Source organism: Streptomyces sp. NPDC005262 (genome assembly GCF_042872425.1).
Lineage (GTDB): Bacteria > Actinomycetota > Actinomycetes > Streptomycetales > Streptomycetaceae > Streptomyces.
Map to the genome: position 1 here is coordinate 1,016,166 of NZ_JBIAKK010000002.1, position 56,692 is coordinate 1,072,857.

The window sequence follows — 56,692 nt, forward strand, 5'->3', positions numbered from 1 at the left end:
CTTCCGCCCCGTTCATCGCGGCCTCGCGGACCGCCTGCGCCCAGGGGCCGGGCAGCCCGTCGGCGGCGGCGTCCGCCACTGTGCGGACCGCCTGCTCGACGCGTTGCCGGGCGGTGAGCTGCTCCTCCGGCGGCGCGGGCAGCGCTGCTGCCCAGTCCGTGGTTCCCGGCTGCCTGGTGGACTCGTACCAGCGCCACAGCCGCAGCCAGGGTGTCCCGCAGGCCCGCCCGGCGTTCCTGCGCCACTCGCGCTCGGCGGCCTGACCTGCCGCGGCCGCGCCGACGGCCTCGGCCAGCCGGTCGGCGAACTCCTCGCGGGCACGCTCCCCGAGCCCCGGCCGCCCCTCGGCGACGTACGCCGACCGCAGTCTGGCCGCGACGGCGTCCACATCGGCGGAGAGCCGGCGCGCCGCGGCGGTGCGCTCCTGGACGAACCGGCCCAGCAGCTCACGCAGTTCGCCCACCCCGTCGCCGGTGAGAGCCGACAGGGACAACACGGTGGCGCCCGGTTCGCCGTGTTCGCCGAGCGCCATGCCGTCCTCGTCGAGCAGCCGGCGCAGGTCGTCGAGGACCTGGTCGGCGGCGTCGCCGGGCAGCCGGTCCACCTGGTTGAGAACCACGAAGGTGACCTCCGCGTGCCCGGCCAGCGGCCGCAGATAGCGCTCGTGCAGAGCCGCGTCCGCGTACTTCTCCGGATCCACGACCCAGATCACCGCGTCGACGAGCGCAAGCACCCGGTCCACCTGCTCGCGGTGCCCGGTCGCCGCCGAGTCGTGGTCGGGCAGATCGACGAGAACGAGCCCCTGGAGCGCCTCGTCCGCTTCCGTACCGCCCTGGTACGGCCTGCGCCTGAGCCGCCCGGGAATGGCGAGCCGGTCCAGCAGTCCGGCGGCGCCGTCGGTCCAGGAGCAGGCGATGGGCGCGGCAGTGGTCGGCCTTCGCAGCCCGGTGTCGGAGATCTGCGCGCCCGCGAGGGAGTTGAAGAGGGTCGACTTGCCGCTGCCCGACGCACCGGCAATGGCGACGACGGTGTGCCGGGAGGAGAGCCGCTGCCGGGCGGCGGCTTCGTCGAGTACGCGCCCTGCCTCGGCGAGGGTGGCTTGGTCGAGCCTGGCCCTGGACAGTCCGACGAGTTCACGCAGCGCGTCGAGCCGCGGCCCGAGCGGCCTGCCGGACGGTACGTACGCCTCGACCTGGGGCCGTACGTCGTCGGAGGCGGCCTCGCGGCCGGGATCTGGATCGGGCCCGGATTTCCCCGAGGGTTCCTTGGAGGCGGCAGCGGCACGCCGGGCAATGAGCCCGTCGTCCCAGCGTCCGACGGGCTCGGGGACGCTGCGGATCGCGACTTCCGCAGTCCGGCCCTGCCCCGGCTCACGGTCCACGTCCCGGTCCGTGTCCGGGCCCGTGTCCCGCACCCGGTCCTGTTCCTGGCTGTGGTCCTGGTCAGTGACGACAGTCAACGCTGCCACCTCTCCTTCTGCAGTACGGACAGCGCGGCAATCAGTTCTGCCTGCGGTTCCGGAGTCACATCGAGCGCGTCGAGCGGCGCGAGCCGCCGGTCACGCTCACCGTTCAGCACCCGGTCGAGATAGGTGGTCAGCAGCGCGCCGCCCTTGTCGCGCAGTCGCAGGGCCCCCTGGACGCCGATGCGTTCGGCGAGTTGTTCCCCGGCGCTGCGGGCACGGCGTCCGCCGAGCAGCGCGGCGGCCAGCAGTGCGGCAACCGTCTCTGCGTCAGGTGCGGCGTTGCGTTCCAGCCGGCGCACCTCTTCCTCGGCCAGTTCCTCCAGCACTCGCCGCCACCGTCGTACGGCCATGGCGGTCCGGCCCCGGACGTCCTCGGTCGGCCCCCACCCCCCGGCCTGACGGCCGGCGGCCTCGGGCCCGAAGACTCCGGCTGCCGGCTCGTGCCGCCAGGTTGTGCGGATCTGCTCGTCGGCGGCGGCGACAGCGCACTGCAGGAGTGCGGCCAGGCTCTCCCCCAGTGCGTCGAGCAGTTCCTCGGAGGAGCTGTAGAGCGGGTATCCGCGCCACCGGGTGCGGGCGTCACCGGCGAGCACACCGCCGTTCTGCAGCCGCCGCTGCACCCGGGCGCCCTCCTTCCGGTAGGCGTCCTCGACCACGCCGGTGAGCCGCACGGCCGCCGCGTACTGCGCGGCGACGGCCCCGGCCAGCTCCGGCATGCGTACGTCCAGCGAGTCGATGACTCCGGTCGCCGTACGCCCCACGGCCTGCTGGCGGGCCGCCGGATCGTGCACGCGGTGGCCGAGCCAGGCCCGCAGCGGTGCGACCGCGGTGGTGGGCAGCAGACCGCTGCCGCCGCCCGCCGACTCGGGCAGTTCCGGGATGGTGAAGCGGGGCACCTCACCGAGACCCGCCCTGGTGAGCAGCGCTCCGTACTGCCGCGACACTTCGGCGATCACCTGGTGCGGCACCCGGTCGAGCACGATGACGAGGGAGGCGTCGTGCTCCTTTGCCGTCCGCAGCATCTGCCACGGCACCGCGTCGGCGTACCGGGAAGCGGTGGTGACCATGACCCAGATGTCGGCGGCACAGACGAGTTCGGCTGCCAGCACCCGGTTCCGTACGACGAGCGAGTCGATGTCCGGGGCGTCGAGCAGCGCGAGTCCGCGCGGCAGACTCGCGGCGGTCTCGATCCGCAGCGCGGTCCCGTCCTCCTGCTCGTCCTCGCCGAGCCCGTCGCGGTCGTCGCAGAGGCCGGGATCCGCGGACTCCTCCGGCGGCAGCCAGACGCGGGTCAGTTGCGGCAGTACGCGTACCCCGGCGAACCAGTGATGATCATCCGGATGGCAGACAAGGACAGGGGTCCGGGTCGTCGGCCGCAGCACCCCGGCCTCGCTGACCCGCCGCCCCACGAGCGAGTTGACGAGCGTCGACTTCCCGGCCCCGGTGGATCCACCGACGACTGCGAGCAGCGGCGCTTCAGGATCCTTCAGTCGGGGAAGCAGGTAGTCGTCGAGCTGTGCGAGCAGCTCGACCCTGGTCTGACGGGCACGTGCCGCCCCCGGAAGCGGGAGTGGCAGACGCACGGCAGCGACACGGTCGCGCAGGGCGGAAAGTGCGTCGATGAGCTGAGGCCGTACGTCCATGGTCACCACATGCGAAGAATGCCCAATTTTGGCGCCATTTTGAAGCGTATAGCCGCCTCTGCGCGCCGGTTACGCCGTCGGGACAGAGGGGACGAGTGGGGCGCAGGCATAACGAGTACACAACACCCGAGGCGCCAGGCGTCAAAAGCCGTGCAAGATCCGCACCCACCTGCGATTATCGGTTCGCTTCACCGAACCTCCACATCGTGCCACGCAGGTGAAGCAACCGGGTCGAGGCGATCGGAGCCCTATCCTTGTCCCGGCAAGGTCACGGACCGGCCCGGTCCCAGGGCTCCAGGCCGCCGAGGCCACCACCCGGCCCCCGTAGCTCAGTGGATAGAGCAGGCGCCTTCTAAGCGCTTGGCCGCAGGTTCGAGTCCTGCCGGGGGCACACAGTCCGCACCATGCCAGGCCCTCCCTCGGGAGGGCCTTTTTGGCAGGTCACCGCACCGTAGCGAGGGCGGCGTACAGAACGCATAAGCGCCGGACCGACCGCAGGTCGGAGTGGGGAAGGTCCGGCGCTGTCCGGCTGTCACCGGGGTTCTGCGGGTGGCTCTGTCGCATACGTGTCGCAGCTTTCCCGGTGGGCTCAGCCCTCTGCCGTCAGGTCGAGGAGGTCGCCGCTGGACCCGATGCGCTTCTGATGATCCGTGAGTTGTCCGGAGATGGACCGGGCGCACCTGGCGAGTAGCACCGGCACACTGCTGCGCGCCCATTCGGGCCGAGGACTTTCTCGCGCACGGTCCGTCAGGCCCGCCGGAAGACCCTTCCGGAGAGCAGGCCACCGTTCCCCTGGGAAGATCAGATCGCCGGGCTTGAGTTTCTCCGACGCAATGTGTTCACGAAGGATCTTCGTGAGTGCCGTTCGGCACGGCACGACGCGGGTGTCGTCCGTGACCCTTCCGTTCAGTCCGCGCTTTTCGTGGACCTCCCCGGTGGCGGTCCACTGCTTGCCGTCTTCCGGCCGAGCCGTGTGAAAGAGCAGCTCGCTCCACTGGTCATCGTCGCGCTCTCCCGGCAACCGCGCGTCCAGGACCCGCATGGCGACGACTTCTTCGGGCCTCTAGGGCTGGTGTAGTAGGTGGTGGCGAAGAACGCGCCCCTTGCACAGACCCGGCCCGGTCGGCTCGACATGCGGGTCGAACCCCGGACTGGCCCACGGTTTCCCCATAGAAATGGACCATACGCCTGGGCTGCTCCGCTCCTAAGGTCGGAGAGATGACGACGAGCGAATAGCAGTCCGGCCGGCGCTGTCCAGCTCGGCCGGCCGCGTCCTGTCCGCCCCGCCGAGGGGATGCCGAACAGGCCTTCCATGCCTGCAACGTTTTCACCAGAGACAAATACCCAAGGAGACAATTCCCATGAAAGCGATCGTGGTGACGGACCAAACTGTGCATTTCGTCTGCGGGCCGGCCGTCTGAAGGATGAGGCCAGATCTCGATGCCCATGCCGGCGTGGGCGTCGTCATCGACCGCTGTGCCTGCTTGACGCCATCATGTGCGTCGGATGACCAGCACGGCCACATCGTCGAGGTGGTCTACCGCGACCGCGGCGTCGAGGATGCGGTCGGCGGTCTCCTCGGCGTTCAGCCCGTCGTGGACGGCTTGGCCGGCCAGCGTTCCCACCCGCTCCAGACCGGCGTCCAGTGTGAGGCCCGGTCCTTCGACTACGCCGTCGGTGACCATGACCAGCGCACTGTCCTCGTCCAGGGTGAAGGTCTCCGCGCGGTACTCGGTGCCGGGCACGACTCCCAGGACCGGCCCGCCCGGCAACTCGCGGACCTCGTGGCTGCTGTCCCTGTGCGCGCAAAGCACCGGCACATGGCCGGCGCTGGTGCCGGTGACCCGTCCGTCGCGCGAGTCGACATGCAGCATGGTGCAACTGGCGAATCGGTCGGGGTCCATCGTGACGAGCAGATCGTTGGTGCGGGTCAGCACGGTTCTCGGATCCGGTTCCTGGTCGGCGATTGCGCGCATGAACGAGCGGACCTGTCCCATGTAGGCGGCGGCGTCCACGTCGTGCCCCTGGACGTCGCCGATCTCCAGTGCGATCGCGCCGTCGGACATCACGAAGGCGTCGTACCAGTCTCCCCCGATATCGAGCCCGTCCCGGCTCGGTCGGTAGTGGGCGGCGACCTCCAGGCCTGGAAGGTGCTCGGGCAGTGTGGGGAGCATGGTCTGCTGCAGCGCCGTGGCCAACTCGACACGTGCCTGCTGCAACCGGATGCGTCGCAGCGCCTGGCCTGCCAGGTCAGCCAGCGCACCCATGAGGGTCCGCTCATCCAGGGACGGCCGGTATTTGCTGCCGTTGGTCATCACCCACGCCCCAAGTGGCTGATTGCCGGTCTCGCCGAGGGGCGTGATGGAGACGGTGTAGTCGGAGCCGAGCCGGTCCATCCACGGCAGGCTGGCCCCATGCGGCCAGCGGCGGATGTAGTCCGCCCGGTCGAGGACGAACTGCGGCTTGCCGGTGCGGATCGCCTCGGGCAGCGGGCTGGGATGGTCCAACGACATGCCGTGCAGGGCCTGGGCCTCACACATGGTTATCCCGGTGTCGGTGGAGACGCTCAGGCGCCCGTCGTCGACGAGTGCGAACATGACGCCGCCGGCGCCGAAGGTCGCGGCGAGCCGGGTCAGGACGACCTGCTGCAGTTCCTGAATCGTGGCTGCGGTGATCAAGGCGGAGGAGAAGTCGGCGATATCTTTGGCGCGCCGCCGCTCGGCGATCAGTGCGGCCTGCGCCTTCTGCTTGCGCTTCTCCCGCTTGGTGTCGTCACGGAGCACCCCGAAGCTCCGTTCGGGGCCGCGATACCCCAACTGGAGCCGACGGGTCTGAAAGGCCAGTTGGTGCCAGCCATCCTGCGGGGTGAGGTGCCGCAACCTCAACCAGCGGGACTGAGCTGGAGCCGAGCGCAGGATCTGCCTGAAGGCTTCCCGGTCGTCAGGGTGCAATGCCGAGATCACTCTGGGAAGCGGCGTAGTGAGATCCGGCGAGAGCGCGACCAGAGCGGGTGCGCCACCGAGCCACTCCAGCTGATCCAGCTGGGGTGAGTACATCCACAGGCCGAGGTCGGCGGCCTCGGCGGCCAGCCGGAACGGGATCAGCAGGCTGGCCAGGTCGTTGTGCGCATCCAGGGAGTGCACCCAGACCAGCTGCTCGTCACCGGCGGGATCCTTCACTTGCCGCGCCTCCAGCAAGCAGGCAACCGGTACTGCGCCTCGCCCGGGAAACTCCAGCACCCGCATCGCGACCGCCTTCGTCCTGGCGGCGGATACCACGAGACTCTCGGCCGACAGCCGCTGACTTGCAGGGTACAGGTCACTGAAGCAGCGCCCCAGGCACTCCTCCGCCGGCCTGCCCAGCGCCGTGGCCATCGCCGTGTTGAGGCTGCGGACGGCACCATCCAGCGTCAGAAGCGCCGACGGGCCAGCCCTTCGCAGAAGTTCGTCCGAGGCATCCACCTGTAACTCCCTGATGCAGAAACAGCCTCTTCATCCATATTCGCGCATTCTGCCTCGATGCGTCTGCGTAGCGCGTGTCCGACCGGCTGCGCAGAGTGACGACAGCGGACAAACCGCGTGGAGCGGTAGGCGGCGGCCTGTGAGGTACAGCAGTCACCGCAACCGCAGGTGGCTGTCAACGGCCGTCGATGACCTCACGACCGGCCTCCTGGACCAGGATGACCTTCCGGCCGATAGTGCGGGACGAAGGGCAGCCGTGCCCGATGCGTACCCGATCGGTCGGCGAACCACGGTCAACAGCGGTCATGACGGGGCTTGACTCAGGGCGCGAGCAGAGGCGTTCCACCAAGTCAGAGCCGTGATCGAGCTGGAAAGCCCCGCGATTCCCAAGCTCAGGGCGCAGGCATGGTCAGTACGGTCGAGGGATCTCGTGCGCGTCCAACGCGGCGGAGTAGCGCATCAGCAGCGCGTAGAGGTCGGCCAGGAGAAGGCCGGCGGTTTTTGCGAGCCCGGCCCCGTCGCCCTGATCGAAGGCTTCCACCACCTCGGCAAGATCGCTGCGAAGGGTGGAGAGCGAGTCGCCCTGGATCAGTAGACCGACGAACCGTCGACCCGGCAGGCGCACCACAGCGTTGTTCCCACCGTCCGTGAGCAGCTCGGCCTCAACACGTCCCATGGGGCCATCCGACCTGACGTCACCAGGTGACATCAACGGCAGTAAACGGGTGCGGCGTTGTGCGCACGAGCGGCCCGGCCGTGCGCGGTCGAGTGCTCTGTCAGGCACACCCGATCGAACTCTTGAAGCGGATGTCGCAGGTTCGAATCCTGCCGAGGCCACCCTGTACGAGGTGCTGACCTCCCGTCATGTGGTCGCATGAAAGCTCCTCTTCAGCCGCCGTCCGCATCGACCGACGGGGCAGCGAAGTACTGGGCGTACCGCGTCCCAGCGAAGTGCTCGCCCATCAGCCGAGAGAAGAGCAGGACCGACGACAGCGGACGGTGGTTCACCACGAGATGTTGCGTCAGTCCCTCTGCGTTCCTGTAGACGACAGCGATGTTTGCGATCGGCTCACCGCCCACCGTCGACGTGTAGTCCTCGACGAAGTCGGTCTCTCCGTACCCGCCGATGTAGATGAAGTCCTGGTACTCGTACAGAGTGCGCGCATAGGACAGCAGCGTGCGAACGTCCTCCGCCCCCCGCACGACCCCGTTCAACACCGAGCCCTCCATCGTCACATCGTCGGCCAGGTTGTCCAGCCAAGCGGGGTAGTAGTCCGTGCGCTGCCGCGCCGGGTCACCGCTGCCCAGATACATCGGTTTCGACTTGTCAGCCATCTTCCAGCCTTCCTGGCAAGGGGCCGGCTCCTGCCGGCGGCCCTGAAAAACGAAATAACGCGTTCGACGAGCCGAACCCGATCGCGGACGCCGGCCTGGTGCCCCTGTCCGGCCGACCGAGCGGTGGCCTGTCCGAGCTGGGCGGCGCCGCGGGCGTCGTCGGCCTTGCCCCGCCGCAACCGCACCGCCGCGGGCCGCGTCCTACCTGTCGTCGTTGTCCCGGCCGTCTTCGAAGACGAAGAACGGCTTGGCGCCATGTGCGGGTGTTTCGGCGAGCGCGATGGCTTCGGTGAAGCGTTCGAGCGGGAACGGCCGGCCCTGGGGGATGCTCAGCACTTCATCAGCGACGAGACCGCGAACGTCGGACAGTGCGCGCATGACATCCTCAGGTGAGGCAGTGCCGAACCAGCGGTTCAGCCAGAAGCCACGGACCGCTTTGGTCTCGTAGATGACCGAGCGTGCCTGCAGCGGGATCGTCAGCGCTGCCGGGTCGGTCTGCCGGTGGGTGGAGAGCGCGCCGTAGACCACGACCTCTCCTCCGGGAGCCAAGGCCTGGGATACCTCGGCACCCACGTGGCCCGCGACACAGTCGATGGCCTTGCGCACGCCGGCCGGTCCTGCTGTCTCAGCCACACGCTGCAACAGGTCTTCGTCCTCCGTGCAAATGACCTCGTCACCACCGAGCGCTTTGATCTCCTCGACGGCATCGCGTCGCCGTACGACATTGATCGTGCGGATACCCAGATGCCTGGCCAGCTGAATGACGAGCCGGCCGACGGTGGAACCCGCGGCCGTCTGCAACAGCCATTCACCCGGCTGTACGTCGAGTTCGCGAGTCACGAGGAGCAGCGCGGTCAACGGATTGACGGTGAGTTGACAGGCGTCGGAGTCGCTCAGCCGGTCAGGGACCGGCAGAAGCCTCCGTGTGTCGGCAACAAGGTATTCCTGCCAAGTGCCGTCCACACGGGGCCCGGGCACCGCCGGGACTGCAGCGACCACCACGCGCTCGCCGATCTTTGGTCCCTCGGTATCCGGGCCCAGGGCCTCGACACGGCCCACGCATTCCATGTGACCACCCACAGTGGGAAACTCCGGGGAGAAACCGTAGCGGCCACGCAGCACGTGCAGATCACTGGCGTGAATCGGCGTCGCCTTCACACGGATCAACGCCTGACCGGCCTTCGGCGTGGGGACAGGCCGGGATTCCAGCCGCAGGACATCAGTGGGCTCGCCGAGCTTTCCGGCCACGAGCGCGCGCATGGATTGAGGCATGAGCGACCTTTCACCTCTCAGTGCTCGACGAACTCGCCGGGCGTTCTGGAAAAAAACCATCCGGTGCCGACATCCTCGTCGGCGCCCAGGCTCCGGACCCTTCCGTCTCGATGGAACCGGGCCTTGTGCAGAGTTTCGTCGACGTCGGGCCCTCTCCGGGCCTTTACCGACTCGCTCGGCATGATCATGTAAGCGTGCTGGGTTCGTGCGGCTACTGAGGTCCGTGATCAGTACCGTCTCCATGGTGCGGCCGGTCTTCGCCTTCGCCCTGGCCTTGACGGGAACGACCACGTGCGACCCGGCATCGAGGACCGTGTGCCGTAGTAGTGATCGTGGATATCCCGGCAGAGGACGAGAATCCGTTCAGGCCCATGGAATATTCCGAGGAATCGTTCTCCTCGAATCCGGAATGTGTTCGCCAGCAAGCGTCCACGATTTCCGGATTGCGGGACACGTTTCCTCCAGATCGCAGCAGAAAATGAGCTGGACCCCGATCAGCCGCGGTCGGCATCCGACGGGTCGGCACAGTACTTCGCATACTCTGTCCCAGCGAAGTGTTCGCCCGGCTTCCGGGAGAAGTACTGGAGCATCGGCAGCGGACGGTGGTTCATCACAAGATGTTGAGTCTTCCCATCTTCGTTCTTGTAGACGACAGCGATGTTGCCGATCGGCCTACCGTCCACCGTCGCCGCGTAGTCCTCGACGAAGCCATTCTCTCCGTGCTTGCCGATGTAGATGAAGTCCTGGAATTCGTACAGAGTGCGTGCGTAGGACAGTATCGCGAAAACGTCCTCGGCTCCGTGGACGGTCCCGTTGAAGACCCGGCCTCCAGCGTCACATCGTCGGCAAGATTGTCCAGCCAAGGGGGTAGTAGTCCTTGCGCTGCCGCGCCGGGTCGCCGCTTCCCAGGTATGTCGGTGGCGTCTTATAGGTCATCTTTCAGCCTCCTCTATCGGTTGAACTTCCAACAGAATCGCTGGACGCAACAGGCGCTGTCCAACGAAAGTCGGAGACTGCCGCCATCTCGCTGAGAGATACCTCGGGGGCTGACTGAGGGATACTCGGAGGGTGGAACTGCGCCAGCTCGAGTACTTCGTCGCCGTCGCCGAGGAAGCGAACTTCACCCGTGCCGCCGCACGGCTGCACGTCGTCCAGTCCGCGGTCTCCACCACAATCAAGAACCTCGAGCGGGAACTCCGCGCGCCGCTGCTGGAACGCACCCCCAAACGCGTGCTGCTCACCGATGCCGGTGCAGCCCTGCTACCGCGGGCCCACGCCGCTCTCGACGCCGCCCGGGAGGCCGCAGACGCGGTGGGCGAGGTCCGTGGCGGACTGCGCGGCACACTACGACTGGGCGCGATATCCACGGTTGGGCTCATCGACCTTCCCGTGTTCCTCGGTGAATTCCACCGGCGTCATCCCGGCGTGTTCCTGCAGACCAGCGCAGCCCCCTCCGGCTCCCAGGGCCTGGTCGAAGCCCTCCTCGAACGCCGGCTCGACCTCGCCTTCGTTTCGGGGCCCGGACCGCGCCCGACCGGCATCACGCTGACCACGCTCGCCACCTCGGTGCTCGACCTCGTCGTGCCGGCCGCCCATCCGCTCGCGAAACGCCGCACCGTGTCGATCACCGAACTGGCCGGCCTGGACTTCGTCGACTTCCCCGCGGGCTACAGCAACCGGACCGTTGCCGACCGGGCCTTCGCCGCTGCCTCCGTCCCCCATCGCGTCGCCATCGAGATCACCGACCTCACCACCGGCGTGGCCTACGTCCGAAACGGCCTGGGCGTGGCGCTGCTGCCACGGGTCGCCCTCGGGAAGGGGCAGGACGTCGCCACGCTGACAATCGACGACGCCGACCTGGAATGGACGTTTTCCCTGGCCGCTCCGTCTGATCGCACGCCGGGTGCTGCGGCACGTGCCGTGATCGCGATGGCGCACGAGTTGCTCCGGCAAGGGTGAGCATCGCCTCGCAGGGCGTTGGCACGTTGGCGGTTGGATGGACCTCTGGGTGTCGAGGCATGGTGTGGCGGAAGGGCTCGGGGGCGCGTCCCGCCACCGGCCGGAGTGCGCGTGGCGGTGGACTGTTCTAGCGTCGGAAGGAGAAGGGGCGGTCCTGCCGAGCCGACGGGAGCGAGGGCCCGGGACCACAGTTGTACACCGGCCGCGTCCGCTGCTCGGCCCCTTGGAATCCGCGAGTCCCCGACCAACCCCGGAGAGCAGGTGGCTCCATGCGCACGTCGGCCCGTACAGCCGGAGTCCTCACCGGTCTGACCCTCGCACTGGGCGGCGTGGCCTTCGCCGCCCCCGCCGCCCACGCGGACATCCCGGCCTGCACGAACATGGTCCAGCAGACGGGCGTCGAAATCTCGGACACCGTCAGGTCGGCGTGCACCCAAGGTGTGCACGCCGACCTGCAAGGCTGCGTGAGTGCCCTGACCGGGGCCGGCGTGCCGGGCGGCGCCGCGAACGGTGCCTGCCGGATGGCGGCCAACCCTCCGTGACCGCCTCTCCCTGAGCCGACCCCGGCGACGCACCGCATCTGACACCGCGCACTGCCACCAGGGATTACGGCACAGCCCTTGGCGCGGTAAGAGCTTCTCTACTTCATCAGGTCCCCGCAGGCGACATGGGGGGCGCAGGGAAAACCCCCTGTGTCTGAGGCCGGTCGAATCCACGGCCTCAGGGCGCCACTTCGGCGCGAGCCGCGGTAATCATGGTCCCAACGTCGTGCTTTACCGGGCAGGTCCAGAGACTGCCCGACGCGCCGGAGGCTTACGGGGCCGTGATCACTCGCGCCGAAGCAGCTTCAACCCAAAGCCGTTCCGCCGACCTCTGCCGCCGTCCAGCGGCTCGCCGCCGGCAGAGCAAACCCCGGACGCAGTGGTGGATGCCTGTGTTTCCGATTTCGGAGTCGGCGGCGAGGAGCGCCACCACCCATGGCCCAGGCCATGATGGCCGAGCACAACGCGCAACGGGTGCCGGTGGATCCCGCAAAGGCGCATCGTCCACCAATGTCAGTTCCGTCTCCCTATCAGACCGCGGCGCGCTTGTCGTGATCGCTCGGGCACTTCACGGTAACCGTCTGGGTTTGAGTCTGGGTCTGCTTCTGGGTCTGGGTCTGGGTGATGGGGTCGTTGACGGTGATGGAGCTTTCCTCTTGGAAGGTGGTAGGGCCACCCCTGGCGACGCGGAATTTACTGGCGACGTTCTTCCCTGCCAAGGAGGGCGAGATCCCCACGGTCAGGGTGATAGGCATGTATGCCTGCTGGGGTCCCAGGGCGTCGGAGCGGGTGCATTTCACGCTGGGCGACGTCGCACAGCTCCAGCCACTTCCGCCGGCAGCGAGTGCGGTCACGCCCGCGGGCAGGGTACCGGTGACCTTGGTGACGGCCCCGTCGGTCGCGCCGGGCCCGGCGTTGCCGACGGTGATGGCGTAGGTCCCCGTCCCGCCTGCAACGAACGCTTGCTGGTGGGACTCGGCAATGGTCAGCGACGGTCCGCTGTCGGCGTGGGCAGGCGCAGTGAGCGAGGTCGACAACCCGACCGCCATCACAACTGGAAACGAAGCGACCAGCAGCCGTCGTCGGGATTTTTGCATCATATTTGTCTCCTTGAGGAGCTGTCGGCCATCCCCCTGCCACTGCGTTCCCGGGCGGTTCGGACACGGTTCCGATCCGCAGCAGCGGAGGTGGCAAGGTGTGGGAACCGCAGGCCTCGGATTCCGACAACCTGGGGCGCAAGTACATATACCTTTGAGCAATACCGTGCACTGCTCGGATTGGCCGTACACGCTTCCCGGGCACCCGACCAGCCCATCTCGTTACGGCAACCAGAGCACTGACACGCAGAGCACTGGTCATAGGTCCGCATAACCGATGCCGAGTTACCAGTTCAGAACCGCGTTCGAAACGTACGGACAGCACCTCAGGGCTGTCCCGCAATCCCTGGCGGGCGCACGACGACAGCTACGGCACCTCTGCGTTGTCGGAACGCCCGAATAAGACCGGTACGATGACGGCCCTCCGCCTTGCGATGCACCGCATCCGGCGCCGCGCGCCGATCCACCAGGGATTACGGGACAGCCCTTAGTCCGCGATGCCGGTGAAGGCGGTCACCCGGTCGATCGTGGCGCGGACCAGGTACTCCCCCGGGACCGAGTTTCGCTGTCCGTACCGGTCGGCCCGGTCGGCGCCCATGTAGCGGGCGCCGATCCTGGTCGCCCAGTGACGGAGGTCGCCGGGGTCCTCGGTGAAGGTCGCGGTGCACTCGAGCATGACGTATGCGTAGGGCTGTTCCTGGTCGTCGACGCAGAGTGCGAACCGGGGGTTCCTGCGCAGCGACTTCGCCTTGAGGGATTCGTGCCACGTGGTGAAGAGAACCTGCGGCCGGCCGGTCTCGGCGCCCTCCGCCTCGTCGAGGAGGAACCACACCGGTGTGACGTGGGGGCGGCCGTCCTTGCGGTGAGTCGCCAGCTTCGCCGTTCGGGTGCCGGAGAGGGCGAACGTACGCCACTCGGCCTCGGACATGGACTGCATGATGGGACGCTCCTCTACTCTCCGAAACTATTCGGGCCGGTTCCTGAGCTTTTCCCGGTCGGTGTCCACGCGCCGTCGCGGGCGCGCCGAAGCCCCGCCGGGAGCAGCGGACTTGGGGAGGAGTCCGTTGCCTCGGCGGAGCATTCGGTCAGGGCGTCCCGGTCAGTCGGTGAGCGGGAAGAAGTCGATCAGCATCATGTCGCGGATGCCCTCGGGGGCCCCGGGGGCCGGGGTGATACCGGAGACGCCGTGGAAGACCCGGCGGTCGTCGATGACGATCGACTCGAGCGGCTCGAGCAGCGTGGTCCGGAAGATCGGGGTGCGGTCGCGGTCGTACAGCTGCGACTCACCTCCGGTGACGCCCTCGCGATTGATCAGCACCTGGGCGACGAAGTGGTGGCCGTCCTCGTGGATGCCCTCCGGGGCGGGCAGCGAGGCCTCGTCGCGGCCGGCGGTGATCCGGATCTGGTGGACGCCTATGGCGGCGTTGGACCGGTCGATCTCCCCTGGCAGGTTGTCCAGAAAGGTGAACACGACCGTCTCGAGCAACGCGGAGGCCGCCACGTCCTCACGGAGCGGCTCGAAGTGCCGCTGGACGCCACCGAACAGCGAGTTCACCTCCTTGGACTGCTCGAACACGATCTCGCCGCTGGGCACCAGGCGGTCGTCGGCCAGGTGGAACTGGCTGTACCTTCGGCGGCGGAACATCGCCCCGTCCTTGAGATACGCGTCGACCGGCAGGTCCTCCCAGGACGAGGTGAACTCCTTACGCTCCCACTCCGCGTGCCGGGCCAGGGCTCGGCGGAGCAGGATCGCGGAGAAATGGCGGAACGGAGTCGTCCCGATGGCGGGCGCGGGCGCGGGGGCGATGGCGGTGGCTACTGCGGACATGGTGAGCTCTCCTCTTCGTGACTGTTCTGGCTGAACAGGCCTCTGTACGGCGATGACTGGTGGAGGTGTTCCGGCTGCGGCGGCTCCGGAAGCCGGATACGGGGAGGGGTGAGACCGGTCAGCCCCTGCTCGCGCCGGCCAGCTGCCCCAGGGACGCGGCGGCCTGGTCCGCGGGGGTGGCCGGGACGCCGGAGACCCGGAACGCCGCGGCGGTTGCGACGAGGGCCTGCTCCACGTCGTGGCTCGTCGCACCGCGGAAGCGGAAGCGGCCGCCGACGTGCTCGTAGTACGCGTCGGCCGGCGGCAGGATGTCCCCGACCTCCAGGAGCGCCTCGGCGTAGGGTCCCGGGGTGTTGCCGACCATCGAGGTGACCTCGGTGATGCGGCACGGCCGCGCCCCTGGGGCCGGGATCAGCAGATAGCCGCCGATCTCCTCGGGCCGGGTCATCTGCCCTTGGGGGACAGGGCGTTGGAGCTGGAGCTGGAATGCGGCGTCCATCAGGTCGTAACCGTGGAGCTCACGCCACACGAAGGGGATCTCGGCGCCGCCGACCCGCGCGCCCACCTCCAGGAAGCTGCAGCGGGGGCCGTCGGGGGTGTCGTTGACGAACAGTTCCAGGTGGAAGACGAGCGGGTCACCGGAGAGCGCCCGGAGGTAGTCGGCCGTGCTCTCGCCGATGGCCCTGTTGACCGTCTCGTCGTCCTCCTCGACGGAGCCGAGGAAGTCCCCTGAGCGGAATCCCAGGCAGGTGTTCACATAGCGCGAGGCGCGCCAGTGCTGGATCTCGCGGCCGGTGAAGACGCCGTCCACGTGGTAGATCCGGCCGGGGTTGAAGGTCTGCACCATCATCGGCGTGTCCGCGAGGTCGACGGCGAGGACGTCCTCGGGGCCGTCGAGCTTGACGACACCTTCGCTCGAACTGCCCATCACCGGCTTCAGGATGAGCGGCCAGCCGTGATTCGCGCCGAATTCCAGGATGGATGTCCCGTCGCCGGCGAGGGAGAAGTCCGGAAGGTCGAGGCCGGCTTCCGCGACGGCGGTGGCCATGAGGTACTTGTCCCTGAAGCGAGCCAGGTGGCCCACCCGCTGGCCGGGGCAGTTCCACTCCTCGCGCAGCTCGGCGGCGATGAGGAGATCGTCCTCCTTGAGGGCGACGATCGCCTCGGGCCGTCCGTGCCGCACGGCGAGCACCCTGAGTGCGGCGCGCACGGCCTCCAGGTCGTCGGTCCGCTCCACGACCAGGATGTCGCCCGCCGCCTCGGGTACGGACGGCAGACCCACCTCCGTGGTGATGTAGGAGACCTGGTGGGTGGCGTGGTCGAGGTATTCGGCATAGCGGGCGTACTGCTCGCGCCAGCGGTTGATGACGACGATGTGCGGCAGGCCGGCGTTGTTCGCGTTCATGGGGTCAGGACTCCTCGGAGAGTGCGTACATTCCGTCGCCGTCCAGGTAGTGGATGGTGTTGATGTCACGCATGACGACTTCCTCGAGCTCGTGGAAAAGCCGCACGAAACCGACGTAGGTGCTGTCGTTGACCGTGGGGACGACCGTGCCGCCGAGCGGCACGAACTGCGACAGGTCGTGGAAGCTTTCGAGCTCCTCGATCTCCTTGAGGTGGCGCAGCGAATCCAGCTGCCCCTGCTTGGCGGAGACCAGGCCGACCGAGGCGAAGTACCGCTGGATCTCGTAGTCGTCGTCGTGGCGCTCGTGGAAGCGGTCCGGCCGCACGAAGGCTTCGACCGTCCAGTCGAAGGGGGACTCGCCGGTCGCCAGCTGCACGTAGTGCGGCAGGTCTCCGCCGCAGATGCGGGCGCCCATCTCGATGAGCACGGGCCCCGAGGGGGTGAGCTTCAGCTCGATGTGCGAGGGGCCGTGCCGCACACCCAGGGCGTCAAGGACTTCGAACGCGTACGGGACCAGCTGGTCCTGCGCCTGACCGTGACGGGGGAGCAGATAGCACGAGTTGCTGATGTCGTGAACGCCGTTCACGGAAAGGCGGGTGGTGGCGATGATGTCGGTGACGTGGTGCTTGCCGTCGCGGCTGACGGTGTTGACCATGTACTCGCCGCCGAAGAGGTGCTCCTGGGCGACGACGCCCTCGTTGCGCTGGCTGAACAGGTTCTCCGAGCCGGTGAGTTCGAGGAAGGCGGCCGCGCTCTCCTCGGGGGTGGCGCAGAACCTGACGCCGTCGTTGCCCGCGCTCTTGAGCGGCTTGACCACGACGCGGGTGCCCAGTTCCTGGTGCCACCGGGCCAGTTCGTCGGCGCTCGTGGCGAGCAGCTGCCTGGCTCCGCGCACTCCTGCGGCCTTGATCGTCTCGATCATGGTGAACTTGTCGCGGCGGGCGGCGCTGAGCTCCGTGCCGTTGGTCGGCAGGCCCATGGCCTCGCTCAGCCGGTCGGCGAACTCGACGCCGAACTCACTGCCGGCGAAGACCGCCACCGGTTCGTACGCACCGGCGGCCCGTACGGTCTCTTCGAGGTCCCCGGTGTGGACGATGTTGTCGGCGTAGAGCGTCAGGTCGAGGGCGCCGGCGAAGGCCGGCGGGATCTCAGGGGTGCTCTGCACTCGCACGCATGCGTAGCCCGCTTCGTGGAACTCCGGCGGGAAGAACCGGGCCGGGGCGAATGCGTCGACGATGACGACGTAACCCTTGGTGTCCATTCAGGTCTCCAACTGCTGTGCATGAAAGGTGATATGAGGTGTCAGGCGGCGGCGTCGGCGAGGACCGGTGCGCTCGGCGGCTCGGCGGCCGGCCTCCGAGCCAGCCAGGCAGTCCAGCCGAGGGCCACGCCGGAGAGGGCGGCGCTGGTGAGGCCGATGACCACGAAGGCCCACAGTGGGCTCCTGGCGTCCTGGATCGCCCCGGACAGGGGGGCGCCGATGCTGTTGCCGAGGGTGAGGGAGGCGCTGTAGATGCCCATCACGACGCCCCGGGCCCCGGCCGGGGCCAGCCCGCTCGCGGCGCCGCCCGTCGCCGCGAAGGACGGCGAGCAGAGGGCGGCCGGCAGCACCATGGCCAGGCACAGCAGGCGCCAGTCGCCGGTGGCGAAGCCGCCGACCACGGTCGTGAGGCCCACCAGTGCCGAGATGACGGCGAAGTGCGGCGGCCGTTTCAGCGTGCCGTACAGGAGTGCGCCGATGAAGGAGCAGAGCCCGCAGACCGTGAGGACGAGGCCGGCCCATTCGACCTGGCCCGAGTGGCGCAGCCCGCCCACGATCGCCGTCTCGTAGCCGGCGGTCGCCAGAGTGGTGGCGGTGGTGGCCACGAGGACCGGGACGAGCGCGGGCTTGAACCACTCGCGGAACCTCATGCGGGGGGTGGGCTCGCTGCCGGACTCCTTGGCGGAGTCGCGGACCTGGGGGTTGAGCAGCGCCAGGCCCGCCCCGGCGAGTGCGACGATCAGGCCGAGGCCCCACATCGAGACATCGCTGGAGACGGCGGTCGCCACGGTCACACCGAGCGCCGGGCCCACCATGTACGAGATGTTGGACGTCATGGCGTCGAGTGCGAAGGCGGTGTGCCGCTGCTCCTCCGGGATGGCGACCGCGAGCCTCAGCCGCACGACGGCGAACCCCGGGAGGTTGAGGAGTCCGCAGCCGACGGCGGCCACCGACAGCACCCCGTAGGACATGCTGGGACCGATCCCCCAGAAGAGCGCCTGGCCGATCAGCGAGACGATGAGTACGGGTCGTACGCCGTACTTGTCCATCATGCGGCCCTGCACCGGACCGCCGACCGCCACGCCCACCGTCCACAGCGCGATCACCAGTCCGGCGGCGCCGAAGCCCCGGTCGAGGCCGAACACGACGCCCAGGTTCATCACCACGGGGATCGCCACCACCGCGATCTTCGAGAAGAACCCGAGGAGCATGAGCAGGCCGATACCTGGCCGGCTCACGACCTTGCGATAGCCGTCAATCCGCATGGCTGCCTGCCGTTTCCTTCATCTCTTTCTCCCACACTTCGGTTATCGTCATGCCGTTGCCACAGCGGCCTCCGCCGCTTCCGCTTCGGCCACTCCTACGGCCGCTGCGATCTGCCGCAGGAATGACCGGTCGGTGAATTCGTGGCGCTGCCAGAGCGATTCGAGCTTCGCCGGGAGTTCCGCCCGGTCGTCGAGCTCGCAGGTGATGATCACATTGGGATGGTCGACGCCGTCGATATTGAGCGACTGCGTCCGTACGACGTCGAGCTCGCGGGTCACGTCGTGCACGAATTCCGGGGAGAGTTCGCGCACCGGGAACTGCAGACACACCCGCTGGAGGCCGTGCCCGTGGTCCGCCTCGTCCGGCCAGGTCCCGTCCAGGATGGAGAGCAGGCAGTCGTACGTGTTGAAGCCGGTGGAGGCTATGCAGGGGGTGGTCGTTCCAGTGACTCGGGGATTGATTTCGAGAATCCGGTAGATTCCGTCCTCGTAGATCATGTCCAGACCGACCGCTCCGTGCAGATCGAGGGCCTGAGCGATCTTCTTGAGTTTCTCGGCGACCGGGGCGAATGCCAGATCCGCCTCCCGGCGCGGTGCCACATAGCGCAGCCGGCCGAAGTTGAAGACCGGGCCGATCTCCGCCGGCCCTTGCCACACCACCGGGTGGACGACGTACTGTCCACGGGCGCCGACCACTTCCACCGAGCAGATCTCACCGGACACACAGCGTTCCAGGATGAAATTTCCGCTGTGCGGTTCAGCCAAGTGCCGTTCGAGTTCGGCTTCGTCGGCCAGCGGCACCATGCCGGCGCCCATGCAGTCCCAGAGCGGCTTGCTGAGCACGGGATATCCCATGTCGGCGGTCTGGATCAGGATCGAGTCGACGTACGCCGGAATGCGCAGGCCGCGACCGGCGAGTACATCGCTGTCCACGAGCACGCCGGGCGGAATGTCGAATCCGTGCTCCTCCAGCAGCCGCTTCGTCTCCCACTTGTTGGCGGTGAGGCTCGTGGCGGCCAGGCTGTGCGCCACCATGGGAATTCCCACGGTCTCCAGGCGCCGTCGCACCACCGAGTCACGTAGGGCGTTCTCGTCGGCGATGGAGAGGGAGATCACCCCGTGGGCGCCCCAGTCGATGACCTTCTTGGCGAGTTCGTCGGCTGATATGTCACCGGCTATCTTCTCCGATTCACCGGGGAAGTCGTCGGGTCCGCACTCGCCGTCCGTGTAGAAGAGTTTCGCTTCGGTGTCCTCCCGCTGGAGACGTGTCTCAAGAGCTGTGAGAAAAGGCTTTGTCTGCTGAATCTCAATGGATCGCAGGAATGCGATTCGGCGCATTGTTTCACCCTTCCGGGGAACCTCGGTCGTTCAGATCGACCGTGCTGTACAGCGCGATATGAAGACTTTGCCAGCAGCAGCAGCTCAGTTGGAGAGATACTCGGTGTCCTAAGCTGGCCAGACCGGAAGAGGATCTCGACAAATGGCGCGTTCAGGGACACAACGCGGCGCCTCGGCGCTCATTCTCGAGCCAGTCCCGCTGTCCGTCTATGAATGGGCGCTGCGGAACGGCGGGCTCCGCGACGCCGACGGAGCTGCGGCCGAATTGGGCCTGACCATAGGCGAGTTGACTCTTGCGCGCGACAACCTACTGGAACTCGGGTTGCTTGTGTCCAGTACCGACGGCAGCGAACTGCTGCCGTCGGACCCGGCGATCGCCGAGATGCTCGCCCGGGCGCCGTTGGAGCAGGAGATCCGGCAGCGGCAGCAGGAGTTGACCCGCATGCACGCCCAACTTCGGCCTCTGGCATCGCTGTTCGCCGAACACAGTCGCGCCGGGCGCACCTCGGACGGGCTGCGCTCCTTCGACGATCCCACCGAGGTGCGCCGCGAGTTGTCGATGATGACCCGGCTGTGCACCGAGGAGATGGTCTCCATCCAGCCGGGCGGCGGCCGCGATCCCGACACGCTGAGCTCGATCGTGGCAGAGAGCCTGTCGATGCTGGAGAGAGGGGTGCGGCTGCGCACCCTGTACCAGCACACCGCCCGGGCGAGCCTGTCGACGCAGGCCTATGTGCGGTCGGTCTCCGCGGCCGGGGCCCGGATCCGCACCACCGCCGAGGCGTTCGACCGGATCATCGTCTTCGACCGTGAGACGGCGTTCGTCCCGCAGCCCCGGGCCGCGGGCCGGCCGCAGGGAGCCTCGGTGGTCACCGACCCGACGGTGGTGGGCTTCCTGTACCGGATGTTCGAGAGCCTCTGGGAGTCGGCCCGGCCCTTCGACGCCCAACAGGCTGAATTCCAGCCATCCACGGAGGAGTTGAAAACCTCGATCCTGCGTCTGATGGCGACCGGCCTGAAGGACGAGGTGATTGCCAAGCGGCTGGGGATGGCGACCCGGACCTTCCGCCGGCATGTGAAGGACATCACCGACGAGCTGGGGGTCGAGAGCCGCTTTCAAGCCGGTTTCCGTGCTTGGCAATTGGGGATTGCCCTGGGAGAAAGCGACGATCCCAGCACATCCGGGACGGATTGACACGCAGGCGGTTCAGGGCGGACCGGTGGGTCACGGCTTCGTCCCGGTCGGCATCCGACGGCTATTTGACATCTCTGTGAAATAGGCGCGTTCTGTGCACCGCTCCGCAGACGAACAGGCACAATGCCCATGCAGCAGGCACACACCCCTGCTCTGTCGGCGGCGGATTCGGCTTACTATCGGCACTCGGCCCATGGAAGCCACACTCCGCCTCCTTCTGCGTGATCACCAATACTCTCAACGGAGTTGGCTATGTATCCGGCAAAGCCAGTGGTGCCCATACCCAGCACGAAGGCGCGCGCCACGTACGTCGAACTCCTCCGGAAGGACTCGGGTGCGCAGTCCGAGCGGGAGCAGCCGGGCGGCTCGTCGGAGTGTCCTTTGGACGGCATCCGCGAGGATCGCGAGATCATGGATGAGCTCCTGTCCATGGGGATGGTCCGCGAGGACACCTCCTCCCCTTCGCGTCTCGTCGCGGTGGAGCCCGGCATCGTGGAGGCCCGGATCGGCGCGCTGCTGCGCTCTTCCGCGCTGACCATGCTGGAGGAGGCGCGGAACCTCACGGACCTGCTGCGACCTCTCATCGTCGACTCCCGGCACACCGCGGGACCGCAGGGCGGCGAGTCCATCGTCCGCATCCAGGGCAAGGCCGCGATCAGCGCCATCGTCAACGAGAGTGTGCAGCAGAGCACCTCGGAGCTGTTCACCGCGCAGCCGGGGGGCGGCCGGCCCAAGGCCACGCTCGAGCAGATCCGTCAGCAGACCGCCGAGCTGCTCGACCGCGGGGTGGAGGTGCGGACGCTCTACCAGCACACCGCCTGGCACGACGGGCCCACCCGTGAATACGTGACCGAAATGACCTCGCTGGGCGCCCAGGTCCGTACTCTCGACGAGTTCTTCGACCGGTTGATCATCGTCGACCGGAGCATGGCATTCGTCCCTGCCGACACCGAGCGGGACCAGGCCGTCATTATCAAGGAACCGGCCGTGGTGCGTTTCCTCACCGAGGTGTTCGAGCGCAACTGGCAGCGCGCCAAACCCTTTCAGGGGTCCCGGACTCCGAACGAATCGAGCCACATCAGCGCCGTGTTACGCGAGACCATTATCAGGTGTCTCATCCATGGGGACAGTGACAATGCCATCGCCAAGCGGATCGGGCTCAGCACCCGCGCCTACGCCACCCACCTGGCCAAACTCAAGGCCGATCTCAAGGCCGAGAGCCGCTTCCAACTCGGATATCGGCTTGGCCAGTTGGCAGGTGGCGGCCCGTCTCCCGAAGCAGGCGAAACAGCCGGGGTGTGAAGTGACCCTGGGATCACTTCACACCCCGGCCGCAGGTGCGCCGTATCGACGGCTGGTTGATGCGCTTCGCCGGCCCGGTCCAGGGCCGCTCGTTCGGATCCTGCCGGCTCGCGGGGGCCCGGCACGCACCGGACCCCGCTCCCTGATCCGGACGAGAGAGCTCAGGAGGCCGTGACCGCCGGAGCGGGGCCGGGCTCGAGGAGGGCGGGCGCGGTCTCCTGGACCGGGGCCGGCACGAGCCGGGGGCCGGGAGCCGGCGCCGTGGGTACGGCCCCGCGCCCCTGCGCGACGGGTGCCGGACGGGACTCCGCAGCCGGCTCGGCGGCAGGACGTCGCAGTGCCGCCAGGACGTGGTAGCCGAGGAGGGTGACGAGGGTGCCCAGGGCTATGCCGCTGATCGAGAAGGTGTCCGTCACCTTGAGCGATACCCCGCCGATGCCCAGCACCGCGCCGGCTGCGATCGGGACCAGGTTCACCGGGTCCGCGAAGTCCACCGATGACTTGATCCAGATCTTGGCTCCGAGCAGCCCGATCATCCCGTACAGGACGACGGTGATGCCGCCGAGGACACCGCCCGGGGTGGCCGCGACGAGCGCGCCGAACTTGGGGCACAGGCCGAACAGCAGTGCCGCGGCGGCCGCCATCCAGTACGCGGCGGTCGAGTAGACCCGGGTCGCGGCCATCACCCCGATGTTCTCCGCGAAGGTCGTGGTCGGCGCGCCGCCGACCGCCGAGGAGACCGCTGTGGCCAGACCGTCGCCGAGGATGGCGCGCCCGAGTACCGGGTCGAGGTCGGACCCCGTCATCTCGGCCACCGCCTTGATGTGCCCGGTGTTCTCCGCCACCAGGGCGATCACGCCAGGCAGCACGAGGAGCGCGGCGGACGCGGTGAACGTCGGTGCGTGCATGGTCGGCAGGCCGAACCACGGGGCCGAGGCGGCCTCCGAGAGCTGTACCCGCAGATGGCGGGTGACCTCGCCGGTGGCCCCGGGCGCGGTGATCGGGCCGGCCGTCCGGTCCAGCACCCACGAGAGGACGTATCCGAAGACCAGACCCACGAAGACCGCGAGCCTGCTCCAGAATCCGCGCAGCAGCACGCCCGTCACGACGACCACGCACATGGTCGCGAGAGCCACCCACTGGTCCTGGGGCCAGTAGATGTCGGCCACCACCGGCGCCAGGTTGAGCCCGATGAGCAGCACCACCGCGCCGGCCACGACGGGCGGGAACGCCTTGTTGATCAGTCCGGGCCCGGCGAAGTGGACGATCAGGCCCACCGCGGCGAGCACCAGCCCCGCGACGAGGATCGCGCCGGTGACGGTGGACGTGGTGCCGCCGGCCGCCCGGATGGCGGCCACCGCGCCCACGAACGAGGCGCTCGTGCCCAGGTAACTGGGGATCCGGCCCTGGACCACCAGCAGAAACAGAACGGTCGCGACTCCGGACATCATGATGGCCAGGTTCGGGTCGAGCCCCATGACCACCGGAAAGACGAAAGTCGCACCGAACATCGCCACCACGTGCTGGGCTCCGAGGCCCACCGTACGCGGCCACGAGAGCCGCTCGTCCGGCATCACCGCGGCGCCCGGTTGCGGTGCCCGGCCGTCGCCGTGCAGGCGCCATCCGACACCGAGGATCCGGCGTGCCGGGCTCGGGCTCTGTGTTCCCTTCATGGTTCTCGTTCCTCCGGTCATGGGCAGGCCGCCGCACCGCCGTGGCGGCGGTGCGGCGGTGCCGTTCAAGGGGTGGGTGCGGAGAGGGGAGACAGCCGGTCTCTCCGGAGGGACTCAGCTTTCGATGCAGCTGGTAATGCCCGCGATGGCCTCGTCGGCACGGGCGTCGGCCTGGTCCGGTCCCGGCGCCAGGACGATGACGTGGCCGAGACGGGTGTACTTGGAGTGGGTGCTGCCCACCAGGTCGCCCGGCTCCGCGTAGGAGCGGACGGCGATGACATGCGGGCTGACGGCGAGGCCGCTCAGGCCACGGAAGACACCGTGCCGCGGGGTGTTGATGAACCGGAGCGCCACCGCGCCGCTGCGGGTCGGCCGGGTGTCGGGAAGCTCGCCGAGGACGGCCTGGAGATAGGCCGCGGCCACGCTGACGCCGGTGGCGTGCTCGATCATCTCCATGACGGATCCGTCGGGCGGACCCGCGCCCACCTCGATGAGCCGGGGCCCCTCCGCCGTCATCTTCAGATGGCTGTGCGCGATGCCGTCCCGCAGCCCGAGGGCCGCGAGCCCGCGCTCCACGGTGGCCAGGATCGTGATCCGGGTCAGCTCGTCCACGTCTGCGGGCAGGGTACGGCCGAGCTCCTCGCTGTTCCGGCCGCCGGTGGAGATCCGCCGGACGATCGCCAAGTGCGTGCAGCCGCCGCGGTGCAGCACGGTCTCCACGCTGTACTCGGCGCCTTTCAGGTGCTCCTGGATCACCGCGACGGCGTCGAAGCGGATTCCGTACGTGATGTCCTCGCGCCATTTCAGGGCGCGCCGGACCGCGCCGGGGAGCTCGTCCGGCGTCTCGACGAGGGTCTGCCCGATACTGCCCGAGCCCTCGGCCGGTCTGACGACGACCGGGTAGTGAAGGCCGGCCGACCGCAGCCGCTCCTCGGCGGCCTCGGGCGAGACGACCGCCGCCGTGCGCGGCCCGGGCACGCCGCGCGTCCGCAGGGCCTGCGCCATCTGCCACTTGCCGCGGGCGGACTGTGCCATGGCGGGATCATGGCCAGGCAGTCCCAGCCGGTCGGTCAGCGCTGCGGCGACCGGGGACAGCGTCTCCCGGCCGACCGCCACTCCGCCGATGCCTTCCTGGGCGCAGTACTCGGCGAGTTGGTCGACGGCGTACGCCGTGCTGCGGAAGTCGGTGAAGATGGTTCCGGCGAGCTGCTTGCGCAGTTCGTCGGGACAGCTCCGGTACAACTCCCGGTGGGTCGCGATGTGCAGATGGATCTCGAGGGTCTGAGCCGCTCCCACCAGCTGCTCGGCCACGGCGCCTTCGGCACCCAGCAGCAGAACTGCTCTGGCCATGGTGTTCTCACCTCGCTTTCGACGGCATCTCGTAGTTCGCGGAACGATTCGCCCCGGACTTACGCGCCATACGCTCTGCTGAACTTACCGATGATGTAGTCGCCCGAGCGCACCGGTTGGTGCCTCGGCGGATTGAGCGGGCCTGTGCAGGTGGGGATGCACTCGATGAGGGCGTCGAAGGCCGGCTGGTGGAAGAAGGGGACCGAGTAGCGTTCCTTTCCAGCCAGCTCACGCGGCGGATTGACCACCCGGTGGACGGTGCTCACCCACCGATTATTGGTCCAAATAGCCATCAGGTCACCGATGTTGACAACAAAGGAACCCTCGATGACGGGCACGTCGAGCCACTGGCCGGCCTTGTCGAGGACCTGCAGGCCGCCCGGGCCGTCGTCCTGGTAGAGGATGGTCAGGCTGCCCCAGTCGCTGTGCATCCCCTTGCGGAGCTGGCCGGGCGCGGGGGGCTCCGGCTGCTGCGGGTAGAAGTTGGCGGTCAGGTTGGTCATGTGCTGCTCGATCTTGTCCTCGAACCAGTTCTCGGGCAGATCGAGTGCAAGGGCGAACAGCCGCATGATGTCCGCGGCCAGCACCTCCATCGCCGCGTAGTAGGACCGGTATGCCTCGGTGAAGCCGGGCAGTTCGGGCCAGCGGTTCGGGGTCCGCAGAGCCGGGTCGGCGTCGGCGGGCAGCGCCCGGTCGGCATCCGGCTCGCCCAGGCGGTTGACCGTGAAGGTCTCCGAGATGTCCGGCAGTGCCCGCTCCTGCTCGACCTCGGCCTCCGCGTTGGAGGCCGCGAGGCTGCCCTTGCGACCGAATCCCCGCATCAGCGGGTCGGCCGGAACGGCGAGCAGTTCGGCCTTGGTCCCGGCCGACAGCGCGAAGAACTCCCGGGTGGCCCGGTACATCTCCGTTATCGTGCGCTCGGGCACACCGTGGCCGACGATCACCAGGAAGCCGCTGGTACGGCAGACCTCGTCGATCACCGCGGCCAGTTGCCGTTCCGCCTCCCCGCCCGACCGGGCGGAACTCAGGTCGATCACCGGGACATAGCCGTCCACCACGGTGACCTGCGCGGCCTCGGGGGCCGCACTCTCCACATTCAGTACCGACATCGCTCCTACTCCCGATCTCAGCCCCATCGCGGCGGCGGGGGCTCCCACTGGCTTACAAGGTCGAGGAATTCGTTCGCGTCCCCGACGGACGCGAGGGTGCCGAGCTCCTGCTCACGCAGGAATCCGCTGGCGGACATGCGGCAGATCATCCGCAGGAGCCGGTCCCAGTAGCCGTCCACGTTCAGCATCGCCATGGGCTTTCCGTGCCGGCCGAGGATGAGCCAGGCCCAGGCTTCGAGGATCTCCTCGACGGTGCCCACCCCGCCCGGCAACGCCACGAAGGCGTCCGCCAGGTCGGCCATGATCTGCTTGCGTTGGTGCATGGTGTCGACGATGTGCAGTTCGGTCAGGCCCTGGTGGGCGACCTCGGCTTCGACAAGGTGTTTCGGGATCACTCCGGTGACCCGGCCGCCGGCCGCCAGGGCGGAGTCGGCGACGACCCCCATGAGGCCGGCCGCTCCCCCGCCGTAGACGATCTCGTGCCCCTCGGCGACGAGTTGCTTGGCGAAGGCCGCGGCGGCTTCCTGGTAGATGGCCTGGTTCCCCAGGGCCGAGCCCGCGTAGACCGTGATTCTCATGACAGGAACCTCCGTCGGATCGCGATCAGGTCAGGGACTGACGCGTCCGAACTTCTCGAACGCCTCGTGGGTCAGCGGCATCAGCCGCGCGAACTCGTCCTCCATCTGCTCGGCCACCACCTCGATCTCCCGCTGCGGGTGCGACACATAGGCGGCGTCGGCGCGGTTGGTGCGCAGGCCGAGGAAGTGCATCAGCGAGCGGGCGTTGCAGGTGGCGTACACGGTGGAGAAGGTGGCCACGGGGAGCACCATGCGGGCCAGCTCGCGGGCGATTCCGGCGTCGAGCATCTTCTGGTATTCGCGGAAGGCGGACCGGTATGCCTCGCTGGTGGCGGTGGAGAGCAGCTCGTAGTCCTCCTCGCTGCCCGGCACGTACTGATAGTGACCGGGCTTCCCCTCCTGTTTCAGCGCCCGGTCGCGATCGGGCACGTAAAAGACGTTCTTGAGGTCCTTGTAGCGGGCGCTCTCCTCATTGAAGGACCACATTCGGTGACGCATCATGTGGCGGATCGCGAAGATCGGCGCGTGCACCAGGAAGGTCATCGAATTGTGCTCGAAAGGGCTGCCGTGACGGCTGCGCATCAAATACCGGATGAGACCTCCGATATACGCGTCACCGCGCTCCTCGCGGTGCGCCGCCTCGCCGGCGGTGGAGACCCGCGCCGCACGTACGACTCCCAGGTCGGAAGCGGTGTGGTCGACGAGCTCGACGGTGATCTGGCTGCGCAGTTCGATTTCGGGACCGAAGACGGGTGCGTCAGTGGCGGGGACCTCAAGGGCCGGGCTGATCGTCATCGTACGTTCCTCCGATGGATTCTGTTCAGCGGTGCTCGATATTGTGCTTCTGGAATATGCCTGTTCAGTCCCAGCCGTGATCGTCGGGCGAGGCGCTCGTGGTGGGGGTGGTCGTCGTGGTGGTGGTGTCGGCCACGGCGGAACCGGCGGTCGCGACGCCCACCGCAGTGGCGACGAGTACCGCCGAAGCAGCAGCGACCAGGGCGGACTGAATCCCACGGCGAGTGGTGGAAAGCTTCATCTGGAACGCGTTGCTACGCATAATTTGATTCCTCTTCTCGATGTTTGTGGGCGGCTCCCCCGCTCACATCTCTATTCTTCGAAAACAGGCGGCCCCCAATAAGGTCAGACTTGTGCAGTGCGTAAGTACGAAACCAAGTGCACGAACATGCGCCCCACGCCGAAGCCCCGCTGCCGCGGTGCGACAGCGGGGCTTCGCGGGCACGGGACAGGGTTCCTGACCTGGGCGGAACGGTCGCCCCGGCTACCGGTCGAGGCCGCAGCAGACCCGGCCGGGACCACGCGTGGACCCGGCCGGCGCCTTCCCGGGGGTGGGCAGGGACACCGGCTCGGACGTCTCCCGGGCCTGGGCGTGGATCTCCCGTACGGCACAGGTCGCGGTCACCACCGCCGCCCGGGCCAGCCCGAGCGCCTCCCGCGCCGAGTCGATGTCACGGTCGGGCAGACGTACGACGACGTCCGTGGCGCACTCGATGAGGTGCAGCGCGGCACGTGCCAGCCGGTCGTCGCAGGGATAGCCCTGCGAGACAGCCTTGTGGGCGGTCTCCAGGAGCGCGGCAGCGCTCAGGGTGTGCTCGTTGGTTTCCAACTCTCTTCTCCTTCAACGGTGTGGGCCGATCAGTTCGTCAGTCGGTCATTTCGTTCGTCGGTCGGTTCGTCGGTCGGTTCGTCGGCGCCGGCCGGCGACCTGACTTCCTGCAGAGACGCGCCGGCCACGAGCGCCAGCGGCGCACCGTCGGTGCCGCAGTCGTCGAGCAGTGCGCGGAAGTGCTTGGCCGTGTGCCGCGACCAGTCGGCGGCGAGCGAGCCGAGCTCTGCCGCCGACCTGCGGTCCGCGGACCCGTGACGGCGGACCTCGGTACGCACGGCCGCCATCAGCCGGGCACCGGCCGGCCGGCACTCCGGGTCCGCGGCCGTCGCGTACACGGCCGGGTGTCGGCGCCGGCAGATCGCCGGGCGGGAAGGCGCGAAGGAGTGCCCGGCCTCAGCCGGCGAAGAGGCCGCCTCGGTGGATCTTGTGCTGGGCCGCCTGGGCGAGCGGGCGCACCACCAGCTGGTCGGCGTTGACGTGCTGCGGCAGGCCGACCGCGAAGGAGACGCATTCGGCGACGTCCTCGGCGGCCGGCGGCCGGTCGACCCCTGCGTAGACGGCGGCGGCCCGCTCCCCGTCACCGTGGAAGCGGTTCACGGCGAATTCCTCGGTGTGCACCATCCCGGGTGCCACCTCGACCACCCGGACGGGCTCGCGCCCGCCCGCCCGTCTCCTCGGCGACCCGCTGGATCAACTCGCCCCGCCGCGCCACCAGTACGGTGTCGAACCCGTCCTTGGCGAGGCGTCGGGCGATGGCCGCGCCGATCCCGCCGCTCGCCCCTGTCACCACGGCTGTTCTGGTCATGCTGACCTTCCCCACAGTCGTCCGCCGCGACCGTTCCCGCGGTCGTTTCCGTCGGGCTGTGCCGCCCGGAACGACTCTGCGCGCGGGTGGTCGGGCCTCGAAAGGGTCACAAGCTTGCAGCTGCAGGGATCTGAACCGGCCGCTGCCTTCATGACTGTGCGGCGTCATATTTCTGATGGTTCCGACCCTCCGGGGCCGACGGAAGAGTCACCTCCGACCGAGACGGACCCCGGCCGCGACGCCGACGAGGCGGTCGCCCGGTGCGGCCGGGTCGCCGACGGCATCCGCATGGAGACCGAAGAGACAGGTGTGCCTGACATGACCCACAACCCGATGCCGTACCGGACCGCCCCGCAGCGGACCGCCCCACGCGATCCGGCGACCGTCCCGACAGGCGACCCGGCCGAGGACACCGCCTGCACGAGCCGTACGGGGCAGCGCCGCACGCCCGGCGCCACCACCCACCACGCGGCCGTCGACACCCGCCCGCACATCCTGGTCGTGCACCGCTGGCGCGACGAGCACGCCCTGTACGAGAACTACATCGACCACACCACCCACCGGGTCACCTACGTGACGACGGAGCTCGGCCGGTCCTCGCTGCCGCCTGCCGCCGCCGGCGTCGTCGAGGTCACCGCCACCGATGACTTCGGGCAGGTCAGCGCCGCGGCCGCAACACTGTCCGCCCTCTTCGGCGCCCCGGACCGGGTGGTCGCGCTCAACGAGGGCGACCTCGACACCGCCGCCGGTCTCCGCGCCCGTCTGGGCCTGCCCGGCCAGTCCCCGCAGGACCTGGCGAGGTTCCGGGACGAGCTGGTGATGTGCGAGACGGTCAGCGCGGCCGTTGTCCGCACGCCCGCCTTCGCCGACGCCCCCGACGCCGCCGTGCGCGCCTTCGCGGACACCCACGGCCGGCCCGTCATCGTGCCGGTTTCCGGGGCCGTCGACGGGGCGGACCGCCGCTCGGCGACGACGTCGCAGCTCCGGCGCGCGATCGGCGCGCCCCGGGGCCTGTTTGGGTCCCGCGGGTGAGTGCACCTATGTTGGCGCACATGCAGTCCTACACGATCGGCCAGGCCGCCCGGCTGCTGGGCGTGAGTCCCGACACCGCACGGCGGTGGGCGGATGCCGGCCGGGTGGCGACCCACCGCGACGAGGGTGGCCGGCGGCTCATCGACGGCAAGGACCTGGCCGCCTTCTCCGTGGAGCTCGCCAGGACCGGGAGTGGCGAGGAGGACGCCTCGTACACTTCGGTCCGCAACGCCTTCCCCGGCATCGTCACCGCCGTGAAGCTGGGCGATATCGCGGCGCAGGTGGAGATCCAGGCGGGTCCGCACCGACTGGTCTCGCTGCTGACCCGGGAGGCCGTGGAGGAGCTGGGCCTGGAGGTCGGCATGGAGGCCACCGCCCGTGTGAAGTCGACGAACGTGCACATCGACCGCGCCTGACGCGGGGCGAGCGGGCGGCCCCCGTGGACCACGCCGCTACGAAGCAGAAGGCCGCCCCGTGGGCGGTAACGGGCGGCCGCCGCCCGGGCGACATGCCGCTCACGGGTGTATGTGACCACCCGCTCCGGCCGACGCAGCAGAATGCGCCGCCCGCCCCGCCCGCCTCCTGCGGTACGTGCTCCGCGACCAGGACGCCGACCGGACCGGCCGGGCTCGCGGGGCTCCGCTCGCCCATGTCACGTCCACGAGCCGGGTTCCTCTCGCGGTGTCACGTCCACGAGGGGTAACCACCGTCCACGCGTATCGCGTTGATGCCGCTGATATGCCGGGCTCCGCAGCGGTCCTGAGGCAGCACGAGCTGAGGTCCGGCACGGTCGAGCGGGGTGTCGTCGATGCTGACCGCGAGCAGGACCGCGGCACGGCCGAAGTCCGGGTCGATCTCCGCCCAGGAGAGGAGGGCGTGGTGGCCGTCCGCGCCCGTCACGGCGATCAGGAAGCGAAGGCGGTCCTTGCGCCGGGCCGGGTCGAAGACGGGGCCGGCGGCGGACAGGACGTCGTGCAGCAACGGTCCCGTGAAGCCGTGATGCTGGATGCCACTGGTGGCGCACTCGAAGCTGACCCGCACGCGGTGCTGGGGCCAGCCGAGCAGGTCGGACACGGTCAGCCGGGCCGGGCGCGCAACGTCCCCGGTCAGGGCGATCTCCGCCACCGGATCGGCAACCCGTTCCGTCAAGGGCCGGCTCACTGGCCACCACCTCCCCCGGATGACGGCACCCGGACCGCAGCTCCGTACAAACGCACATGCATACCCTGCCCACAGACAGTCCAGCTCATGCAATGCAACAGGAGACTTCACCCTTGCATTTGCGGCAGTATCATCCCCATGTGCATGCCCACCGGACCGGGGAGGCGGCTGCCTGACGGGCGTCGGTGTCGACGCGCTCGGGCGCCGGGTCGGCGGCGGCAGGCTGCACGCCGAGCCGGACCGCCGGATTGTCCTCGGACCGGACAGAGAAGAATCAGAGGGAGTGGACCCGTGATGACCCGTTCCGCACGCCGGACCCGCCGGACCCTGCAGGTGGCCGTTGCAGGTACTGCTGCGCTGCTGGCACTGAGCGCCTGCTCCTCGTCCGACGACTCGTCGTCCAAGTCGGACTCGTCCGCCTCGGCGCCAACGGACTCGTCGAAGAAGCTGTCCGGCACGGTGACGGTGTTCGCCGCCGCCTCGCTCAAGGAAAGCTTCACGACCCTGGGCGAGGAGTTCGAGAAGGAACACCCCGGTACGAAGGTCACCTTCAACTTCGGTGGCAGCGACACCCTCGCCGCCGGCATCACGGGTGGCGCCCCGGCCGACGTCTTCGCCGCCGCCAGCCCCAAGACCATGGCGATCGTCACCGACGCGAAGGACGCGTCCGGTACCCCGTCCACCTTCGTGCGCAACCAGCTGGAGATCGCCACCCTGCCGGGCAACCCCGACAAGGTCTCCTCCCTCAAGGACCTCACCAAGGCCGGCCTCAAGGTCGTCCTGTGCGACAAGACCGTGCCGTGCGGCGCCGCCGCCCAGAAGGCCCTCGACGCCAGCGGTCTGAAGCTCACCCCCGTCTCGTACGAGCAGGACGTCAAGAGCGCCCTGACCAAGGTCGAGCTGAAGGAGGCCGACGCCGCGGTCGTCTACAAGACGGACGTGAAGGCAGCAGGTGACAAGGTGGAGGGCGTGGAGTTCCCCGAGTCGGCCGACGCCGTCAACGACTACCCGATCGCCCTGCTCAAGGACGCGCCCAACGCGGACGCGGCAAAGGCATTCATCGAACTGGTGCAGTCCGCCGAGGGCCAGAAGGTCCTGACCGAGGCCGGGTTCCTCAAGCCGTGACCTCTCCCGACAAGTCCGACGCCGCGGTCGAGCTCCTCCCGGGCCGGCCGCGGCGCGGACGCGTCCGACGCCGCCGCGCGGGGGTTCCGCTCCCGCTGCTGGTGCCCGCGCTGATCGGTCTGGCGTTCCTGCTGCTGCCCCTGGTCGCGCTGCTCGTACGGGCGCCGTGGCGCAGCCTGCCCGAGCAGCTGACCAGCACGGAGGTCTGGCAGTCGCTGCAGCTGTCCCTGGTCTGCGCCACCGCGGCCACGGCGGTGAGCCTGGTCATCGGTGTGCCGCTGGCCTGGCTGCTGGCCCGTACGGACTTCCCCGGACGCGGCCTCGTACGCGCCCTGGTGACCCTGCCGCTCGTCCTGCCCCCGGTGGTGGGCGGTGTGGCACTGCTGATGGCTCTCGGCCGCAACGGTCTCGTGGGGCAGTGGCTGGACTCCTGGTTCGGGATCACCCTGCCGTTCACCACGGCCGGGGTCGTCGTCGCGGAGGCGTTCGTCGCGATGCCGTTCCTCGTCATCAGCGTGGAGGGCACGCTGCGGGCGGCCGACCCTCGCTACGAGGAGGCCGCCACGACCCTGGGTGCCTCCCGCTTCACGGCGTTCCGCCGGGTCACCCTGCCGCTGATCGCCCCGGGCATCGCGGCCGGCTCCGTGCTGGCATGGGCGCGCGCGCTCGGCGAGTTCGGCGCGACGATCACCTTCGCGGGCAACTTCCCGGGCCGTACCCAGACGATGCCGCTGGCCGTCTACCTGGCGTTGCAGAGCGACCCGGCAGCGGCGATCGCGCTCAGTCTGGTGCTGCTGGCCGTGTCGATCGCGGTGCTGGCCGGGCTGCGGGACCGTTGGATGACGGCGTCATGACCCACATCGACAGCGCCACCGCCGGCCCCGTCCCCGACGCCGCACGCGACGACGGCCTCGACGCCCGCCTCGTCGTGGAGCGCAGTTCCTTCCGGCTCGACGTGGCGTTGACCGCCGCGCCCGGTGATGTCATCGCGCTGCTCGGGCCCAACGGTGCCGGAAAGACCACCGCGCTGCGCGCGCTCGCCGGGCTCACTCCGCTCACCGGCGGTCATCTGCGCCTCGACGGCGCCTCGTTGGACCGTACGCCGCCCGAGTCCCGTCCGGTCGGCGTGGTCTTCCAGGACTATCTGCTCTTCCCGCACCTTTCCGCCCTGGACAACGTCGCCTTCGGCCCCCGCTGCCAGGGCGCGTCCAGGGCCGAGGCGCGCGCGCAGGCCGCGCAGTGGCTGGACCGCATGGGCCTCGCCGACCACGCGGGTGCCAGACCCCGCCGTCTCTCCGGCGGCCAGGCCCAGCGCGTCGCCCTGGCTCGCGCCCTGGCGACCCATCCCCGGCTGCTGCTGCTCGACGAACCGCTCGCCGCACTGGACGCCCGCACCCGTCTGGACGTGCGCGCTCAACTGCGTCGCCACCTCGCCGAGTTCGAGGCAGTCGCCGTGCTGGTCACGCACGACCCGCTGGACGCCATGGTCCTCGCCGACAGGCTCGTCGTCATCGAGCACGGCCGAGTCGTCCAGGAGGGCGCCCCCTCCGACATCGCCCGTCGTCCGCGTACGGACTACATCGCCCAGCTGGTCGGTCTGAACCTCTACAGGGGGCGGGCCGAAGGCCACACCGTACGACTCGACGCGGGACCCGGAATCACCACCACCGAGGACCTCACCGGCCCCGCCTTCGTCGCCTTCCCGCCGGGCGCCGTGACCCTGTACCGCGACCGCCCCACCGGCTCCAGCGCGCGCAACCTGTGGCGGTGCGAGGTGGCCGGCCTGGAGACCCACGGCGATCAGATCCGCGCGGACCTCACCGGCGAACTCCCCCTGGCCGCCGACCTGACCACGGTCGCGGCGGCCGAACTCGACCTCCACCCGGGTGCCACGGTCTGGGCGACGGTCAAAGCGACCCAGACTCACGCCTATCCCGCCTGATCTCAGCGCAGGCCCTGACGGGGCAGCCCGCTGACATCCGGTCGTGATCCGGACCGGCCCGGCGACATCGCGCACGACGATGCCCGAAATGCGACGTTCGCACTTACATGCGAATCTGGTATTGGCCTATTTCTCGAGAACGACAGCCGCTGACAGGAGGCATGATCGTGAGCAAGAAACAGAGCCGGCAGAACCGTGGTGCCCGGACCGGCGGCCATGAACGCAGCGCTGTTGCGGAGACGAAGGAGCAGCAGCCGCAGACGACGTCCACGCCCGACACGGTGCGCTCGATATCGGAGCCGGTGTCCCACAGGAAGCAGCGAAAGTTCGGCCACAACTGATCATCTCCAGCGGTCGACCGCCACCCGGAGACCGCGGTGTCGGCGCACCCCTGAGGGGCCACCGCATGGGCCCCCTCAGGGGCGTTTCTTGCGTTCGAACGGCGGACCCGGCCGCCGCCCGGCTGAAGAGCGGTCAGGGCACCGGCTGTTCCGTCCAGATGCACTTGCCGGTGGCCGTGTAGCGGGCACCCCAGCGCTGTGCGAGGGCGGCGACCAGCTGAAGTCCGCGGCCGCCCTCGTCGGTCTCGGTGGCGTGCCGGATGCGGGGCGTGGTCAGGCTGCCGTCGGACACCTCGCAGATCAGGCCCTCCGCGCGCAGCAGCCGGAGCCCGATGGGGCTTCGGCCGTACCGGACGGCGTTTCCCACCAGCTCGCTGACCAGGAGCTCCGCGGTCATGGCGAGCTCGTCGAGCTGCCAGTCGGCCAGCTGGTCCCGGACGTGGTTGCGGGCCTCCTGGGCGGCGATCGGGCCGTCGGAGAGGACCCAGCCGGCGATCGACTCGGCGGGTATCGCGCGGGTGCGGGCCACAAGCAACGCGGCGTCGTCCGTGAGCTGCTGGCCCGGCAGCAGCTCGGCCAGGATGTCGTCGCAGAGCCGCTCCAGCGATGCCGCTTCGTCCTGGTCCTGCACGGCGGCAGCGGCGGTGGCCAGCGCCTTCGTCAGGTGGGACATGCCCCGGTCGATGTCCCGGGTCGCGGATTCGATCAGCCCGTCCGTGTAGAGCACGAGCAGGCTGCCCTCCTCCAGGACCGCTTCGGTGGTCTCGAACGGCGGCAGAGCGGCGCCCAGCGGTGGGTCCGGTGGGCGGGTGAGGAACTCGGTGGTGCCGTCCGGGTGCACGACAGCCGGCGGGGGGTGCCCGGCGGAGCCGAACGTGCACGTGCGGGTGACAGGGTCGTACACGGCGTACAGGCAGGTCGCGTAGAAGTCGTCACCGAGGTCGTTGACCACGTCGTTGAGGCGGTTGAGGAGCTCGTCGGGCGCGAAGTCGAGATCGGCGAGCGTGTGTACGGCGGTGCGCAGCCGGCCCATGGTGGCCGCCTGGGACAGGCCGTGTCCCATCACATCGCCGATGACCAGCGCCACCCGGGCGCCGGACAGCGGGATCACGTCGTACCAGTCGCCGCCGACCTCGACGCCCTCGTTTGCGGGCAGATAGCGGGCGGCCGCAGCGACAGCGGGCAGCGTGGGCAGAACCTCCGGCAGCAGACCGCGCTGGAGCTCCTGAGCCCTGGTGTGCTCGGCGTCGAACAGCCGGGCGCGCTCGATGGCCTGTGCCATCAGCCCGCTGAGCGTGATGAGCAGCGCCCGCTCCTCCCCGCTGAGGTGGCGCGGTTCGGTGAAGGAGATCACGCAGCATCCGATGAAACGGCCGGAGACGATCAGCGGCAGGAAGGCCCAGGCGGACTTGTTGATCGCCGCGGGGGAGTCGACCCGGTCGGGATAGCGCTCGACGTACTCCTCCGCCGAGTCGATGAAGGTCGGCGTCCTGGTGCGGTGCACCTCGTCGACCGGGGTGATGTCGCTGACCGGTACCCCGTCGACCCGGTCGAGAAACGATTGCGGGTATCCGACCGCCCCGGCGACCCGTACCATCTCGTCCTCGATGAGATGGAAGACGAGGCCGGAGGCGCCGAACGGCGCCATGACCCGCTCGGCGGCGGCGTTCACGACGTCCTGCATGGTCAGGGCCTCGGCGAGCGCGCTGGTCAGCTCGGTGATACGGGCGGTGCGGTCGGCCGTGACGCGTTCCGCCGTGGCGGTCTCCGCCTCCTGCGACCGGATCTCGGTGACATCGGCGGCGTACACCGTCAGGCCGTCCGGCACCGGGACCAGCCGCATGTGGTACCAGCGCCGGTTGGTCGGCCACCGCACGTCGAACCCGCCCGGTGTGCCGCTTTCGGCGGCCCGCCGGTAGGCCGCCTCCAGGCCGAGTTCGATGGCGTCGACGCCGATCTCGTCAAGGGCGTCCCACAGGACCCGGCCGAGGAGGTCGTGCGAGGCGCCGAGGAACCGTTCCGCCTCCACATTGACGAAGGTGATCCGCCACCCGCTGTCGACCGCGAAGAACGCTTCACTCATGTGCAGCAGCGCGCGGCTCACCGAGTCCCGGGCGATCCGGCTCTCGGTGGTGTCCCACACCGTGCCGACCATGCGGGCGGGCCGGCCGTCCTCCCCCGGCAGGACCCGGCCCCGCGCGCTGACCCAGCCCGGGGTCCCGTCGGGGCGGCAGACCCGGTACTCCACAGCGGACACCCGGCGGTTGCGGATCGCCTGCTCGATCTCGACGAGCAGCCAGGGCAGGTCGTCGGCGTGGACCAGTTGGGTCCACGTCTCGAAAGTCTGTTTCGAGGACTCCCCCTCCATACCGAGGATGGCGAGGGTCGATTCGTCCCACACCTGCTCGCCGGTGGCCAGGTCCCACTCCCAGGAACCCATCTTGAGGGCTTCCAGCGCCTGCCGCAGCAGGGTTGCGGACGGCTCCACCGGCAGTCCCGAGCCGGGCTGCTTCTCGCGCAGCCGACCGGCTTCGCTCCGGTCCGACCCCGTCCGCTGGTCCCTCAGCCGCAGGGCGGCCCAGGCGGCCAGCACCTCGATGGCCCCGCGCTGCCACGGCGTGGGCTGCCCCTTGCCGACAGTGAGCACGGACAGTGCGCCGGCCGCCCCGCCCGGGGTGAGCAGCGGAACGGCCAGCAGCCCACTGCCGTCGGGCAGCGCGGAGGTGGGGGACCACGGGGCGGAACCGTGGGGGTGGTGGCCGGCAGTGTCTCCGGGGGCCGATTCGTCTGTGCTGTCCGGTGAGTCGCCCTGCGTGCCGGGCGCCGCGGAGGCTTCCGAGGCACGGCCCCTGTCATCGGCTGCGGGCGTCCATACCGACACGCCGCCGGTCACCGCCCGGGCGGGCGCGGTCCCGCCGTGCTCCTCGATCTCTTCCCAGTCCTGCGCGACGGTGCGGACCAGTCCGCTGCTCGCCATCAGCAGCAGCCCCCGGCCTCCGGGGCCCCGCACATGCACCATTCCGCCCAGCCCACCCGCCTCCGTCACCGCGTGCTCCAGCGCGAAACTCAGCAGATCGGCACCCCTGAGTTCCGCACCTGCTTCAATGATCATCCGAAGTCGCGCCGCGCCGGCCTCGTCCATGAGGAGCTGTTCAGCCATCGCTCACTTCCCTCCGCGAACCCGCGTAGGGCAGGACACCCGGATTGAGTGGTATTTCCTTTTTCAGTGTACTGACGAGTCGCTCATGCGTACCGCTGAGACATCGCCCGCCGAAGGCGCCGGTGGGCGGCACCGCCTGTGCCAGGCCGTGCCACCCCTCACCGGGACGACCTCGGCGAGGGTTACGCGCGCAGGAAGGCCAGCACCGCCAGGACTCTGCGGTGCGTCTCGTCGGCCGGTGGCAGGTCCAGCTTGGCGAGGATATTGCCGATGTGTTTGCCCACCGCGGCCTCGGAGACCACCAGCTCCGCGGCGATCGCCCCGTTCGACCTGCCCTGGGCGACCAGGGCCAGCACCTCCCGCTCCCGGGCGGTGAGCCGCTCCAGCGGATCGCGTCGGCGGCGCAGGAGTTGGCGTACGACCTCCGGGTCGACGACCGTGCCGCCGTCGGCGACCTCCCGCAGGGCGTCGACGAACTCCTCGACCTGACCGACCCGGTCCTTGAGCAGATAGCCGACGCCGGAGCCGTCGCCAGAGTCGAGCAGGTCGGCGGCGTACGTACGCTGCACATACTGACTGAGCACCAGCACCGGCAGCGCTGGCCACTCGGCGCGGAGCTCCACCGCCGCGCGCAGTCCCTCGTCCTGGAAGCCGGGCGGCATCCGGACATCGGTCACGACAATGTCCGGCGTGTGCGCGGCGACCGCCGCGAGGAGCCCTTCCGCGTCGCCGACGGCGGCGACGACCTCATGGCCGCAGCGGGTGAGCAGTCCGACGAGGCCCTCGCGCAGCAGCACGCTGTCCTCGGCCAGCACTACACGGAGCGATCGGTCCGCTCGCAGGGAAGGCAGGGAACGCAAGGAATCTCCACGCGCAAGAGGGTCGGGCCGCCGGGCGGGCTGGACAGCGCAAGTCTGCCATCCAGTACGGACACCCGGTCGGCGAGGCCGGTCAGTCCCGTTCCCCCGCCGCCGGTGCCGGCCCCGCCGCGGCCGTCGTCGCGGACCTCCAGGAACAGCCGGCCCGCCACGTGGCCGCCCGTCACTTCGGCACGGCTCGCGCCGCTGTGCCTGGCGATGTTCGCCAAGGCCTCGCAGACCACGAAGTACGCGGCCGCCTCGACGGCTTCGGGGTACCGGTCGGGCAGGGCCAGGTCCAGGTCGACGGGTGTCGACGAGCGGTCGGCCGCGTCGGCGACGGCCGCCTCCAGGCCGTAGTCGGCCAGCACCTTGGGATGGATGCCGTGGATCAGCTCACGCAGTTCGGCGAGCGCCCGGCCCGCCTCCTGATGAGCCTTGGTCAGCTGGTCGGCGAGGGGGCCGGGCGGGGCGTCGAGACGGGCGAGTCCGAGGGTCATGGTGAGTGCGACGATGCGCTGCTGGGCCCCGTCGTGGAGGTCGCGTTCGATGCGGCGGCGTTCCGCCTCGAAGGCATCGACCAACCGGACGCGGGAGCGGGCGAGTTCAGTGACCCGGTCCCTCAACTCGCTTCGGCGGTCACCGATCAGAAGCCGGGTCAGTTCTGCCTGCGCCCCGGCCAGCAGGCCGAGGACGCAGCAGCCGAGCGCCAGGAGTACGAGACCGGCGGCCGCGGTGGCGAAGGCTTCGGGCCAGCCGGTGACCGTCCACTGCTTCACCACGCGGGCCTCCTCGCCGTTCCCGTACAGCTGCATCACCGCGGGGGTGGACATCAGCGACAGCGGGACAGCCGTACAGGCTGCCAGCGCGAGGGCGTCGAGCGGCCAGAGGACCACGGCGAGCAGCAGCGCGTATCCGAGTTCCCGCCAGGTCGCCTGCTCCCGGTAGCGGTACGTCAGCCAGCTCCACAGACCCGGCTCGGCCGGCCGGCGGTGCGGGTCGGGCGTCGGGGACCGGTCGATCAGGCGGAGCCTGCCCCGCTCCGCGGCTCCCACCGGGATGCCGCAGAGAGCCGTCAGCGCGAGCAGCGGCAGCCCGACCGCCACCAGGGAGAGCACGCCGCCGAGCACCACGCCAAGCGTGATCACGAAGAGTACGAGGATGCCTGCGAGGGCTCCGCTCAGCAGGTATCCGGCCGACCGCCAGGGCCAGGACGACAGCAGATAACGGGGGCCCGCCAGGGCCTGCCACACATTCCGGGGGCGCATGGCCTCACCGTAGAAGACGCCGATCCGCCCGGACCATCCGTGCTGCCGGAGTCCCGGGGGTAGGGCCGGCCCTACCCCCGCTGCGAGGGAAGCCGATGACTTGGGGAGGTGCCGGACGCCGCGGCCCCGGCCGTGATCCGCCGGGCCGCCCCGGCCACCCGCCCTACACGGCCGCGGCGACCAGCAGCGCGAACGCACCCGTCGACAGCACGGTGCGGATCCGGTGGAGGGTGTTCCAGCGGGGCTCGAAGGCCCGGCGGGCCACGCTGTCGTCGCCGCCCTCGGCTGCCGCGAGTGCCGAGTTGAGCGGGACATTGCCGATCACGGTGACGAGATGGCTGAGCACCGCGCAGGCCAGGGCGCCCGCGACAAGACCGCCCTCGGCGGAGGTCCGGCCGTCGACCGGTACGACGAGGGCGGCGACCGGGAAGGCGACCACCCCGAGGAAGAGAACGAGGAACACCGGCCCCGGCACCTTCTCGTTGAAGCTGCGCATCGCGGCGGCGAACTCGTCGTCCGGCAGCGGCTTGAGGCCGGGCATGATCCCGATCAGGAAGGACAACAGGAAACCGGCGTAGAGGCCGGTGACGGCGGCGGCGAGCGCGAGCAGCAGGGAGGCCATGTCTCACATCATGGCGTGGCGGGGCGGGGTGCGCGGTGCCATTTCCGCAAGGCCGCCGCTCAGCACCGCCCCCCGTCCCCACCACCTCACGTCCCCGGCTCGCCGCCCTCCGGGCTCCCCCGCGGTCAGTCCATCTCGCCCTCCTGCTGTCCCCCGCCGTCCGATCCGCTGCCGCCCCTGAGTCCGTCCGCCCGGGCGATCGCGGTTGCCAGCTTCCGGACCGAGCTGTCCTCCGTGGCGGTCGCCAACTCCGCTGCCCGATCCGCGAGTTCACCGAGCCCCGGCTGACCCGGCAGCTTGCCGCCACGCAGGTCCTCCGCGAAGTACGCAGCCACCGCGGCCACCTGGAGCCGGCTGCCGCTGTCGCCGCCCCACAGCCTGCCGTCCATCGCGCCGGTCTCGACCGATCCGGACCGCTCGTGCGGCGCCCGCGTCTTCGGATCCAGCCAGCGCACCGTCGCGGTCGCCACATGCCCGGCGGCGCCGTCGCGGAGCCGTACGGCGTAGAGCGCCGTCACCGTGTGGCCGGGACCGACCTCGCCGCCGTCCACGCTGTCGTCGCGGAAGTCGTCGTCGGCGACCTTCCGGTCCTCGTAGCCGATGAGCTTGAACTGCTGGACGGTCTTCGGGTCGAAGGCGACCTGGGCCTTGGCGTCGCGCGCCCGCAATTCGATGTGGGCGGGGAGCTGGTCGACGAAGACCTTTCGCGCCTGGGTCTCGTCGGCGATGTACGTGGTGTGGCCGTCGCCCTTGTCGGTGAGGCGTTCCATCAGCGCGTCGCCGTAGTCGCTGCCGACGCCGACGCCGAAGAGGGTGATGCCGTAGTCGCGGCGGGCGGCGTCGATCCGTTCGAGGATGGCGTCGGCGTCGGTCTCGCCGGTGTTGGCGAGGGCGTCGGAGAGCAGGACGACCCGGTTGTTGGCACCTTCGCGGTGGCCGTCGACCGCCTCCTCGTAGCCGCGCCGGATCCCCGCTTCCACATTCGTGGAGTCCGTCGGTTCCATGGAGTCGACTGCGTCGTGGATCCTTCCGCGGTGGTCCCGAAGCCGGGTCATCGGCAGCAGGGTCTTCGCCTCGTCGCTGAAGGTGACCAGGGAGACGGAGTCGTCGTCGCGGAGTTCGTCGGTGAGGAGGGAGAGGGACTTCTTCACCAGGTCGAGGCGGCCGGGTTCGGCCATCGAACCGGAGATGTCGACCACGAAGGTGAGCGCGGCGGCCGGGCGTTCGCCGTGCTCGTCCGCGACCCGGGTGGCCAGACCGACCCGTACGAGCGACCAGTCGCCGGCCCGCGCACCGTCTCCCCGGCCGGTGTCCGTCCGGGCTCCGTCGACCGTCACCGAGAAGCCGTTGCCGGACGGCCGCCGGTAGCCCTGACGGAAGCTGTTGACGAACTCCTCGGGCCGTACGGTCTGCGCTCCCGGCAGTTCGCCGTCGGCGAGCTTGCGGCGCGCGTACCCGTAACTGGCGGTGTCCACGTCCAGTGCGAACGTGGAGAGATAGTCCGGCGCCACGGGCTTCTGCCGCGCGCCCTCGGCGTTCTGCGCGCTGTCGTCCGACGCACCGGGGGCCGGCGCGGGCGCGACCTGGCCGCCCCCGCTCGTCCCCTGTGTGCGCTTCGCGCTGTCGACCGCCGAGTCGTTCATGCCGTCCCCGCCCCCGCAGCCGGTGAGCAGCACCCCGCCCACCAGAAGCAGACCCAGCGTCCTTGCGTATGTCCCTCTGTACGTCCGGCGTTCCATTCTCTGCCCCCAACGTCGTGTCAGCACTTGTGAATGTGACGGTCGGGACGGCGTCAAGGAGCAGACGAAGACGTTGCGGATGAATCTCGATGCGGCAACGGCGGGCGCGAAGGCCGCGAATCGCCTCGGAACATCAAGGTCAGGACACGATGTCCTTACGACTGAACCCCCGGAAGGCGAACGCGAACAGGATCAGGGCGTACGTCACCGAGATCGCCGCGCCCTTTGCCATGCCGCCCCACTCCAGGTCGGGCTGAAGGGCGTCCGCCCAGGCGAACTGCCAGTGCGCGGGCAGGAATTCGCGCCAGGAACCGAGTGCGGTGACGGCGTCGAGGACATTGCCGACGATGGTCAGCCCGACCGCGCCGCCGACCGCGCCCAGCGGGGCGTCGGTCTTCGTCGAGAGCCAGAACGCCAGCCCGGCGGTGACCAGTTGGGACACAAAGATGAACGCGACGACGAGCGCGAGCCGGGGCACGGTGTCGCCGGTCGCCAGCGCGCCCCCGGTGGGGAGATGGAGCGGCCCCCAGCCGTACGCGGCGGCTCCCGCGGCCAGGGCGACGAGTGGCAGCAGCACCATCGCGGCCAGGCTGAAGCCGAGTGCCACGACGAGTTTGCTCCACAGCAGCCTGGCCCGGGGGACGGGCGCCGCCAGCAGATAGCGCAGCGACGACCAACTGGCCTCCGAGGCGACGGTGTCCCCGCAGAACAGCGCCACCGGCACGACGAGCAGGAACCCGGCGGAGACGAACAGGCAGGTCGCGGCAAAGTTCGCGGCGGACGCGGTCGCCGTGTCCATCAGCGTGATGCGGTCGCCGCCGCCCCGGGAGTCCGGGGTGCCCCCGATCGCGAACGCGGTGATCAGGATGAACGGTAGGGCCGCCAGCACCCCGCCCATCAGCAGGGTGCGGCGCCTGCGCAGCTGCCGCACGGCCTCGACGCGCAGCGGCAGGGTGTGCCGCGCCCGGTATCCGCGGGCTTCGGCGGTGTCGGTGACATCGACTGCGGCACTCATGCGGAGCCTCCGGAGATCAGGGTGAGGAACGCGTCCTCCAGGCGGCGGTGCGGTCCGACACCGGTCAACGGCACGTCGAGCCGGACGAGTTCGGCGATCAGCGCGGAGGACGAGGTGTCGCCGTCGAGCCGTACGAGCAGCCCGCGCCCGTCGTCGGTACGGACCGCGGATCCGATGCCGGGCAGCGCGGCGACCTTGTCCACCAGTGGTTCGGCGACCTCCGCCGCGGTGCTGATCAGCAGGGTGTCGCCGGAGCCGGTGATCTCGGCGACCGGGCCCGCCTGGACGAGCCGGCCTCGGTCCATGACCACCAGGTGGGTGCAGGACTGTTCGACCTCGGAGAGGAGATGGCTGGAGACGATGACGGTCCGGCCCCCGGCCGCGTACCGGATCATCACGTCCCGCATCTCGCGGATCTGGGGCGGGTCGAGACCGTTGGTCGGCTCGTCGAGGATGAGGAGGTCCGGCATGCCCAGCATGGCCTGGGCGATGGCGAGCCGCTGCCGCATGCCTTGCGAGTACGTCCGCACCGCGCGGGCCAGCGCGTCGCCGAGTCCGGCGATCTCCAGGGCCTCCTCGATGTGCGAGTCCTCGGCGGGACGTCCGGTGGCCTGCCAGTACAGCTCCAGGTTGGCCCGCCCGGACAGATGCGGCAGGAAGCCCGCCCCTTCGACGAACGCCCCGACCCGGGACAGCACGGGCGCGCCCGGCCGGATGGCATGCCCGAAGACGCGGATCTCGCCGCCGTCGGGGCCGATGAGCCCCATCAGCATCCGCAGGGTGGTGGTCTTCCCCGCCCCGTTCGGTCCGAGGAGTCCGAGGACCTGGCCCTTCTCGACCCGGAAGGACAAGTCCTTGACGGCGTACCTGTCGGCGGACCTGGCGTACTTCTTGGACAGGCCGGTGATCTGGAGGGGGACGTCGGCGAGCGCCGGGTCCGGGGCCGGGGTCGCGGTGCGGCGGCGTGCGGTGAGCAGCAGCGCGAGAGCGATGACGGCGGCCGCGGCGGGAAGTCCCCAGGTCCACCACGGCAGTCCGGCCGACGCGGTCTTCACCGCGGGTGCGGTGGGGACGGTCAGCGGGCCGTCGAGGGAGACGGTGTACGTGGTCGGCTCGGCCGGTGAGGCGTAGCCGAGGTCGGTGGCCGAGAGGATCAGACGGAGCCGGTGTCCGGCGTCGAGGGCGTGGTCGACGGCGGGCAGGGTCAGCTCGACGGTCTTGTTCTGCTGTGCGGGCGTGATCCGGTAGGGGGCGACGAGCTGGGCGGGCAGCACCTGCTGCCGTCCGTCCGGCGCCACGTCGTACACCTTGCCGAACAGCACCGCATCACCCTGCCCGGCCGTCACCTTCACACGGACGGTGGGTGATCCGGTGATACGCATCGAGGTGCCGAGGGGTGCGGAGTCGAAGCGGGCGTACTGGCCGGGGAAGTCGAGCGAGAGTCCGACGCCGAGGGTGGAGAGCTGGGCGAGTCCGCCGCCGACGCCCGGGACTGCGGAGATGGCGGGCGGGTTGGCGCCGGCCGGGTTCCGGAAGGTCTGCGTCCGCAGACCGGCGGAGGCACCGTCCGGTGCGCCACCGTTCGCACCGTCCCGTGCGCCGCCCTGGCTGCTGCTCCCGCCCAGGCCCGTGATCTCCTGCCGGCCTCCCGTGCCCGTGAGCGTGATCTGCCGGCCGCCGCTCGACAGCCCCGGGTAACGGTCGCTGCTCGCGCCGCGCTGGAGGGCGGCGCCATCGGTGGAGTCGATACCTCCGGTACGGGTGACGCGGAAGCCGGGCCCGGTGTCGACGCCCTTGTCCTCCTTCAGGTACCGGTCGAACCACGACCCGATCCGGTTCTCGACCCGACCGCTCTCCAGGTCCCCGCCGTCGTGCCCGCCCGCGATCCAGTCGACGGAGACAGGCGCGCCATTCCCGCTGATGGTGCGTGCCATGGCATCGGCCTGGCCGAGCGGGAAGAGGGAGTCGGTCTGTCCCTGCACGATGAGCGCGGGCACCTTGATGCGGTCGCCGACGGCGGCCGGGGAGCGGTCGGTCAGCAGGGCGCGGGCGGCGGCGTCCGGCTTCCCGGAGACGGCGACCCGTTCGTACATGTCGCACAGCTGCTTCTCGAACTTGTCGCAGCCGCCGCCCGAGGTGATGAAGATCCCCGCCCAGAGCTTCTTGAAGACACCGTCGGGGAAGAGCGCGTCGGAGAGGTTCCAGTAGGAGATCACCGGTGCGACGGCGTCGACGCGCTTGTCGTGCCCGGCGGCGAGGAGCGAGACCGCGCCACCGTACGAGGCACCGGTGACGCCGACGCGCGGGTCGCCCTTGCCGTCCAGCTGCACCTCGGGCCTGCGGGCCAGCCAGTCGATCAGCCCGGACACGTCCTTGACCTCGCGGCCGGGTGCGTTGAGCGAGATGTCCCCGCCGGACTTCCCGAACCCGCGGGCCGACCAGGTCAGGACGGCGTAACCGGCACCGGCCAACTTCTCGGCCTGCGCCCGCACATCGTCCTTGGAGCCGCCGAAGCCGTGCCCGATCAGCACGGCGGGCCGGCGCTCCGAACCCCCGGACGTGAAGTACGAGGTGTCGATCGACACCCCGTCCACCTGCATCATCCGGTCCTCGCGGTGCACGGCGGGCGCGCTGTCGTCGGCCGCCGCGGTCCAGGTGCCGGCGCCCGCCAGCACGACGAGCGCGGCCAGGGCCGCCACCCACCGGCCGCGTCCGCGGGTCCACCGGCGCCATCGGGAGTCAGGGGTCTGCATGACTCGACCCTAAGCGCCCGCCCCGCGCTCCCGGGCTGCCGAAAGGGGGAACTGCCGAGCCTCCTTGAGACGTACGCTCCTCCCCCGCCGTACTCCGTACGCGGTATGCCCGACGCGTGTTCCTCAGGGCGCCGTGAACAACGTCGGGAAGCGGGGGGCCAGCCAGGGCTTGCGGCCCCAGGCGAGCACACGGCCGCGAGCCATGGCACCCCACGGATCGCAGCGGCCGAGTGCGATCAGCAGGAAGGTGACCGGTTCGATGAGGATGGTGCAGTCCGGGCGGCCCAAGGGTCCCGGGCTGACGGTCAGCGCTCCGTCGGTGAAGGTGGCACCGAAGCGCTGTCCACCCCGCAGGCGGATCGTGAAGCGGGCGGTCAGTCCGGCGGCGGCCGGGGCTACCACCCGCGGCATGCTGGTGATCATGAAGGGCATGGACAGCTCGACCCGGGAGCCGTCGAGCATGTGCGGACGCCCCACCGCGCGGGCGAGATCGTAGCCGTGGCCGAGCATGTGCGTGAGCAGATACGAGCCGAGGGTGGCCACATCCATCGAGCCCAGAGGGGTGATCACGGTCTCGTCCAACGGGCGCTGCTCCGCCGCCGCGAGGAAGGCGTCGGCCTGCGCCACGATCATCTCGGCGAGCGGATCGGCCCCACGCTCGCCGAACCCTGCGAGGGAGCGCTCGTTGGCCGCCGCCAGGCTCTGCGGCGTACCGTCCCCGTACGGGCGGTCGTGACCGGCCGCGATATCGGCCATCAGCTCATTGGCCTGCGCCAGGTGGGCCGCCGCCTCCCCGAGGGTCCAGGTGGATCCGGGGACCGGGATGCCCGTGTCCGTCCGGCCGCGCAGCAACGCCGCCATCTCCTCGGCGGTGTCGTGTATCGCCTCGGCAAGTCCCTCGGGAAGCGCGTCTCGTCGCTCCCGGGCAGGCGTTGGTTCCACGGCTGTCTCCCTCGTCCCGCTGCCCTGAGCCGGCCTCCACGGTCGAAGGTCCGGCGGATCCGTGCAGAATGCCAGGCCGCGTCGATGGGAGCAGCCACCGGGGCAGGGATCCGGGGAGTTCGGGGTGGTTCAGCCGGTCGGAGACGTGACGTCCGTGAGGTAGGGCGACTCGGTCGGGAGCAGCGCCGCCGCATCGTCGAGCCGGCCGGCCCGCACCGAGGCGCGGATCTCCCGGCCGAGCGGGGTGACGTCGCAGAAAAAGATCGAACTGCACAGGCAGACGGCCGGTGGCAGAACCGGGCGTGTTCCGGCCTGCCCCCGTGATGCACGGGCGGTCGGTGGTTCCGAGCGGGGTCAGTTCCTCGCCTCTTCGGCCAGGAAGGCGCTCAGGCTGTCGAGCAGCATGGTGCTGCCCTGTTCGCTCATCTCGCGTTCCTCGGCGGTGTCGCAGGTCTGGTGGAGCACGATCCGCGTGCTGTCGTCGTTCTGCTCGTCGAGTTCCACGGTCATGGCTGCGGGCGCGGGCTTGCCGGGTACGTCCATACCGACCACCAGGAGGCGCTTCTCGGCGACCTCGAGATAGGAGCCGGTCAGCGGGAACTGTCCGCCGTCGGGCGTGGCCATCGTGGCCTTCCACGCTCCGCCCGGCCGTACGTCCATCTCGACGGAGCCGGCAACGGCGTAGGCCCAGCGGGCGTACTGCTCGGGAGTGGTCCACGCCCGCCACACCTTCACCGCGGAGGCGTCGAGCGTTCGGGTCAGCTTGTAGGAGTAGCCGTTGGCCGGGGTGGTCTGCTCGGTGCTCATTCTTCGTCTCCTCGTTTTTTCGTGCCTGGTCGGGACTGTCGCACCTGTAGACGCCCGTGGACGCGGAGACTCATCGGTCTTGCCGGGGCTTCCCAGCCTGATCCGCCGCGACAGCACCTGATGAAACAGAAACGCCCTCGTCGCGGGTCATGCGCGCGGGAGAGGCTGCTCCGTCCAGACGGTCTTGCCGTCGTGGCTGTAGCGGGTGCCCCACCGCTCCGTGAGCTGCGCGACCAGGAAGAGCCCGCGGCCGCCCTCGTCCGTGCTGAGGGCCCGTCGCAGGTGAGGGGAGGTGTGGCTGGTGTCGGACACCTCACAGATCAGGCAATGCGTACGGATGAGGCGCAACGTGACGGGGCCGGCCGCGTACCGGTAGGTGTTGGTGACGAGCTCGCTGGCGACCAGCTCGGTGGTGCAGGCCAGTTCCGTCAGCCCCCATTCGGTCAGTTTCGCCGTGATCAGCTGCCTGGCGCAGGCGGCGGCGGTCGCTTCCAAGGGCAGCTGCCAGGTGGCGACATTCTGTGGGGGCAGCACCCGGGTACGGGCGAGGAGCAGCGCGATGTCGTCGGTGGGTGGGTGCTCCTTGGGCAGCAGCGCCTCGACCACGGCATGGCAGGTGCTGTCCAGGGGGTCGGTGGAGTTGGTGAGGCATTCGTGCAGGTGCTCCAGCGCGACGTCGATGTCGCCGTTGCGCGCCTCCAGAAGACCGTTGGTGTAGAGCGTGAGCAGGCTCCCCTCGGGGACGTCGAGGTCGCACGTCTCGAACGGCAGTCCGCCCAGTCCGAGCGGTGGGCCTGCGGGCAGGTCGAGCACGGTCACCTGGCCGTCCGGCGTGGTCATCATCGGTGCCGGGTGGCCGGCGCGTGCCAGGGAGCAGTGCCGGGAGACCGGATCGTAGACCGCGTAGACGCAGGTGGCCCCGATCATCTGCTCGATCGCCGACCCATTGCCGTCGGTGATCGCCTCCAGCTCGGTGGCCAGCAGACTGACCAGATCGTCCAGCCGCGCCACCACCTCGTCCGGTTCCAGGTCGAGGCTGGCCAGGGTGCGCACAGCGGCGCGCAGGCGGCCCATCGAGGCCGCAGCGTGGATCCCGTGGCCGACCACGTCTCCCACAACGAGGGCGACCCGGGCCCCCGACAACGGGATCACGTCGAACCAGTCACCGCCGATACCCGGTTCACCGCTCGCCGGGAGGTACCGGCAGGCCACCTCGACGGCCGGCAGGTCGGATGCCGCGCTCGGCAGCAGACTGCGCTGCAGGGTCAGGGCGGCGCTCTGCTGCTGGGTGAATCGGCGCGCGTTGTCGATGCAGACGGCCGCACGCGAGGAAAGCTCCTGGGCCACGGCGGCATCGTCGTCCTCGAAAGGCTCCGAATTACGCGATCGCCATAGGCTCACCACGCCCAGTACCAGACCGCGCGCGACCAGGGGCGCCGCGATCAGCGAATGAACTCCGAGACCCAGGGCGATCTCGATCCGCCGCCGGTCCATGGCGTACCACTCGGGGCGGAGGGGCAGCAGTCCTTCGAGAATCGGGCGACGCTCGTACAGGCACCGCGCCTGCGGAGACTCCGGAAGCAGCGTGACCACATCGCCTTCCTTGAACGGGACGCGATGCTCTGGAGGGGAAAGGGCGACTCGGACCAGCGGACCTGACGCACCGGAGACTGGATCGTCACCCAGTGTCACCGGCTTGAGGAGGTCCACCGAGCAGTAGTCGGCCAAGCCGTGGACGGCCACCTCGGCCAGCTCCCGAGCGGTCTGTGTCACGTCCAGTGAGGTTCCGATCCGGACGCTTGCCTCGTTCAGCAGGGCGAGCCTGCGTTGGGCCCGGTGGCGGTCGGTCACGTCCTCGATCGTCTCCGCCACGCCGAGTACCCGGCCCGAGGGGTCTTCCATGCGGAACGCCGAGACGGACACGATCCGTTCCCGACCTGGATCGTGGCGTGCCCGGGCGGACTGCTCCGTGAAGATCAACGGCTCGCCGGTCTCCAGGACGTGTCGTACCCGCTCATCGGTCGGACCTGCGTCCTCGTCGACCATGAATTCGCGGGGGCGACGGCCCACCGGTGCCTCGGCCGGGACGCCGCTTGCCTTTTCGACCGCGCGGTTGACCCGAATCACTCTCCTGTCCGGGCCGTAAGTGACCAGCCCGATCGGGGACCGGCGGTACAGGCCGTCCAGCAGCGCACGGTCCCGCTGCCAGGCATCGACCTCCGCGGCTGGGGCTCCGACCAGGACCCACTCCCGGCTGTCCCCGTCCCGGGTGATCGCACGGGCCCGGAAACCCATCTCCATACGCCGTCCGTCGCGGTGGCGGACGGGCAGGACCCCGAACCAGCCCCCCGCCCTCATGGCGTCCACGACGACGGTCCGCGCGGCAGGCAGGTCAAGGGCGTCGACCAGGAGGCCCTGCCACGCTCTTCCGATCACTTCCTTGGCCGGATAGCCCAGCAACTCCTGTGCACGTGCGCTCCAGCCGACCACGGTGCCTCGATCGTCGAGCACGGCCGAGGCGCCACGCCCGAGGGCGAACGGATCCTCAGCACTCTCGCTGAAACGCATCGACGGAGTCCCCATGGCCACCACCTTGCCTACGTGATTCCGATGTTCCTCCCCGCGGTCTGCGTTCGCGACCTCCCGTTCCTCTCGGCCCGGCCGTTGGGTGAACTTGTCCGTCACAGGTGCAGGGCAGCCAGTGGTTCGTCCGCGACGGGGTAGGGGGTGTTCCTGAGGCAGCAGTCCCGCGGCGGCGTCCAGCTCGCTGCGGCTCACCAGGTCGTGGATCTCTCGGGCGAGCGGAGTCACGTCGCTGATGGCCCCGTCCACTCGTCCGCGTAGCGTCCTACGGCCTTGCCGGAGAGACCGAGTTGGAATGAGCGGTACGTCAGGGGGCGCAGGTGCAGGTCACGCTCGGGTTCCCCCTGCTGGTTCCCTCCCGGCGGGTTGATGTCCCTGGCGCCCCGGTCGAGATGAGGCGGCTATGACGGAAACAGCCATTCCATCGCGGCAAGGCTCTTGGCGACGTATTTGCCTTGTCCCGTCTCGATGCCGTATGCCAGATCCTCGAAGACACTGCACCTGGCATAGAACACGGCGCGCTCGCTGAGAGCCGCGACGTCGTTGACATCGGTTCGATAGGTGCTGATGGCGGCGCGGGTAGCCGCGGGACCGAGATCGCGGTAGAGCAGCCCGAAGTCGCAGGCCGGATCGACGACGGCGGCATCGCTCCAGTCGATGATGCCGGTCACCCTCCATGCGACCGGGTCGACGAGAACGTGTTCGATCCCCAGATCGTTGTGGGAGAACGTCGGGGTGCAGCCATCGTGCGGTGGTGCGGCGCCCAGGAACGCCTCGACGGATCGGCGCTGCGCCGCCGGTACCTGCCCGGCCACCGTCACATAGTTCTCCGTGGCCTCATGTCGCCACTCGGCCACCGGCCGGTGGTCCGTTTCGACGGCCATCCGATCGATCGCAACAGCGTGCAGCGCAGTGAGCAGCTCGCCAAGCGTGGCGCCGATCGACGTGCCGTGGGCCGATCGCTGGTGCCGCGGCATATCCACCAGTGGCACACCGGGAAGCTTGAAGTACGCCAGACAACCCTGCTCCGCGACCGTGAACGTCGGCTGGGGCACGAGCAGCGGCGAAACGTCGGCGACGGCAGCAAGCACGCGGGCCTCGTGGTTCAGCAGGGCGGCCCGCCGTGCCAGGTCGGGCTCCTTGCTGAAGCGCACGATCAGCTCACCGTTCACCTCGTACGCCAGATTGTCCAGGCCCTCGCCGAGCTGCACGACGGAGTCGACCTGGTAGTCGGGCATGTGCGCGATCACGACGCTGCGGACGTCTGCGACGCGGTCGCGGCTGCGACTGGTCATTCGCGGACGATATCAATCGACCACACGGCGTCAGCGGTGGTCATCGAGTGGCCGCGCGGTCGCCGACCGGGCCCGCACCGGCGCGGACGGTCTCTCTTCAGGCACCGAAAGGGGCTGTGAACGCGCCTTGATGACTCACGTCATGCAGTCGCGCTTCCAGGCAGCGGGAAAGCGGCCGTCACGGGGGCAGGCAGCCCGATGAACGGGGGTGTACGCCTGGTGGACGGTGACCGTGGAGCGGTGCGCCGGGCGCGGATCCCGTATCGGGGCGCGGTGCGGAAGGCCCATGCGGTCATGGGGTCCAGGACGGGCGAGGCGCACCGCGTCCTGCCCCCCGGGTTTCGGCAGGTCCGGCGCGGTACCGGCCGGCGCCGCGGACGGAACACCGCGCCCCGCAGGGCGGCCCGCCGTCGGAGCACCACCGGGCCCCGGCCGCTGGTACGGCCGGGGCCCGGTGCGGGTGGGATACGGATCAGTGGTTGCGGGGGAAACCGAGGTCCACACCGGCGGGGGCTTCGGCCGGGTCCGGCCAGCGGGTGGTGACGACCTTGCCGCGGGTGTAGAAGTGCACGCCGTCGTTGCCGTAGATGTGGTGGTCGCCGAAGAGCGAGTCCTTCCAGCCACCGAAGGAGTGGTAACCGACCGGCACCGGGATCGGCACGTTGACGCCGACCATGCCGGCCTCGATCTCCAGCTGGAAGCGGCGGGCGGCGCCACCGTCACGGGTGAAGATCGCGGTGCCGTTGCCGAACGGCGAGGCGTTCATGAGGGCGACGCCCTCCTCGTACGTCTCGGCGCGCAGGACGCACAGCACCGGGCCGAAGATCTCGTCCTTGTACGCGTCCGAGTCGGTGGACACGTGGTCGAGGAGGGAGAGGCCGATCCAGTGGCCGTCCTCGAACCCGTCCACGGTGTAGCCGGTGCCGTCGAGGACGACGTCGGCGCCCTGGGCCGCCGCGCCCGTGACGTACGAGGCGACCTTGTCGCGGTGGGCCGCGGTGATCAGCGGGCCCATCTCGGACGTCGGGTCGTTGCCCGGGCCGATCTTGATCTTCTCGGCGCGCTCCTTGATCCTGGCGACGAGTTCGTCGCCGACGGCGCCCACCGCGACGACCGCGGAGATGGCCATGCAGCGCTCACCGGCGGAGCCGTACGCGGCGGAGACCGCGGCGTCGGCGGCGGCGTCGAGGTCCGCGTCCGGCAGGACCAGCATGTGGTTCTTCGCACCGCCGAGCGCCTGGACGCGCTTGCCGTTGGCGGAGGCGGTGGTGTGGATGTAGCGGGCGATCGGGGTGGAGCCGACGAAGGAGACCGCGGCGACGTCCGGGTGGTTCAGCAGTCCGTCGACGGCGACCTTGTCGCCGTGCAGCACGTTCAGCACGCCGTCCGGCAGTCCGGCCTCGGCTGCCAGCTCGGCCAGCAGGTTGGCGGCCGACGGGTCCTTCTCGCTCGGCTTCAGCACGAACGTGTTGCCGCAGGCGATGGCCAGCGGGAACATCCACATCGGCACCATCGCCGGGAAGTTGAACGGCGTGATGCCTGCGACGACACCGAGCGACTGGCGGATCGAGGAGACGTCGACCCGGCTGGAGACCTGGGTGGACAGCTCGCCCTTGAGCTGGGTGGTGATACCGCAGGCCAGCTCGACGATCTCCAGACCGCGGGCGACCTCACCGAGCGCGTCGGAGTGCACCTTGCCGTGCTCGGCGGTGATCAGCGCGGCGATGTCGTCACGACGGGCGTCGAGCAGTGCGCGGTAGCGGAACAGGACGGCGGTGCGGGCGGCCAGCGAGGACGTGCCCCACGTCGCGTACGCGTCCTTCGCGGCGGCGACCGCGGCGTCGACCTCTTCGAGGGAGGCGAGTGCGACCTGGGTGGTGACGGCGCCGGTGGCCGGGTCGGTGACCGGGCCGTAGTTGCCCGACGTGCCCTCGACGGTCTTGCCACCGATCCAGTGGTTGACGGTCTTCATTACGAAACTCCTTCAGGCCTTCAGAGGTGGCGGCGTCGGGCTGCGACTTGCCGGTCGTAGTCTTCCCGGGCTTTGACCGCCGACGGGCGGGTGGCCGTTTCGGCTACAGGAACATCCCACCACGCCTGCGCCGGAGGGGGGCCCGACACTGTGTCTGCCGTTTCGGTCTCGACGTAGACACAAGTGGGGCGGTCCGAGGCCCGCGCAACGGCGAGGGCTTCGCGCAGGTCACGCACGGTCTTCGCGCGCAGCACCCGCATGCCGAGAGAGCCGGCGTTGGCCGCGAGATCGATGGGCAGCGGGGGGCCGGTGAAACTGCCGTCGGCGGCGCGCTGCCGGTAGGCGGTACCGAAGCGTTCGGCACCGACCGACTCGGAGAGTCCACCGATCGAGGCGTAGCCGTGGTTCTGCAGGACGACGACCTTGACCGGCAGGTTCTCCTGCACGGCGGTGACGATCTCGGTGGGGTTCATGAGGTAGGTGCCGTCGCCGACGAGCGCCCAGACGGGCCGGCCGGGGGCGGCCAGCTGTACGCCGATCGCGGCCGGGATCTCGTATCCCATGCAGGAGTAGCCGTACTCGACGTGGTACTGGCTTCGGGAGCGGGTCCGCCACAGCTGGTGCAGGTCGCCGGGGAGCGAGCCCGCCGCGTTGATCAGGATGTCGTCGTCGTCGACCAGGGTGTCGAGCAGACCGAGGACCTGGGCCTGGGTGGGCCGCGCCGCCGGGTCATCTGCGGCGAACGCCGTGTCGACGCGCTGCTCCCAGCGCTCCTTGGCGTCGGTGTACTCGGTCTCGTAGGCCGGGTCGACACGGTAGTTGCGCTCGTTCAGGGCCTCGGTCAGCGCTTCGAGGGCGGTACGGGCGTCGGCGACGAGCGGGAGCGCGGCGAGCTTGTGGGCGTCGAAGCCGGTGATGTTGAGGTTGAGGAAGCGGACCGCCGGGTTCGAGAAGAGGGTGGCTGAGGCGGTGGTGAAGTCGGACCAGCGGGTGCCGATGCCGATGATCAGGTCGGCAGTTCGGGCCAGTTCGTCGGCGGTCGCGGTGCCGGTGTGGCCGATGCCGCCGACGTCGGCGGGGTGGTCGTGGCGCAGCGAACCCTTGCCGGACTGGGTGGAGGCGACGGGGATCCGGGTGGCGGCGGCCAGTGCGGCGAGGGTCTCCTCGGCCGCGCTGTGATGGACCCCGCCGCCTGCGACGATCAGCGGCCGGCGGGCGGTGCGCACGGCCCGTACCGCCCGTTCCAGTTCGTGGGCGTCGGGTGCGGGGCGGCGTACGTGCCAGACGCGCTCGGCGAAGAACTCCTCCGGCCAGTCGTACGCCTCCGCCTGCACGTCCTGCGGCAGCGCGAGTGTGACGGCGCCGGTCTCCGCCGGGTCCGCGAGGGTCCGCATGGCCTGGAGGGCGGCCGGAACGAGCGCTTCGGGGCGGGTGATGCGGTCGAAGTAGCGGGAGACGGGGCGCAGGCAGTCGTTGACGGAGAGGTCACCCGCGGACGGGACTTCGAGCTGCTGGAGCACGGGGTCGGCGGGGCGGGTCGCGAAGATGTCGCCGGGGAGGAGGAGGACGGGGAGGTGGTTGATGGTGGCGAGGGCGGCGCCGGTGACGAGGTTGGTGGCGCCGGGGCCGATGGAGGTGGTGACGGCGTGCGCGGAGAGGCGGCCGGACTGGCGGGCGTAGCCGACGGCGGCGTGCACCATGGCCTGCTCGTTGCGGCCCTGGAGATAAGGCATGGCCGGCCGGGCGGATACGGACCCGGGCGCGGCGGCCGCCCCCGTCTCCAGGAGCGCCTGGCCGATTCCGGCGACGTTGCCGTGGCCGAAGATGCCCCAGGTGGCGCTGATCAGACGCTGCCGCCGGCCGTCGCGCTCGGTGTACTGGCGGGCGAGGAAGGACACCAGGGCCTGGGCGGTGGTGAGCCTGCGGGTGCTCATCGAGGTGCCTCCTGACCGGGGAGTCCGGACGTTCCGGACAGTCCGTGGAGCGGCAGCCGGGGGTCGACCGGCTGGGCGGGCCAGGTGTCGCGGATCCAGCCGTGGTCGGGGTGGTCACTGATCAGCCACTCCCGCTGCTCTCCCGGGCCCGCCATCACATTGAGGTAGTACAGGGTGTGGCCGGGAGCGGCGATGGACGGGCCGTGCCAGCCGTCGGGGATCAGCACGGCGTCGCCGCTGCGGACTTCGGCGAGCAGGTCCGTACCGCCGGGCCGGGACGGGGACACGCGGTGGTAGCCGAGGCCGGGCCGGCCCCGGTTCGCCTCGATCTCGAAGTAGTAGATCTCTTCGAGGACGGACTCGGCGCCGGGCCGGTACTCGTCGTGCTTGTGCGGCGGGTACGAGGACCAGTTGCCGCCGGGGGTGAGGACCTCGACGGCGATCAGCCGGTCGCAGTCGAACGTGTCGGCAGCGGCGAAGTTGTTGACCTGGCGCGAGCAGTTCCCGGCCCCGCGCAGCTCGACGGGTACCTCCGGCGCGGGGCCGTAGCGAGCGGGGAGTCGTCGCTCGCACTTCGCTCCTGCCAGGGCGAAGCGGCCTCCGGCGCCGGAGGAGATCTGGGCATGGGCGTCAC

The 56,692-nt window shown here is 69.8% G+C and carries 49 protein-coding genes, 1 tRNA gene and 1 pseudogene (2 of these 51 only partly in view); 11 read left to right on the forward strand and 40 right to left on the reverse strand.

What is annotated here, in order from left to right; genetic code table 11:
• Together ACFYP5_RS09725 and ACFYP5_RS09730 are read right to left on the reverse strand one after the other, a co-directional pair.
• A protein-coding gene (locus ACFYP5_RS09725; protein WP_389032759.1) for a GTPase crosses the window boundary here: on the reverse strand, positions 1-1,459 show its 5' portion. 569 nt of this gene lie to the left of the window's left edge; 1,459 of the gene's 2,028 nt are visible here — the first part of the coding sequence; it begins with the start codon at positions 1,457-1,459; its stop codon lies off the left edge, out of view.
• Entirely contained in the window at positions 1,456-3,108 is a 1,653-nt protein-coding gene (locus ACFYP5_RS09730) for a dynamin family protein (protein WP_389033012.1), read from the reverse strand. Before ACFYP5_RS09730 ends, ACFYP5_RS09725 begins: the two co-directional genes overlap by 4 nt.
• A gap of 318 nt (positions 3,109-3,426) precedes the next feature.
• Between ACFYP5_RS09730 and ACFYP5_RS09735 the strand changes: the two genes are divergently transcribed.
• Positions 3,427-3,499, forward strand: a tRNA-Arg gene (locus ACFYP5_RS09735).
• Between the two features lie 1,102 nt (positions 3,500-4,601).
• On the opposite strand, the gene ACFYP5_RS09740 is transcribed toward ACFYP5_RS09735, so the two are convergent.
• The 5 genes from ACFYP5_RS09740 to ACFYP5_RS09760 all read right to left on the reverse strand — a co-directional run bounded on the left by ACFYP5_RS09740 (position 4,602) and on the right by ACFYP5_RS09760 (position 10,039).
• Complete coding sequence (locus tag ACFYP5_RS09740) at positions 4,602-6,569, reverse strand: SpoIIE family protein phosphatase (protein ID WP_389032762.1); 1,968 nt, start codon at positions 6,567-6,569, stop codon at positions 4,602-4,604.
• 409 nt (positions 6,570-6,978) lie between these two features.
• The gene (locus tag ACFYP5_RS09745) at positions 6,979-7,245 is read right to left on the reverse strand and encodes a DUF6959 family protein (protein WP_389032765.1); all 267 of its coding nucleotides are present in this window, start codon (positions 7,243-7,245) and stop codon (positions 6,979-6,981) included.
• A 212-nt stretch (positions 7,246-7,457) separates the two neighbouring features.
• Positions 7,458-7,904, reverse strand: coding sequence for a hypothetical protein (locus ACFYP5_RS09750; RefSeq protein ID WP_389032768.1), 447 nt, complete (start codon positions 7,902-7,904; stop codon positions 7,458-7,460).
• A 201-nt stretch (positions 7,905-8,105) separates the two neighbouring features.
• Entirely contained in the window at positions 8,106-9,164 is a 1,059-nt protein-coding gene (locus ACFYP5_RS09755) for a zinc-dependent alcohol dehydrogenase family protein (RefSeq protein ID WP_389032770.1), read from the reverse strand.
• Positions 9,165-9,670: 506 nt separating this feature from the next.
• The gene (locus tag ACFYP5_RS09760; protein WP_389032773.1) at positions 9,671-10,039 is read right to left on the reverse strand and encodes a hypothetical protein; all 369 of its coding nucleotides are present in this window, start codon (positions 10,037-10,039) and stop codon (positions 9,671-9,673) included.
• Positions 10,040-10,244: 205 nt separating this feature from the next.
• Between ACFYP5_RS09760 and ACFYP5_RS09765 the strand changes: the two genes are divergently transcribed.
• The gene (locus tag ACFYP5_RS09765; protein WP_389032776.1) at positions 10,245-11,135 is read left to right on the forward strand and encodes a LysR family transcriptional regulator; all 891 of its coding nucleotides are present in this window, start codon (positions 10,245-10,247) and stop codon (positions 11,133-11,135) included.
• Between the two features lie 269 nt (positions 11,136-11,404).
• A complete protein-coding gene (locus ACFYP5_RS09770) occupies positions 11,405-11,677 on the forward strand; it encodes a hypothetical protein (protein ID WP_389032779.1) in 273 nt (90 codons plus the stop codon).
• Positions 11,678-12,207: 530 nt separating this feature from the next.
• Here ACFYP5_RS09770 and ACFYP5_RS09775 read toward each other — a convergent pair.
• From ACFYP5_RS09775 to ACFYP5_RS09805, 7 genes are all read right to left on the reverse strand, one after another.
• Positions 12,208-12,777: a hypothetical protein gene (locus ACFYP5_RS09775; protein WP_389032781.1), complete on the reverse strand. Its 570-nt coding sequence runs from the start codon at positions 12,775-12,777 to the stop codon at positions 12,208-12,210.
• 484 nt (positions 12,778-13,261) lie between these two features.
• Positions 13,262-13,702, reverse strand: coding sequence for a PPOX class F420-dependent oxidoreductase (locus ACFYP5_RS09780; protein ID WP_389033015.1), 441 nt, complete (start codon positions 13,700-13,702; stop codon positions 13,262-13,264).
• A 171-nt stretch (positions 13,703-13,873) separates the two neighbouring features.
• Positions 13,874-14,602 (reverse strand): 2OG-Fe dioxygenase family protein, encoded by a 729-nt coding sequence (locus ACFYP5_RS09785; protein WP_389032784.1) that lies wholly within the window; start codon positions 14,600-14,602, stop codon positions 13,874-13,876.
• Positions 14,603-14,720: 118 nt separating this feature from the next.
• Complete coding sequence (locus tag ACFYP5_RS09790; protein WP_389032786.1) at positions 14,721-16,007, reverse strand: acetyl-CoA carboxylase biotin carboxylase subunit family protein; 1,287 nt, start codon at positions 16,005-16,007, stop codon at positions 14,721-14,723.
• A 4-nt stretch (positions 16,008-16,011) separates the two neighbouring features.
• Positions 16,012-17,268, reverse strand: a complete 1,257-nt coding sequence (locus tag ACFYP5_RS09795) for an ATP-grasp domain-containing protein (protein WP_389032789.1) — start codon at positions 17,266-17,268, stop codon at positions 16,012-16,014.
• A gap of 41 nt (positions 17,269-17,309) precedes the next feature.
• Positions 17,310-18,533, reverse strand: a complete 1,224-nt coding sequence (locus ACFYP5_RS09800) for an MFS transporter (RefSeq protein WP_389032792.1) — start codon at positions 18,531-18,533, stop codon at positions 17,310-17,312.
• A 48-nt stretch (positions 18,534-18,581) separates the two neighbouring features.
• Positions 18,582-19,871, reverse strand: a complete 1,290-nt coding sequence (locus ACFYP5_RS09805; RefSeq protein WP_389032794.1) for an acetyl-CoA carboxylase biotin carboxylase subunit family protein — start codon at positions 19,869-19,871, stop codon at positions 18,582-18,584.
• A gap of 142 nt (positions 19,872-20,013) precedes the next feature.
• On the opposite strand from ACFYP5_RS09805, the gene ACFYP5_RS09810 reads away from it, so the two are divergent.
• Entirely contained in the window at positions 20,014-21,066 is a 1,053-nt protein-coding gene (locus ACFYP5_RS09810; RefSeq protein WP_389032796.1) for a LuxR C-terminal-related transcriptional regulator, read from the forward strand.
• A gap of 273 nt (positions 21,067-21,339) precedes the next feature.
• Positions 21,340-22,368 carry a LuxR family transcriptional regulator gene (locus ACFYP5_RS09815; protein ID WP_389032797.1) on the forward strand — a complete coding sequence of 343 codons (1,029 nt, stop codon included), beginning with the start codon at positions 21,340-21,342 and terminating at the stop codon, positions 22,366-22,368.
• 161 nt (positions 22,369-22,529) lie between these two features.
• Here ACFYP5_RS09815 and ACFYP5_RS09820 read toward each other — a convergent pair whose 3' ends face one another.
• The 10 genes and pseudogenes from ACFYP5_RS09820 to ACFYP5_RS09865 all read right to left on the reverse strand — a co-directional run bounded on the left by ACFYP5_RS09820 (position 22,530) and on the right by ACFYP5_RS09865 (position 29,678).
• Positions 22,530-24,041 (reverse strand): solute carrier family 23 protein, encoded by a 1,512-nt coding sequence (locus tag ACFYP5_RS09820; RefSeq protein ID WP_389032799.1) that lies wholly within the window; start codon positions 24,039-24,041, stop codon positions 22,530-22,532.
• Positions 24,042-24,155: 114 nt separating this feature from the next.
• Positions 24,156-25,391: an ATP-grasp domain-containing protein gene (locus tag ACFYP5_RS09825; protein ID WP_389032802.1), complete on the reverse strand. Its 1,236-nt coding sequence runs from the start codon at positions 25,389-25,391 to the stop codon at positions 24,156-24,158.
• Positions 25,392-25,450: 59 nt separating this feature from the next.
• The gene (locus ACFYP5_RS09830) at positions 25,451-26,500 is read right to left on the reverse strand and encodes an isopenicillin N synthase family dioxygenase (protein ID WP_389032805.1); all 1,050 of its coding nucleotides are present in this window, start codon (positions 26,498-26,500) and stop codon (positions 25,451-25,453) included.
• Between the two features lie 17 nt (positions 26,501-26,517).
• Complete coding sequence (locus ACFYP5_RS09835; RefSeq protein WP_389032808.1) at positions 26,518-27,078, reverse strand: TIGR00730 family Rossman fold protein; 561 nt, start codon at positions 27,076-27,078, stop codon at positions 26,518-26,520.
• Positions 27,079-27,108: 30 nt separating this feature from the next.
• Positions 27,109-27,873: an FAD-dependent thymidylate synthase gene (gene thyX, locus ACFYP5_RS09840; protein WP_389032810.1), complete on the reverse strand. Its 765-nt coding sequence runs from the start codon at positions 27,871-27,873 to the stop codon at positions 27,109-27,111.
• Positions 27,874-27,937: 64 nt separating this feature from the next.
• Entirely contained in the window at positions 27,938-28,135 is a 198-nt protein-coding gene (locus tag ACFYP5_RS09845; RefSeq protein WP_389032812.1) for a hypothetical protein, read from the reverse strand.
• A 222-nt stretch (positions 28,136-28,357) separates the two neighbouring features.
• Entirely contained in the window at positions 28,358-28,702 is a 345-nt protein-coding gene (locus tag ACFYP5_RS09850; RefSeq protein WP_389032815.1) for a hypothetical protein, read from the reverse strand.
• 29 nt (positions 28,703-28,731) lie between these two features.
• Positions 28,732-29,040, reverse strand: a complete 309-nt coding sequence (locus ACFYP5_RS09855) for a hypothetical protein (protein ID WP_389032817.1) — start codon at positions 29,038-29,040, stop codon at positions 28,732-28,734.
• 58 nt (positions 29,041-29,098) lie between these two features.
• Positions 29,099-29,359, reverse strand: a pseudogene (locus tag ACFYP5_RS09860) (oxidoreductase); the annotation flags it as partial.
• Positions 29,283-29,678 (reverse strand): SDR family NAD(P)-dependent oxidoreductase, encoded by a 396-nt coding sequence (locus ACFYP5_RS09865; protein WP_389032820.1) that lies wholly within the window; start codon positions 29,676-29,678, stop codon positions 29,283-29,285. The gene ACFYP5_RS09865 and the pseudogene ACFYP5_RS09860, both read right to left, overlap by 77 nt.
• Positions 29,679-29,828: 150 nt before the next feature.
• Between ACFYP5_RS09865 and ACFYP5_RS09870 the strand changes: the two genes are divergently transcribed.
• Both ACFYP5_RS09870 and ACFYP5_RS09875 read left to right on the forward strand, forming a co-directional pair.
• Positions 29,829-30,542 (forward strand): hypothetical protein, encoded by a 714-nt coding sequence (locus ACFYP5_RS09870; protein ID WP_389032823.1) that lies wholly within the window; start codon positions 29,829-29,831, stop codon positions 30,540-30,542.
• Between the two features lie 20 nt (positions 30,543-30,562).
• Complete coding sequence (locus ACFYP5_RS09875) at positions 30,563-30,958, forward strand: helix-turn-helix transcriptional regulator (protein ID WP_313937349.1); 396 nt, start codon at positions 30,563-30,565, stop codon at positions 30,956-30,958.
• Between the two features lie 268 nt (positions 30,959-31,226).
• Here ACFYP5_RS09875 and ACFYP5_RS09880 read toward each other — a convergent pair whose 3' ends face one another.
• Entirely contained in the window at positions 31,227-31,703 is a 477-nt protein-coding gene (locus tag ACFYP5_RS09880) for a molybdopterin-dependent oxidoreductase (RefSeq protein WP_389032826.1), read from the reverse strand.
• 294 nt (positions 31,704-31,997) lie between these two features.
• Between ACFYP5_RS09880 and modA the strand changes: the two genes are divergently transcribed.
• From modA to ACFYP5_RS09900, 4 genes are all read left to right on the forward strand, one after another.
• Positions 31,998-32,828 carry a molybdate ABC transporter substrate-binding protein gene (gene modA, locus ACFYP5_RS09885; RefSeq protein WP_389032828.1) on the forward strand — a complete coding sequence of 277 codons (831 nt, stop codon included), beginning with the start codon at positions 31,998-32,000 and terminating at the stop codon, positions 32,826-32,828.
• Complete coding sequence (gene modB, locus ACFYP5_RS09890) at positions 32,825-33,682, forward strand: molybdate ABC transporter permease subunit (protein ID WP_389032831.1); 858 nt, start codon at positions 32,825-32,827, stop codon at positions 33,680-33,682. The genes modA and modB overlap by 4 nt, the downstream gene beginning before the upstream one ends.
• A complete protein-coding gene (locus ACFYP5_RS09895; protein ID WP_389032834.1) occupies positions 33,679-34,770 on the forward strand; it encodes an ABC transporter ATP-binding protein in 1,092 nt (363 codons plus the stop codon). The genes modB and ACFYP5_RS09895 overlap by 4 nt, the downstream gene beginning before the upstream one ends.
• Before the next feature lie 161 nt (positions 34,771-34,931).
• The gene (locus ACFYP5_RS09900; protein ID WP_389032836.1) at positions 34,932-35,111 is read left to right on the forward strand and encodes a hypothetical protein; all 180 of its coding nucleotides are present in this window, start codon (positions 34,932-34,934) and stop codon (positions 35,109-35,111) included.
• 133 nt (positions 35,112-35,244) lie between these two features.
• Here ACFYP5_RS09900 and ACFYP5_RS09905 read toward each other — a convergent pair whose 3' ends face one another.
• The 15 genes from ACFYP5_RS09905 to iolB all read right to left on the reverse strand — a co-directional run.
• Positions 35,245-38,271 carry a SpoIIE family protein phosphatase gene (locus tag ACFYP5_RS09905; protein ID WP_389032838.1) on the reverse strand — a complete coding sequence of 1,009 codons (3,027 nt, stop codon included), beginning with the start codon at positions 38,269-38,271 and terminating at the stop codon, positions 35,245-35,247.
• A 182-nt stretch (positions 38,272-38,453) separates the two neighbouring features.
• Positions 38,454-39,086, reverse strand: a complete 633-nt coding sequence (locus ACFYP5_RS09910) for a response regulator (protein ID WP_389032841.1) — start codon at positions 39,084-39,086, stop codon at positions 38,454-38,456.
• Complete coding sequence (locus ACFYP5_RS09915) at positions 39,086-40,396, reverse strand: sensor histidine kinase (protein ID WP_389032844.1); 1,311 nt, start codon at positions 40,394-40,396, stop codon at positions 39,086-39,088. Before ACFYP5_RS09915 ends, ACFYP5_RS09910 begins: the two co-directional genes overlap by 1 nt.
• A gap of 163 nt (positions 40,397-40,559) precedes the next feature.
• The gene (locus tag ACFYP5_RS09920; RefSeq protein ID WP_389032847.1) at positions 40,560-41,018 is read right to left on the reverse strand and encodes a DUF1772 domain-containing protein; all 459 of its coding nucleotides are present in this window, start codon (positions 41,016-41,018) and stop codon (positions 40,560-40,562) included.
• Between the two features lie 125 nt (positions 41,019-41,143).
• Complete coding sequence (locus ACFYP5_RS09925) at positions 41,144-42,757, reverse strand: von Willebrand factor type A domain-containing protein (RefSeq protein WP_389032850.1); 1,614 nt, start codon at positions 42,755-42,757, stop codon at positions 41,144-41,146.
• Positions 42,758-42,896: 139 nt separating this feature from the next.
• The gene (locus ACFYP5_RS09930) at positions 42,897-43,772 is read right to left on the reverse strand and encodes an ABC transporter permease (protein ID WP_389032853.1); all 876 of its coding nucleotides are present in this window, start codon (positions 43,770-43,772) and stop codon (positions 42,897-42,899) included.
• A complete protein-coding gene (locus ACFYP5_RS09935; RefSeq protein ID WP_389032855.1) occupies positions 43,769-46,525 on the reverse strand; it encodes an alpha/beta fold hydrolase in 2,757 nt (918 codons plus the stop codon). Before ACFYP5_RS09935 ends, ACFYP5_RS09930 begins: the two co-directional genes overlap by 4 nt.
• A gap of 123 nt (positions 46,526-46,648) precedes the next feature.
• Entirely contained in the window at positions 46,649-47,467 is an 819-nt protein-coding gene (locus ACFYP5_RS09940; protein ID WP_389032858.1) for a maleylpyruvate isomerase family mycothiol-dependent enzyme, read from the reverse strand.
• A gap of 354 nt (positions 47,468-47,821) precedes the next feature.
• On the reverse strand, positions 47,822-48,274 hold the full coding sequence (locus ACFYP5_RS09945; protein ID WP_389032861.1) for an SRPBCC domain-containing protein: 453 nt from the start codon (positions 48,272-48,274) through the stop codon (positions 47,822-47,824).
• Between the two features lie 147 nt (positions 48,275-48,421).
• Positions 48,422-50,857, reverse strand: a complete 2,436-nt coding sequence (locus ACFYP5_RS09950; protein WP_389032864.1) for a SpoIIE family protein phosphatase — start codon at positions 50,855-50,857, stop codon at positions 48,422-48,424.
• A gap of 224 nt (positions 50,858-51,081) precedes the next feature.
• On the reverse strand, positions 51,082-51,228 hold the full coding sequence (locus ACFYP5_RS09955; RefSeq protein ID WP_389033018.1) for a DUF4291 family protein: 147 nt from the start codon (positions 51,226-51,228) through the stop codon (positions 51,082-51,084).
• A 30-nt stretch (positions 51,229-51,258) separates the two neighbouring features.
• A complete protein-coding gene (locus ACFYP5_RS09960; protein WP_389032866.1) occupies positions 51,259-52,152 on the reverse strand; it encodes a phosphotransferase family protein in 894 nt (297 codons plus the stop codon).
• A 472-nt stretch (positions 52,153-52,624) separates the two neighbouring features.
• A complete protein-coding gene (gene mmsA / locus ACFYP5_RS09965; RefSeq protein ID WP_389032869.1) occupies positions 52,625-54,124 on the reverse strand; it encodes a CoA-acylating methylmalonate-semialdehyde dehydrogenase in 1,500 nt (499 codons plus the stop codon).
• Positions 54,125-54,144: 20 nt separating this feature from the next.
• On the reverse strand, positions 54,145-56,058 hold the full coding sequence (iolD, locus tag ACFYP5_RS09970) for a 3D-(3,5/4)-trihydroxycyclohexane-1,2-dione acylhydrolase (decyclizing) (protein ID WP_389032872.1): 1,914 nt from the start codon (positions 56,056-56,058) through the stop codon (positions 54,145-54,147).
• Positions 56,055-56,692, reverse strand: partial view of a 5-deoxy-glucuronate isomerase gene (iolB, locus tag ACFYP5_RS09975; RefSeq protein ID WP_389032875.1) — the 3' portion only. The gene runs 307 nt beyond the window's last position; only the last 638 of its 945 coding nucleotides appear in the window; its start codon lies beyond the right edge, outside the window; it ends in the stop codon at positions 56,055-56,057. Before iolB ends, iolD begins: the two co-directional genes overlap by 4 nt.

Excerpts from the sequence above, each read along its gene's own strand:
- ACFYP5_RS09730 (WP_389033012.1), bottom strand. The coding sequence starts at position 3,108 with ATGGACGTACGGCCTCAGCTCATCGACGCACTTTCCGCCCTGCGCGAC.
- ACFYP5_RS09745 (WP_389032765.1), bottom strand. The coding sequence starts at position 7,245 with ATGGGACGTGTTGAGGCCGAGCTGCTCACGGACGGTGGGAACAACGCT.
- ACFYP5_RS09750 (WP_389032768.1), bottom strand. The coding sequence starts at position 7,904 with ATGGCTGACAAGTCGAAACCGATGTATCTGGGCAGCGGTGACCCGGCG.
- ACFYP5_RS09755 (WP_389032770.1), bottom strand. The coding sequence starts at position 9,164 with ATGCGCGCGCTCGTGGCCGGAAAGCTCGGCGAGCCCACTGATGTCCTG.
- ACFYP5_RS09770 (WP_389032779.1), top strand. The coding sequence starts at position 11,405 with ATGCGCACGTCGGCCCGTACAGCCGGAGTCCTCACCGGTCTGACCCTC.
- ACFYP5_RS09775 (WP_389032781.1), bottom strand. The coding sequence starts at position 12,777 with ATGATGCAAAAATCCCGACGACGGCTGCTGGTCGCTTCGTTTCCAGTT.
- ACFYP5_RS09780 (WP_389033015.1), bottom strand. The coding sequence starts at position 13,702 with ATGTCCGAGGCCGAGTGGCGTACGTTCGCCCTCTCCGGCACCCGAACG.
- ACFYP5_RS09785 (WP_389032784.1), bottom strand. The coding sequence starts at position 14,602 with ATGTCCGCAGTAGCCACCGCCATCGCCCCCGCGCCCGCGCCCGCCATC.
- ACFYP5_RS09790 (WP_389032786.1), bottom strand. The coding sequence starts at position 16,007 with ATGAACGCGAACAACGCCGGCCTGCCGCACATCGTCGTCATCAACCGC.
- ACFYP5_RS09795 (WP_389032789.1), bottom strand. The coding sequence starts at position 17,268 with ATGGACACCAAGGGTTACGTCGTCATCGTCGACGCATTCGCCCCGGCC.
- ACFYP5_RS09800 (WP_389032792.1), bottom strand. The coding sequence starts at position 18,533 with ATGCGGATTGACGGCTATCGCAAGGTCGTGAGCCGGCCAGGTATCGGC.
- ACFYP5_RS09805 (WP_389032794.1), bottom strand. The coding sequence starts at position 19,871 with ATGCGCCGAATCGCATTCCTGCGATCCATTGAGATTCAGCAGACAAAG.
- ACFYP5_RS09810 (WP_389032796.1), top strand. The coding sequence starts at position 20,014 with ATGGCGCGTTCAGGGACACAACGCGGCGCCTCGGCGCTCATTCTCGAG.
- ACFYP5_RS09820 (WP_389032799.1), bottom strand. The coding sequence starts at position 24,041 with ATGAAGGGAACACAGAGCCCGAGCCCGGCACGCCGGATCCTCGGTGTC.
- ACFYP5_RS09825 (WP_389032802.1), bottom strand. The coding sequence starts at position 25,391 with ATGGCCAGAGCAGTTCTGCTGCTGGGTGCCGAAGGCGCCGTGGCCGAG.
- ACFYP5_RS09830 (WP_389032805.1), bottom strand. The coding sequence starts at position 26,500 with ATGTCGGTACTGAATGTGGAGAGTGCGGCCCCCGAGGCCGCGCAGGTC.
- ACFYP5_RS09835 (WP_389032808.1), bottom strand. The coding sequence starts at position 27,078 with ATGAGAATCACGGTCTACGCGGGCTCGGCCCTGGGGAACCAGGCCATC.
- thyX (WP_389032810.1), bottom strand. The coding sequence starts at position 27,873 with ATGACGATCAGCCCGGCCCTTGAGGTCCCCGCCACTGACGCACCCGTC.
- ACFYP5_RS09845 (WP_389032812.1), bottom strand. The coding sequence starts at position 28,135 with ATGCGTAGCAACGCGTTCCAGATGAAGCTTTCCACCACTCGCCGTGGG.
- ACFYP5_RS09865 (WP_389032820.1), bottom strand. The coding sequence starts at position 29,678 with ATGACGCCGCACAGTCATGAAGGCAGCGGCCGGTTCAGATCCCTGCAG.
- ACFYP5_RS09870 (WP_389032823.1), top strand. The coding sequence starts at position 29,829 with ATGACCCACAACCCGATGCCGTACCGGACCGCCCCGCAGCGGACCGCC.
- ACFYP5_RS09875 (WP_313937349.1), top strand. The coding sequence starts at position 30,563 with ATGCAGTCCTACACGATCGGCCAGGCCGCCCGGCTGCTGGGCGTGAGT.
- modA (WP_389032828.1), top strand. The coding sequence starts at position 31,998 with ATGACCCGTTCCGCACGCCGGACCCGCCGGACCCTGCAGGTGGCCGTT.
- ACFYP5_RS09895 (WP_389032834.1), top strand. The coding sequence starts at position 33,679 with ATGACCCACATCGACAGCGCCACCGCCGGCCCCGTCCCCGACGCCGCA.
- ACFYP5_RS09900 (WP_389032836.1), top strand. The coding sequence starts at position 34,932 with ATGATCGTGAGCAAGAAACAGAGCCGGCAGAACCGTGGTGCCCGGACC.
- ACFYP5_RS09905 (WP_389032838.1), bottom strand. The coding sequence starts at position 38,271 with ATGGCTGAACAGCTCCTCATGGACGAGGCCGGCGCGGCGCGACTTCGG.
- ACFYP5_RS09915 (WP_389032844.1), bottom strand. The coding sequence starts at position 40,396 with ATGCGCCCCCGGAATGTGTGGCAGGCCCTGGCGGGCCCCCGTTATCTG.
- ACFYP5_RS09920 (WP_389032847.1), bottom strand. The coding sequence starts at position 41,018 with ATGGCCTCCCTGCTGCTCGCGCTCGCCGCCGCCGTCACCGGCCTCTAC.
- ACFYP5_RS09925 (WP_389032850.1), bottom strand. The coding sequence starts at position 42,757 with ATGGAACGCCGGACGTACAGAGGGACATACGCAAGGACGCTGGGTCTG.
- ACFYP5_RS09930 (WP_389032853.1), bottom strand. The coding sequence starts at position 43,772 with ATGAGTGCCGCAGTCGATGTCACCGACACCGCCGAAGCCCGCGGATAC.
- ACFYP5_RS09935 (WP_389032855.1), bottom strand. The coding sequence starts at position 46,525 with ATGCAGACCCCTGACTCCCGATGGCGCCGGTGGACCCGCGGACGCGGC.
- ACFYP5_RS09945 (WP_389032861.1), bottom strand. The coding sequence starts at position 48,274 with ATGAGCACCGAGCAGACCACCCCGGCCAACGGCTACTCCTACAAGCTG.
- ACFYP5_RS09950 (WP_389032864.1), bottom strand. The coding sequence starts at position 50,857 with ATGGGGACTCCGTCGATGCGTTTCAGCGAGAGTGCTGAGGATCCGTTC.
- ACFYP5_RS09960 (WP_389032866.1), bottom strand. The coding sequence starts at position 52,152 with ATGACCAGTCGCAGCCGCGACCGCGTCGCAGACGTCCGCAGCGTCGTG.
- mmsA (WP_389032869.1), bottom strand. The coding sequence starts at position 54,124 with ATGAAGACCGTCAACCACTGGATCGGTGGCAAGACCGTCGAGGGCACG.
- iolD (WP_389032872.1), bottom strand. The coding sequence starts at position 56,058 with ATGAGCACCCGCAGGCTCACCACCGCCCAGGCCCTGGTGTCCTTCCTC.